Origin of the sequence: Halorussus ruber (assembly GCF_004765785.1) — an archaeon.
GTDB classification, from domain to species: domain Archaea; phylum Halobacteriota; class Halobacteria; order Halobacteriales; family Haladaptataceae; genus Halorussus; species Halorussus ruber.
Genome location: NZ_ML219768.1, coordinates 1 through 54,006 on the forward strand (window position 1 = coordinate 1; position 54,006 = coordinate 54,006).

The 54,006-nt window shown below is 62.6% G+C and carries 58 protein-coding genes and 5 tRNA genes (1 of these 63 only partly in view); 30 read left to right on the top strand and 33 right to left on the bottom strand.

All coding sequences use genetic code 11. The features are described 5' to 3' along the window. Nucleotides 1-169 precede the first annotated feature (169 nt). On the bottom strand, nucleotides 170-2,134 hold the full coding sequence (locus EPL01_RS00005; protein ID WP_135823226.1) for an ABC transporter ATP-binding protein: 1,965 nt from the start codon (nucleotides 2,132-2,134) through the stop codon (nucleotides 170-172). 194 nt (nucleotides 2,135-2,328) lie between these two features. Then, nucleotides 2,329-2,598: a DUF7538 family protein gene (locus tag EPL01_RS00010; RefSeq protein WP_135823227.1), complete on the bottom strand. Its 270-nt coding sequence runs from the start codon at nucleotides 2,596-2,598 to the stop codon at nucleotides 2,329-2,331. A gap of 91 nt (nucleotides 2,599-2,689) precedes the next feature. Between EPL01_RS00010 and EPL01_RS00015 the strand changes: the two genes are divergently transcribed. Together EPL01_RS00015 and EPL01_RS00020 are read left to right on the top strand one after the other, a co-directional pair. After that, nucleotides 2,690-2,763, top strand: a tRNA-Val gene (locus tag EPL01_RS00015). Between the two features lie 373 nt (nucleotides 2,764-3,136). Continuing rightward, nucleotides 3,137-3,688 carry a hypothetical protein gene (locus tag EPL01_RS00020; RefSeq protein WP_135823228.1) on the top strand — a complete coding sequence of 184 codons (552 nt, stop codon included), beginning with the start codon at nucleotides 3,137-3,139 and terminating at the stop codon, nucleotides 3,686-3,688. A gap of 30 nt (nucleotides 3,689-3,718) precedes the next feature. Here EPL01_RS00020 and EPL01_RS22680 read toward each other — a convergent pair whose 3' ends face one another. After that, nucleotides 3,719-3,820 (bottom strand): zinc ribbon domain-containing protein, encoded by a 102-nt coding sequence (locus EPL01_RS22680; protein WP_394346236.1) that lies wholly within the window; start codon nucleotides 3,818-3,820, stop codon nucleotides 3,719-3,721. Between the two features lie 100 nt (nucleotides 3,821-3,920). Between EPL01_RS22680 and EPL01_RS00025 the strand changes: the two genes are divergently transcribed. Next, nucleotides 3,921-3,994 (top strand) — tRNA-Phe (locus tag EPL01_RS00025). A gap of 256 nt (nucleotides 3,995-4,250) precedes the next feature. Here the strand turns inward: EPL01_RS00025 and EPL01_RS00030 are convergent. After that, on the bottom strand, nucleotides 4,251-4,964 hold the full coding sequence (locus tag EPL01_RS00030) for a hypothetical protein (RefSeq protein ID WP_135823229.1): 714 nt from the start codon (nucleotides 4,962-4,964) through the stop codon (nucleotides 4,251-4,253). A gap of 335 nt (nucleotides 4,965-5,299) precedes the next feature. Between EPL01_RS00030 and fer the strand changes: the two genes are divergently transcribed. Together fer and EPL01_RS00040 are read left to right on the top strand one after the other, a co-directional pair. Then, the gene (gene fer, locus EPL01_RS00035; protein ID WP_135823230.1) at nucleotides 5,300-6,034 is read left to right on the top strand and encodes a ferredoxin Fer; all 735 of its coding nucleotides are present in this window, start codon (nucleotides 5,300-5,302) and stop codon (nucleotides 6,032-6,034) included. A gap of 243 nt (nucleotides 6,035-6,277) precedes the next feature. Next, a complete protein-coding gene (locus tag EPL01_RS00040) occupies nucleotides 6,278-6,472 on the top strand; it encodes a cold-shock protein (RefSeq protein ID WP_135823231.1) in 195 nt (64 codons plus the stop codon). Between the two features lie 110 nt (nucleotides 6,473-6,582). On the opposite strand, the gene EPL01_RS00045 is transcribed toward EPL01_RS00040, so the two are convergent. Both EPL01_RS00045 and EPL01_RS00050 read right to left on the bottom strand, forming a co-directional pair. After that, nucleotides 6,583-7,428 (bottom strand): hypothetical protein, encoded by an 846-nt coding sequence (locus EPL01_RS00045; protein WP_135823232.1) that lies wholly within the window; start codon nucleotides 7,426-7,428, stop codon nucleotides 6,583-6,585. Nucleotides 7,429-7,460: 32 nt separating this feature from the next. Continuing rightward, nucleotides 7,461-8,309, bottom strand: a complete 849-nt coding sequence (locus EPL01_RS00050; protein ID WP_135823233.1) for an aldo/keto reductase — start codon at nucleotides 8,307-8,309, stop codon at nucleotides 7,461-7,463. Between the two features lie 153 nt (nucleotides 8,310-8,462). Here EPL01_RS00050 and EPL01_RS00055 point away from each other — a divergent pair, with 153 nt between their 5' ends. The 5 genes from EPL01_RS00055 to EPL01_RS00075 all read left to right on the top strand — a co-directional run bounded on the left by EPL01_RS00055 (nucleotide 8,463) and on the right by EPL01_RS00075 (nucleotide 12,222). Continuing rightward, nucleotides 8,463-9,332 (top strand): hypothetical protein, encoded by an 870-nt coding sequence (locus tag EPL01_RS00055; protein ID WP_135823234.1) that lies wholly within the window; start codon nucleotides 8,463-8,465, stop codon nucleotides 9,330-9,332. Nucleotides 9,333-9,378: 46 nt separating this feature from the next. Beyond that, nucleotides 9,379-9,969, top strand: a complete 591-nt coding sequence (locus EPL01_RS00060) for a metal-dependent hydrolase (protein ID WP_210424021.1) — start codon at nucleotides 9,379-9,381, stop codon at nucleotides 9,967-9,969. 153 nt (nucleotides 9,970-10,122) lie between these two features. Then, on the top strand, nucleotides 10,123-10,653 hold the full coding sequence (locus EPL01_RS00065) for a 50S ribosomal protein L16 (protein ID WP_135823235.1): 531 nt from the start codon (nucleotides 10,123-10,125) through the stop codon (nucleotides 10,651-10,653). 126 nt (nucleotides 10,654-10,779) lie between these two features. After that, on the top strand, nucleotides 10,780-11,118 hold the full coding sequence (locus tag EPL01_RS00070) for a VOC family protein (protein ID WP_135823236.1): 339 nt from the start codon (nucleotides 10,780-10,782) through the stop codon (nucleotides 11,116-11,118). A 234-nt stretch (nucleotides 11,119-11,352) separates the two neighbouring features. After that, the gene (locus EPL01_RS00075; RefSeq protein WP_135823237.1) at nucleotides 11,353-12,222 is read left to right on the top strand and encodes an ATP-grasp domain-containing protein; all 870 of its coding nucleotides are present in this window, start codon (nucleotides 11,353-11,355) and stop codon (nucleotides 12,220-12,222) included. Nucleotides 12,223-12,605: 383 nt separating this feature from the next. Here the strand turns inward: EPL01_RS00075 and EPL01_RS00080 are convergent, their stop codons facing one another. Both EPL01_RS00080 and EPL01_RS00085 read right to left on the bottom strand, forming a co-directional pair. Beyond that, nucleotides 12,606-13,016 carry an Hsp20/alpha crystallin family protein gene (locus EPL01_RS00080; RefSeq protein ID WP_135823238.1) on the bottom strand — a complete coding sequence of 137 codons (411 nt, stop codon included), beginning with the start codon at nucleotides 13,014-13,016 and terminating at the stop codon, nucleotides 12,606-12,608. Nucleotides 13,017-13,249: 233 nt separating this feature from the next. Beyond that, nucleotides 13,250-14,263: a type II glyceraldehyde-3-phosphate dehydrogenase gene (locus EPL01_RS00085; RefSeq protein ID WP_135823239.1), complete on the bottom strand. Its 1,014-nt coding sequence runs from the start codon at nucleotides 14,261-14,263 to the stop codon at nucleotides 13,250-13,252. A 149-nt stretch (nucleotides 14,264-14,412) separates the two neighbouring features. Between EPL01_RS00085 and EPL01_RS00090 the strand changes: the two genes are divergently transcribed. From EPL01_RS00090 to EPL01_RS00105, 4 genes are all read left to right on the top strand, one after another. Next, complete coding sequence (locus EPL01_RS00090) at nucleotides 14,413-15,357, top strand: aminopeptidase (RefSeq protein ID WP_135823240.1); 945 nt, start codon at nucleotides 14,413-14,415, stop codon at nucleotides 15,355-15,357. Between the two features lie 18 nt (nucleotides 15,358-15,375). Further along, a complete protein-coding gene (locus EPL01_RS00095) occupies nucleotides 15,376-15,738 on the top strand; it encodes a CHY zinc finger protein (RefSeq protein WP_135823241.1) in 363 nt (120 codons plus the stop codon). 446 nt (nucleotides 15,739-16,184) lie between these two features. After that, a complete protein-coding gene (locus EPL01_RS00100) occupies nucleotides 16,185-16,691 on the top strand; it encodes a FlaD/FlaE family flagellar protein (RefSeq protein ID WP_246045591.1) in 507 nt (168 codons plus the stop codon). Between the two features lie 93 nt (nucleotides 16,692-16,784). Further along, a complete protein-coding gene (locus EPL01_RS00105; RefSeq protein WP_135823242.1) occupies nucleotides 16,785-19,631 on the top strand; it encodes a PAS domain-containing sensor histidine kinase in 2,847 nt (948 codons plus the stop codon). A 106-nt stretch (nucleotides 19,632-19,737) separates the two neighbouring features. On the opposite strand, the gene EPL01_RS00110 is transcribed toward EPL01_RS00105, so the two are convergent. The 3 genes from EPL01_RS00110 to EPL01_RS21925 are packed head-to-tail and all read right to left on the bottom strand — an operon-like array spanning nucleotide 19,738 to nucleotide 23,489. Continuing rightward, nucleotides 19,738-22,308 (bottom strand): heavy metal translocating P-type ATPase, encoded by a 2,571-nt coding sequence (locus EPL01_RS00110; RefSeq protein ID WP_135823243.1) that lies wholly within the window; start codon nucleotides 22,306-22,308, stop codon nucleotides 19,738-19,740. Nucleotides 22,309-22,311: 3 nt separating this feature from the next. Next, entirely contained in the window at nucleotides 22,312-23,139 is an 828-nt protein-coding gene (locus EPL01_RS00115) for a sulfite exporter TauE/SafE family protein (protein ID WP_135823244.1), read from the bottom strand. Nucleotides 23,140-23,144: 5 nt separating this feature from the next. Next, on the bottom strand, nucleotides 23,145-23,489 hold the full coding sequence (locus EPL01_RS21925; RefSeq protein ID WP_210424022.1) for a DUF8131 family protein: 345 nt from the start codon (nucleotides 23,487-23,489) through the stop codon (nucleotides 23,145-23,147). A 100-nt stretch (nucleotides 23,490-23,589) separates the two neighbouring features. Here EPL01_RS21925 and EPL01_RS00125 point away from each other — a divergent pair, with 100 nt between their 5' ends. Genes EPL01_RS00125 through EPL01_RS00145 form a run of 5 tightly spaced genes read left to right on the top strand, consistent with a single transcriptional unit; the run spans nucleotide 23,590 to nucleotide 26,944 of the window. Then, nucleotides 23,590-23,823 (top strand): hypothetical protein, encoded by a 234-nt coding sequence (locus EPL01_RS00125; RefSeq protein ID WP_135823245.1) that lies wholly within the window; start codon nucleotides 23,590-23,592, stop codon nucleotides 23,821-23,823. A 15-nt stretch (nucleotides 23,824-23,838) separates the two neighbouring features. Then, the gene (locus EPL01_RS00130; protein WP_135823246.1) at nucleotides 23,839-24,360 is read left to right on the top strand and encodes a cytochrome c oxidase subunit II; all 522 of its coding nucleotides are present in this window, start codon (nucleotides 23,839-23,841) and stop codon (nucleotides 24,358-24,360) included. 1 nt (nucleotide 24,361) lies between these two features. Then, nucleotides 24,362-26,089, top strand: coding sequence for a b(o/a)3-type cytochrome-c oxidase subunit 1 (locus EPL01_RS00135; RefSeq protein WP_135823247.1), 1,728 nt, complete (start codon nucleotides 24,362-24,364; stop codon nucleotides 26,087-26,089). After that, nucleotides 26,086-26,283, top strand: coding sequence for a CbaC protein (locus EPL01_RS00140; protein ID WP_135823248.1), 198 nt, complete (start codon nucleotides 26,086-26,088; stop codon nucleotides 26,281-26,283). The genes EPL01_RS00135 and EPL01_RS00140 overlap by 4 nt, the downstream gene beginning before the upstream one ends. 1 nt (nucleotide 26,284) lies before the next feature. Continuing rightward, nucleotides 26,285-26,944: a DUF7546 family protein gene (locus EPL01_RS00145; protein ID WP_135823249.1), complete on the top strand. Its 660-nt coding sequence runs from the start codon at nucleotides 26,285-26,287 to the stop codon at nucleotides 26,942-26,944. Between the two features lie 534 nt (nucleotides 26,945-27,478). Here the strand turns inward: EPL01_RS00145 and EPL01_RS00150 are convergent. The 4 genes from EPL01_RS00150 to EPL01_RS00165 form a co-directional block, all read right to left on the bottom strand. Beyond that, the gene (locus EPL01_RS00150; protein WP_135823250.1) at nucleotides 27,479-27,721 is read right to left on the bottom strand and encodes a hypothetical protein; all 243 of its coding nucleotides are present in this window, start codon (nucleotides 27,719-27,721) and stop codon (nucleotides 27,479-27,481) included. Between the two features lie 100 nt (nucleotides 27,722-27,821). After that, nucleotides 27,822-27,931, bottom strand: a tRNA-Ile gene (locus tag EPL01_RS00155). Nucleotides 27,932-27,984: 53 nt separating this feature from the next. Continuing rightward, nucleotides 27,985-28,455 (bottom strand): group I intron-associated PD-(D/E)XK endonuclease, encoded by a 471-nt coding sequence (locus EPL01_RS00160; protein WP_135823251.1) that lies wholly within the window; start codon nucleotides 28,453-28,455, stop codon nucleotides 27,985-27,987. Between the two features lie 343 nt (nucleotides 28,456-28,798). Next, nucleotides 28,799-28,871: transfer RNA gene (locus EPL01_RS00165), tRNA-Asn, on the bottom strand. 124 nt (nucleotides 28,872-28,995) lie between these two features. Here EPL01_RS00165 and cca point away from each other — a divergent pair. Beyond that, a complete protein-coding gene (gene cca / locus EPL01_RS00170; protein WP_135823252.1) occupies nucleotides 28,996-30,360 on the top strand; it encodes a CCA tRNA nucleotidyltransferase in 1,365 nt (454 codons plus the stop codon). Nucleotides 30,361-30,724: 364 nt separating this feature from the next. Here cca and EPL01_RS00175 read toward each other — a convergent pair whose 3' ends face one another. Together EPL01_RS00175 and EPL01_RS21295 are read right to left on the bottom strand one after the other, a co-directional pair. After that, entirely contained in the window at nucleotides 30,725-31,024 is a 300-nt protein-coding gene (locus EPL01_RS00175; RefSeq protein WP_168215766.1) for a RidA family protein, read from the bottom strand. Beyond that, complete coding sequence (locus EPL01_RS21295; protein WP_168215767.1) at nucleotides 30,997-31,167, bottom strand: hypothetical protein; 171 nt, start codon at nucleotides 31,165-31,167, stop codon at nucleotides 30,997-30,999. The genes EPL01_RS00175 and EPL01_RS21295 overlap by 28 nt, the downstream gene beginning before the upstream one ends. Nucleotides 31,168-31,341: 174 nt before the next feature. On the opposite strand from EPL01_RS21295, the gene EPL01_RS00180 reads away from it, so the two are divergent. Further along, nucleotides 31,342-32,355 carry a matrixin family metalloprotease gene (locus EPL01_RS00180; protein WP_135823254.1) on the top strand — a complete coding sequence of 338 codons (1,014 nt, stop codon included), beginning with the start codon at nucleotides 31,342-31,344 and terminating at the stop codon, nucleotides 32,353-32,355. 150 nt (nucleotides 32,356-32,505) lie between these two features. Here EPL01_RS00180 and EPL01_RS00185 read toward each other — a convergent pair whose 3' ends face one another. The 3 genes from EPL01_RS00185 to EPL01_RS00195 form a co-directional block, all read right to left on the bottom strand. Then, complete coding sequence (locus EPL01_RS00185; RefSeq protein ID WP_135823255.1) at nucleotides 32,506-32,994, bottom strand: hypothetical protein; 489 nt, start codon at nucleotides 32,992-32,994, stop codon at nucleotides 32,506-32,508. A 139-nt stretch (nucleotides 32,995-33,133) separates the two neighbouring features. Next, nucleotides 33,134-34,399, bottom strand: a complete 1,266-nt coding sequence (locus EPL01_RS00190; RefSeq protein WP_246045592.1) for a S8 family peptidase — start codon at nucleotides 34,397-34,399, stop codon at nucleotides 33,134-33,136. 223 nt (nucleotides 34,400-34,622) lie between these two features. Further along, nucleotides 34,623-35,648: a hypothetical protein gene (locus EPL01_RS00195; protein WP_135823257.1), complete on the bottom strand. Its 1,026-nt coding sequence runs from the start codon at nucleotides 35,646-35,648 to the stop codon at nucleotides 34,623-34,625. Nucleotides 35,649-35,816: 168 nt separating this feature from the next. On the opposite strand from EPL01_RS00195, the gene EPL01_RS00200 reads away from it, so the two are divergent. Beyond that, a complete protein-coding gene (locus tag EPL01_RS00200) occupies nucleotides 35,817-36,056 on the top strand; it encodes a hypothetical protein (protein WP_135823258.1) in 240 nt (79 codons plus the stop codon). Between the two features lie 186 nt (nucleotides 36,057-36,242). On the opposite strand, the gene EPL01_RS00205 is transcribed toward EPL01_RS00200, so the two are convergent. Both EPL01_RS00205 and EPL01_RS00210 read right to left on the bottom strand, forming a co-directional pair. After that, the gene (locus tag EPL01_RS00205; RefSeq protein WP_135823259.1) at nucleotides 36,243-37,340 is read right to left on the bottom strand and encodes an aminopeptidase; all 1,098 of its coding nucleotides are present in this window, start codon (nucleotides 37,338-37,340) and stop codon (nucleotides 36,243-36,245) included. Nucleotides 37,341-37,491: 151 nt separating this feature from the next. Next, the gene (locus EPL01_RS00210; RefSeq protein ID WP_135823617.1) at nucleotides 37,492-38,571 is read right to left on the bottom strand and encodes a CNNM domain-containing protein; all 1,080 of its coding nucleotides are present in this window, start codon (nucleotides 38,569-38,571) and stop codon (nucleotides 37,492-37,494) included. A gap of 173 nt (nucleotides 38,572-38,744) precedes the next feature. Between EPL01_RS00210 and EPL01_RS00215 the strand changes: the two genes are divergently transcribed. Continuing rightward, entirely contained in the window at nucleotides 38,745-39,215 is a 471-nt protein-coding gene (locus tag EPL01_RS00215) for an Lrp/AsnC family transcriptional regulator (RefSeq protein WP_135823260.1), read from the top strand. 205 nt (nucleotides 39,216-39,420) lie between these two features. Further along, nucleotides 39,421-39,966: a hypothetical protein gene (locus tag EPL01_RS00220; protein ID WP_135823261.1), complete on the top strand. Its 546-nt coding sequence runs from the start codon at nucleotides 39,421-39,423 to the stop codon at nucleotides 39,964-39,966. Between the two features lie 483 nt (nucleotides 39,967-40,449). On the opposite strand, the gene EPL01_RS00230 is transcribed toward EPL01_RS00220, so the two are convergent. After that, complete coding sequence (locus tag EPL01_RS00230; protein WP_135823263.1) at nucleotides 40,450-43,074, bottom strand: valine--tRNA ligase; 2,625 nt, start codon at nucleotides 43,072-43,074, stop codon at nucleotides 40,450-40,452. Between the two features lie 197 nt (nucleotides 43,075-43,271). Continuing rightward, nucleotides 43,272-43,778: a hypothetical protein gene (locus EPL01_RS00235; RefSeq protein ID WP_135823264.1), complete on the bottom strand. Its 507-nt coding sequence runs from the start codon at nucleotides 43,776-43,778 to the stop codon at nucleotides 43,272-43,274. A gap of 50 nt (nucleotides 43,779-43,828) precedes the next feature. Here EPL01_RS00235 and EPL01_RS00240 point away from each other — a divergent pair, with 50 nt between their 5' ends. The 3 genes from EPL01_RS00240 to EPL01_RS00250 all read left to right on the top strand — a co-directional run bounded on the left by EPL01_RS00240 (nucleotide 43,829) and on the right by EPL01_RS00250 (nucleotide 46,734). Beyond that, nucleotides 43,829-44,536, top strand: coding sequence for an endonuclease/exonuclease/phosphatase family protein (locus EPL01_RS00240; RefSeq protein WP_135823265.1), 708 nt, complete (start codon nucleotides 43,829-43,831; stop codon nucleotides 44,534-44,536). Between the two features lie 73 nt (nucleotides 44,537-44,609). Then, complete coding sequence (gnd, locus tag EPL01_RS00245; protein ID WP_135823266.1) at nucleotides 44,610-45,515, top strand: phosphogluconate dehydrogenase (NAD(+)-dependent, decarboxylating); 906 nt, start codon at nucleotides 44,610-44,612, stop codon at nucleotides 45,513-45,515. 442 nt (nucleotides 45,516-45,957) lie between these two features. Beyond that, nucleotides 45,958-46,734 carry a DUF7979 domain-containing protein gene (locus EPL01_RS00250; RefSeq protein WP_135823267.1) on the top strand — a complete coding sequence of 259 codons (777 nt, stop codon included), beginning with the start codon at nucleotides 45,958-45,960 and terminating at the stop codon, nucleotides 46,732-46,734. A 148-nt stretch (nucleotides 46,735-46,882) separates the two neighbouring features. On the opposite strand, the gene EPL01_RS00255 is transcribed toward EPL01_RS00250, so the two are convergent. The 3 genes from EPL01_RS00255 to EPL01_RS21300 all read right to left on the bottom strand — a co-directional run bounded on the left by EPL01_RS00255 (nucleotide 46,883) and on the right by EPL01_RS21300 (nucleotide 48,737). After that, the gene (locus EPL01_RS00255; protein WP_135823268.1) at nucleotides 46,883-47,500 is read right to left on the bottom strand and encodes a DJ-1/PfpI family protein; all 618 of its coding nucleotides are present in this window, start codon (nucleotides 47,498-47,500) and stop codon (nucleotides 46,883-46,885) included. Nucleotides 47,501-47,563: 63 nt separating this feature from the next. After that, the gene (locus EPL01_RS00260) at nucleotides 47,564-48,535 is read right to left on the bottom strand and encodes an oxidoreductase (protein WP_135823269.1); all 972 of its coding nucleotides are present in this window, start codon (nucleotides 48,533-48,535) and stop codon (nucleotides 47,564-47,566) included. Between the two features lie 55 nt (nucleotides 48,536-48,590). Continuing rightward, nucleotides 48,591-48,737 carry a hypothetical protein gene (locus EPL01_RS21300; RefSeq protein WP_168215768.1) on the bottom strand — a complete coding sequence of 49 codons (147 nt, stop codon included), beginning with the start codon at nucleotides 48,735-48,737 and terminating at the stop codon, nucleotides 48,591-48,593. 138 nt (nucleotides 48,738-48,875) lie between these two features. Here EPL01_RS21300 and EPL01_RS00265 point away from each other — a divergent pair, with 138 nt between their 5' ends. After that, nucleotides 48,876-49,532, top strand: a complete 657-nt coding sequence (locus tag EPL01_RS00265; RefSeq protein WP_135823270.1) for a DUF7119 family protein — start codon at nucleotides 48,876-48,878, stop codon at nucleotides 49,530-49,532. A 14-nt stretch (nucleotides 49,533-49,546) separates the two neighbouring features. Here the strand turns inward: EPL01_RS00265 and EPL01_RS00270 are convergent, their stop codons facing one another. The 3 genes from EPL01_RS00270 to EPL01_RS00275 form a co-directional block, all read right to left on the bottom strand. Next, entirely contained in the window at nucleotides 49,547-49,975 is a 429-nt protein-coding gene (locus EPL01_RS00270) for a hypothetical protein (protein ID WP_135823271.1), read from the bottom strand. A gap of 40 nt (nucleotides 49,976-50,015) precedes the next feature. Further along, on the bottom strand, nucleotides 50,016-50,144 hold the full coding sequence (locus EPL01_RS22315; RefSeq protein WP_281275318.1) for a hypothetical protein: 129 nt from the start codon (nucleotides 50,142-50,144) through the stop codon (nucleotides 50,016-50,018). Nucleotides 50,145-50,216: 72 nt separating this feature from the next. Continuing rightward, nucleotides 50,217-51,491: a M20/M25/M40 family metallo-hydrolase gene (locus tag EPL01_RS00275; RefSeq protein ID WP_135823272.1), complete on the bottom strand. Its 1,275-nt coding sequence runs from the start codon at nucleotides 51,489-51,491 to the stop codon at nucleotides 50,217-50,219. 262 nt (nucleotides 51,492-51,753) lie between these two features. On the opposite strand from EPL01_RS00275, the gene EPL01_RS00280 reads away from it, so the two are divergent. Then, nucleotides 51,754-51,866, top strand: a tRNA-Lys gene (locus EPL01_RS00280). 112 nt (nucleotides 51,867-51,978) lie between these two features. Here EPL01_RS00280 and EPL01_RS21305 read toward each other — a convergent pair. From EPL01_RS21305 to EPL01_RS00290, 3 genes are all read right to left on the bottom strand, one after another. Then, the gene (locus EPL01_RS21305) at nucleotides 51,979-52,122 is read right to left on the bottom strand and encodes a hypothetical protein (protein ID WP_168215769.1); all 144 of its coding nucleotides are present in this window, start codon (nucleotides 52,120-52,122) and stop codon (nucleotides 51,979-51,981) included. A gap of 364 nt (nucleotides 52,123-52,486) precedes the next feature. Beyond that, on the bottom strand, nucleotides 52,487-53,074 hold the full coding sequence (locus tag EPL01_RS00285; RefSeq protein ID WP_135823273.1) for a DUF7090 family protein: 588 nt from the start codon (nucleotides 53,072-53,074) through the stop codon (nucleotides 52,487-52,489). Nucleotides 53,075-53,142: 68 nt separating this feature from the next. After that, on the bottom strand, nucleotides 53,143-53,583 hold the full coding sequence (locus EPL01_RS00290) for a DUF2391 family protein (protein WP_135823274.1): 441 nt from the start codon (nucleotides 53,581-53,583) through the stop codon (nucleotides 53,143-53,145). A 120-nt stretch (nucleotides 53,584-53,703) separates the two neighbouring features. Between EPL01_RS00290 and EPL01_RS00295 the strand changes: the two genes are divergently transcribed. Then, on the top strand, nucleotides 53,704-54,006 hold the start of the coding sequence (locus tag EPL01_RS00295; protein WP_135823275.1) for a class I SAM-dependent methyltransferase. The gene runs 378 nt beyond the window's last position; 303 of the gene's 681 nt are visible here — the first part of the coding sequence; the start codon lies at nucleotides 53,704-53,706; its stop codon lies beyond the right edge, outside the window.

Sequence of the window (54,006 nt, forward strand, 5' to 3'; positions counted from 1 at the left end):
ACAAGAGTGGCGGGAAATACCGGCGTCGGTAGACGGCGGGGAAACCGCCATGAACAAGAGTGGCGGGAAATACCGGCGTCGGTAGACGGCGGGGAAACCGCCATGAACAAGAGTGGCGGGAAATACCAGCGTCGATAAACTTGGCGCGAGTAGCGGCCGACTGCGGTAGTTAGTCGTCCGCGTCGGTCTCGACGCTGGCGGTCCGGCGGGCCGCGCGCTCGATGAACTCCTCGGGCAGTTCGTCGATTTCTCCGGCCTGCACGCCCCAGAGGTGACCGTAGAGACCGTCGTTTTCGAGTAGCTCCTCGTGGCTCCCGCGCTCGACGATTTTCCCGTCTTCGAGGACCACGATTTTGTCGGCGTCCTTGATGGTCGAGAGGCGGTGAGCGATGGCGAAGGTGGTCCGATTCTCGGTGAGCTCGTCCAGACTGCGCTGGATGAGCATCTCGGTCTCGGTGTCCACGTCGCTGGTCGCCTCGTCCAGCACCAGAATCTCGGGGTCTTTCAGGACCGCGCGGGCGATGGAGATGCGCTGGCGCTGACCGCCCGAGAGCTTCACGCCGCGCTCGCCGACCTCGGTCTCGTAGCCCTCCGGCAGGTTCTCGATGAACTCGTGGGCCTCGGCGGCCTTCGCGGCCTCGACTATCTCCTCGTCGTCCACGTCGAAGGTGCCGTAGGCGATGTTCTCCTTGACCGTGCCGTAGAACATGAACGTGTCCTGACTGACGTAGCCGATTGCCTGCCGGAGGCTCGGCAGACTCACGTCCCTGAGGTCGGTGCCGTCGATGCGGATAGCACCCTCGTTCACGTCGTACATCCGGAGGAGAAGCTTCAGGACAGTCGATTTACCCGCGCCCGTGGGTCCGACCAGCGCGAGGGTGTCGCCGCCCTCGACCTCGAAACTGATGTCGTCCACGATGGTCTCCTCGTCGTCGTAGCCGAAGGTCACGTCGTCGTAGACGACCTCGCCCTCCTCGACCGTGAGCTCCTCGGCGTCCGGCTCCTCGCGGATTCGGCTCGGTTCGTCCATCAGCCCGAAGATTCGGGAACTCGACGCGTACGCGCGTTGGTACATATTAATGATGGAGCCGAACTGCGCCATCGGCCAGATGAACCGCTGGGTCAGCAGGATGAAGACGACGAACTCACCGCGGCTCAAATCGCCCGTGAAGAACCACGGTCCCGCACCGTTGAGAACCCACAGACCGCCGACGACGAAGGTCAACGCGAAGCCGAGACCCGACAGAATCTGGAGCGAGGGGAAGAACTTGATGCGGGTGACGATAGCGCCCCAGTTCGAGTCGAAGTAGTCGTTCGACACGTCCTCGACTCGATCCGACTCGTAGCTCTCGGTGTTGGAGGTCTTGATGACCTGAATCCCGCCGAGGTTGTTCTCCAGTCGGGAGTTGACCTTGCCGACCGCCGAGCGCACGTCGGCGTATTTCGGCTGGATAATCTCCACGAACTTGTAGGTGAACAGCGCGATGAGCGGCACTGGAACCATCGCCACTAGCGCGAGTTGCCAGTTGATGCTGAACAGGATGACCGCGATGGCGACCACCATCACCGACAGGCGGAAGGCCGAGTTCATCCCGTCGTTGAGGAACCGCTCCAGCCGGTTCACGTCGTTCGAGAGGATGGACATCATCTCGCCGGTCTGCTTGTCGGCGAAGAAGTCCATGTTCAGCCGCTGCATCTTGTCGTAGGTGTCGGTCCGGATCGAGTGCTGGATGTGCTGGGCGAAGGAGTTCCAGCCCCAGTTTCGCGCCCAGTGGAAGGCCGCGCCGAAGCCGAACGCCGCGGCGACGATTGCGACCGAGAACCAGAACTGGTCGGTCGCCGTCGCGGGCGAAATCTCGGTTGCGAGGGATTTCGATACGAGCGGGAACTGCCCCGCGAGTGCTTCCGGATACGGAACTTTTGCCGCGCCTTCCGAGAAGAGCGCGTCGATAGCGACCCCGAGGATGAGCGGCGGAAGTAGATTCAACACCCGAGCGAAGATGCTCGCCACGACCCCCGTGACGAACGCGAACGCGTTTTCGGACCCGTATTCGAGGAACAGCCGTTTCATCGGGTTCTCGGCGTTCTCCCGTTGCTCCTCGAACGGGTCGTCTTCTTCGTCTTTGATACTCATTATCAATTGGGAATGGTTCGGCTCTTGAAAAACTTTCCTTCGAATCGAAACACGGTGTTCAGCGGTGTGAGCGTCTTGCTGGACTTCGAAGTGAAGGAGACCCGACTCTTATCGTTGACGGTTCTTTGTTGGCGAGTCGCATGGGGTGCGGCGGGGTACGGCGGTTAGGGAGAGCCGTCGAGGAGAACCGATCGCTACAGCGACCGCGATTCGAGTTCCGGGTCCACGTCGGCCTCGACCAAATCTTGGCGTATCCGGTCGCGCAGGGGGTCGGGGACCGTGTCCCGTCCGACCGGGACCGCGGTCTCGCCGTCGCCTTTCACCTTCCAGTAGAGGACGCATTCGCTCGGCGCGTAGAACTCGATGCTGTAGTAGTCGTCGCCGCCGCGGTAGTGGACGCGCGCGGCGAATCCTTCGGCCTGCCAGCCGTCCTGCTCGGCGAGCGCCTCGACTCGTTCGTCCATATCCGGAGGTCGTCGCCGGTCGTGGTAGTGGTTACGAAAGCCGACCGAGAAGGTAACAGTTATTTCCGGCGAGCGATTTTGGTCCGATACCGGGTCCGTGGTCTAGTTGGTTATGACGCGGCCTTTACAAGGCTGAGGCCGGTGGTTCGAATCCGCCCGGACCCATCCTGCGACGAACGAAGGTGAGGAGCGGATAGTCCTCCGATGATTCGAACCCTGCGAGTCGCACGTCCGCGCAACGAAGTGAGCAGAACCGTCTCGCTCAGGTTCGAATCCGCCCGGACCCACTTGTTTTCAAATCGCGCCTTCGTTGGAGGCCCACTCCACCAGCGCGGCGAGTTGCACGAGGACGAACAGCGCGGCTCCGAGTTTTACCATCGACGATAGTTTTTCACGCATCACGCAAGACTACGGTCGAGACGTAATTACGTTTGTCGGACTTGGGCGACTCAACCGCCGCGTCGAAGCCATCAAACCTATACAACCCCACGAGAAACGCCACGGCCATGCGTCTGCACGCGAGTTTCGGGGTGATAGGGTGAACAGAGGAGCAGTCCTCGCGGTGGTGGCCGCGGTCGCGCTCGTCGGGGGAGGAGTGCTGTTCGTCAGCGGAGGGCCGGGTCAGACACCCGGTTCGGCCGGGGACGGCGCGACGACCGCGACGACAGTCGAGGAGACGAACGGGAAGACGACTCACGCAGACGGTTCTGGTAGTTCTGGCGGAGCGAGTGACGAAACCACGAAGGTCTCGACGCCGAGTCCCGGGTACAAGTTCACCATCGAGAACATCGAGAAGTGCGGGAACACCTGCCGGGACGTGACCGCGCGCCTGACCAACGCTGGCGGCGAGGAGCGCCGGAGCGTCCGCGTCACGACGAAGATGTACGCTGGCGACAGCCTGATTTGGTCGGGCAACGAGACCGTCGGGACCCTCGACGCTGGCGAGTCGCACGTCTCGACTCGGCGCGTGAAAGTCGGGTTCTCGGGCGGCATGGCCATCAGCGCCAACGACGGCTACGTCACCATCGTCACGATAATCGGCTCGGAGTCCGGCACGACGCGGTTCTCCGAGCGCCGGAAAGTGGCCTGACGGGTTTCGGTCGAGCGCGACCTCGTATTTTCAGTCGAGCGCGGCCCCGCAGTCGGGGCACTCCTCGTCCGCGATGGTGACTTGCGCGTCGCACTCGGGACAGAATTCGAGGTAGCAGGCGGGGTCGCCCATCTCGTTCGTGTGGTTCGTTCTCGTGACTCAAAGCGTTTGTCCCGCTTCCCTCGTGGAGTTTCGAAACGCTTTTTTATATCATCCGCCTCGTTTCGAGTGCGCCGCCTTAGCTCAGACTGGGAGAGCACTCGACTGAAGATCGAGCTGTCCCCGGTTCAAATCCGGGAGGCGGCATGATTTTGCGATTCGCAACACTGCGAGCGACTTCTATGTCGCTCGTCTCTCCGCGAATCGCAAATCTGCTTCTCGGACGGATTTGAACCCTGCCAGAGGCAGCCCGCGCAGCGTAGCGAGCAGGAACCTCTGGCTCCGGTTCAAATCCGGGAGGCGGCACTTCTCTGAACTTGACCGAATAGCAGGACGCGTTCCGGCGATACGGTTGTATTTCGAGAATAGCTGCGTAACGAAATAAAACCAAAATAAAGGCAGTTCAAACGAATAATCCTATGAAGCCTGCGCCCAGGCTTCCAAGCCCAACGATGGCTTGACCCAGACCTTTGGCAAACGATTTTTTGAGAACGTGTGTTCGAGTCTCTACCAGTTGGTTCGGGTTCTCGTCGGTTACGAAGAACGCCCCATTGTGGTTTGTAAGAACTGTCTCGCCGTTCTCTTGTTCTGCGTACCCGTAGAGGTACACTTCGTCACCGACATCGATGTGATCAATCTCGTAGTCTCGCTTGCCTTTTACTGGTTGCTCAGGAAGGTTAGCCCAGTCGTCGAATCGCTGGACTTTCTCCGGTGGCCGTTCGTCACCAGCAACTTGTTTAGTGACTGAGTTTGCATCCGAAGGTTCCACAGCGATTCCCTCGGGGTTGACCGGGATTCGTCCGGAATCTGTTTCGATGGCGAACGGCCTCGTAAAGGTATCGTCGGCGAGAAACTCGTTATCGTCGCCGAGTTGACCCTGCCAGACTTCTACCTCCGCTGCCACGCATTCTCCACCCCCTATCGGGAGCGGGTCATCGGAAGTTATCGTTCCCGTAATCGCTACTTCTCCGCTTAGCGAGTCCGTCTCCCCTGTCGGTTCGTGTTCTCGAATCGCCTTGTTTTGCCGACGTTTTTGTATCCCCTCGCTCACGCTCCAGTACGCGAAGAGAAGCGCTCCAGCACCGAAACCCATGATCGCAAGTTCAAAGTACACCATTACGAGTCCCTCAACGAATTGATTTTAGTCGAAAACGCTTCGTAGCCGTACCCTTCAATTGGTCGCAAATCATATACTGTCCTCATTACACATATGGTTAATAAATTTATCGTATATCTATCAATCGGACTGATTCTGTAGTCCGGTTAGTAGACAAAGTTGGACAATCACAGTTAGGTATCGAAAGGAACCGAGTGCGCCACTCAATAGACTACTTGAATCAGGACGAACACCGGATAACTCGCCCCAACGTCACTCGATTTCGCGTACCCTTCCGAGGCAAGAACCACCACCGAGCCAAGGGCTTATACTCCGGATGCCGCTAGCAACTCCTGATGGAGTCCCCCTTCGAAGTCCTCCGCCTCGACGCCGACGCCGACGAGGAGGAAATCGAGCAGGCTTACAGAGAGCGGGTCAAGCAGGCCCACCCGGACCAAGGCGGGTCGATCGAGGAGTTCCAGACGGTCCGGACGGCCTACGAGCGAATCAAGGCCGGATACTCGCCGAACGGAAAGTCGGCCTCCGCCGAGGGTGCCAGCGCGGGCAACGGGACCCGAGCGCAGGACCGCGCCAGCGGACAGGACCGCGCCGGTGCGAAAAACGAAGCCCGAGATACGGCGGAGTCCGAACCCGACGACCGAGCGGAGTGGGCGACCTCCGAGGTCACGTATCTCAACTACGACGTGCTGAGCGATTTCGGCTGGGAGACCGACGACCGGAACCTCTTCCGGAAGGCGTCCGCCGCGGACTTGGACGAGGACGATTTCGGGCAGTTCGTGGCCGACCCCGGCCAGTCGCTGCTCGAAGCCGCCGAGGACCACGGCTTCGCGTGGCCCTTCGCCTGCCGCGGCGGGGCGTGCGCGAACTGCGCAATCATGATACGCGACGGCGAACTCTCGATGCCCTCCAGCCACGTCCTCTCTGCGGAGATGATGGAACAGGGGATTCGCCTCTCGTGCAACGGCGTGCCCATCACGAGAGAACTCGAAATCATCTACAACGTCAAGCACATGCCCGAACTCGAAGACCTGCTGTTGCCGCCCGACCCGTTCGAGAACGCCTACAGCTGAATCGCCGATTCGCGGCCGAGGGCGAATGATGGCAGAGAGCAATGGTTTTGATTTTCTAAGAATTACAGAGGTAGTTCTGGAAAACAAAAACAATGCTTTCGTCGCTCGTGACCCGACGATTTCGCTCGACCGGCCTCACCGGTTCACCTCCGTTCCGAGCGTCGAGCGTTCGGCTCCCCCGAAACCCGTGGCATTCGTTCTCTCGGAAGCCTTATCCGTAAGCCGACTCTCTCTATAGTTGCAATGGCGAAAGGTACGGTCGACTTCTTCAACGACACCGGCGGTTACGGCTTTATTGACACTGAGGACGAGGACGAGGACGTTTTCTTCCACATGGAGGACGTTGGCGGCCCTGACCTCGAAGAGGGACAGGAAATCGAGTTCGACATCGAGCAGGCTGACAAGGGTCCGCGCGCGACCAACGTCCAGCGACTGTAATTCGGTCGGACTTTCAGACAACTAACTTTACTTCAATTTTCGAGTCGGACAGCGACAGCATTCATCTGATTAGAGTTACAGTAAAGAGACCAAAATTCAATTTACAAATCCTACTCCTGTAGTCGTGTCATGACTTCATGAGCCCGCTCAAAGCGATTTAACAATTGTTCAAGGTCTTCCTTCTCGTGTACTATAGTTCGATTTGCATGCATTACCTTGTTTCGGAGATTCACTACTCCACTCATATTCTTTTTAAATTGATTCCGAGATGAAAAGCCACAGTCTTCACGAAGTTCTTCCTGTTTCTCAATTATACTTTTCATCTCTCCAAGCGTCATATATTCTGCAATGTGGACTCCTACTCCTTTTGACTGTGATTTCTGCCAGCGACCAATTGTGCACGGCCGAGCATATTTGAAGAGATTTTCTGATTCTTCGTAGTGAGTTTCAATTACCGTCGAAAATTGATTTTCAAGTTCAGCTAAAACAGGATACAGCATTTCATTTACGCTACGCTTATTTGCATCTGCTATAGTTGCAATATAATATCTCTGGCCCTCTAATATATTTCTAATTATATCTGGGAACTTGGCTTCATTGATTCTCTCCTCATCAAATTCTGCTATCTCATCTATTCCATACTTTTCTCCATCAGGAAATGTAAACCGCATATCTTTCTGGGTATCTACTAATATAAAACTATATTCCACCAAGAGTTTAAGACCTTCATAGAGATGGTCATCCTCCTTTAGATACTGCTCGTCTTTTATTTCCCCCAATTCCTCTTGTTCAACATCATAGTATTCATCTTTCTCCGGGATTGGAATGTAACTATACTTTTGATTTTTATAGAATTCTATATTTGATTTGTAGTTCCCTATAGTCTCTGTCTCTGCTTTGGAGCAAATGGAAAAGATTGTGTGAATACTAGGTATGTCTCGTCGGTCCAATTCCATATAATCCGTTATTATTGGAACGGGCTTAAATTCTACCCGTCTAACTGCTTCATCTCCTCCTCGTCGAGTTCGAGCGCCGAGGAGGCCACGTTCTGCTCCAGATGCTCGACGCTAGAGGTCCCCGGAATCGGAATCGTGACGGGCGAGTGCTGGAGCAACCACGCCAGCGCGACCTGTCGAGGAGTCGCGTCGTGGTTCTGGGCGACGTCCTCCAGCACCGACTTCTTCTCGCCCAACTCGCCGCCGCCGATGGGGAAGTAGGAGATGAAGCCGATTCCGGCCTCCTCGCAAGCTTCCAGCACGTCCTCGTGGTCGCGGTTGCCCACGTTGTACTCGTTCTGGACCGTCGCCACCTCGACCATGTCGCGGGCCTCGTCTAACTGTTCGACCGAAACGTTGCTCAGACCGACGTGGTCCACGAGGCCGTCGTCTTTCAGCTCTGCGAAGGTGTTCACGGCGTCCTCGAACGAGCAGTCCACGTCGGGCGTGTGCAACTGGTAGAGGTCGATGCTCTCGACGCCGAGGCGGTCGAGGCTACAGAGAATCTGGTTCCGGAAGAAGTCGGGACCGCCGTGGAGAATCCAGTCGCCGGACTTGTTCCGCAGGAGTCCGGCCTTGGTCCCGACCACCGCGTCCTCGGGGTCGATGGCCTCGCGGATGATGCGCTCGCTGACCCCCGGTCCGTAGGAGTCGGCGGTGTCCACGAAATCGACGTTCATCTCGACCGCGCGCTGGAGGACCTCTCGGGCCTCCTCCTCGTCGTCGGGCCGACCGATGATGTCCTCGCCGGTCAACCGCATCGCGCCGAACGCGAGGCGATGGACCGTCAGTTCGCCGCCGATGTCGAACGTGTCGCTCTGGTTCTCGCTGACTTCGACCATACCGTTCCGTCTCTCCGGCCGTCAATAGTGGTTCTGGCGGACCACTCGGTTGCCGGTTCCGCGGGGGACTTCCGTGCCCATTTCGAGGCCGAGACTCTCGTCTCTATTCCGAGGCCGAGACTTTTGTCGGTCGGGGCCGAATACGATACCCGAATGAGCGACGCGACCGCGACCACGGACCCCTCGGCCGACGCCGATGCCGACGCCTTCGGCTACCCGCGGTCGGTGGTCGCGGCCGACCTCACGGCTATCGCCGCGGTCGGAGTCGTCCTCGTCGCGGTCCAGTTCCTCCTACCCGAAACCACCCACGAGCGCCTCGCGTTCGACCACTCGGTGTTCGGCCCGGCCACGCTCCTGACCGCGGCCTACGTCCACGCCGGGGCCGAACACCTGTTCAGCAACCTCGGGGGCTACCTCTCGCTGGCGCTGGTGACCTACCTCGTCTGCCTCCACGCCGACCACCGGGCGTGGTTCCGCCGGACCTTCCTCGTCCTCCTCGTGGCGCTCCCGATCGCGGTCAACCTGACGAGCTACGCCATCCTCGAAACGCGGTTCCCGGGCGTTTCGCCAGTCTCGCGGGGTTTCTCGGGCGTCGTGGCTGGCTTCGGCGGGTTCCTACTGGTCGCGGTCGGGGTCCACCTCCGCCAGAGCTACTCGCGCGAGACCGTCTTCTTCGTCGGCCAGTTCGCGGTCCTGCTGATGCTCGGGGAACTGCTCTGGATTTACGCCGGGCGCGTCACCCTCCTCGAAGGCGCGGCGGTCGTCGCGGGCCTCTCGCTTGCGGTCGCTGGTATCGTCTCGCGGGCGCGAGGGAGGAGCCTCAGCGAGGAGCATTACCACCGCGTCGGGGTGGACCTGATGTACGTCTCGCTGGTGTTCGCCCTGCTGACGTGGTTGATTTACGGCCTGTTCCCGGCCGACCCCATCGACCACGGGACGTTCACCAACATCTTCGCCCACGGCGCGGGGTTCGTCGAGGGCGGCCTGCTGGCGGCGCTCGCGCTCGTCGTATTCCGTCCTTAAGCCAGCAACAGATTTGAATACCCTCGATACCTACCCTCTCACAACGATGATGGCGACCACCCACGCCCTGTTCGGGATGGCGCTGGGAGCAATCTCGCTCCTCGTCGCGCCCGAGTTCGCCCCGCTCGCCATCGCGGCGGGCGGAGCGGGCGGTCTCTTTCCGGACCTCGACCTCGCGGGCGACCACCGGAAGGACCTCCACTTCCCGGTGTACTACTCGCTGGCGGCGGTTCCAGCGCTCGCGCTGGCGGTGCTCGCACCCTCGGTAGCGACGGTTGCCGGTGGGGTCTTCCTCGCGTCGGCGGCGGTTCACTCCGCCTCGGACGCGCTCGGCGGCGGTCTGGAACTCCGGCCGTGGGAGGCCACCTCCGAGGAGGCTGTCTACGACCACTTCGACGGGCAGTGGATTCGCCCTCGGCGCTGGATTCGCTACGACGGCGCGCCCGAGGACCTGCTCGCCGCCGCGGTGTTCGCGGTGCCGGGGGTCCTCTACGCCGAACCGCTCCAGCAGGCGGTCCTCGCGCTCCTCGGGATTTCGACAGGCTACGTCCTCGTGCGGAAGCGACTCGTGGACCTCGGCGAGACGCTGGCCGATAGGCTTCCGGCCCGCGTCGCCGCGTTCGTGCCGGTCGAGTGACGACCGCGCTGGTCGCTCGCCAGCGTTCTCCTCGGCGCTTTCGCTGAGCCGTGAGAGTGATTCGCGGGGTTTCGGCCCCGAGAAACGCCGTATCGGCCTACCGTGCATCGAAGGGTTTATCCGCCGCGTGACCCTCAGACTCCAGTAATAACCATGTCGGACAAACCCGCCTCGATGTACCGGGAAATCAGCAAGCAGCCGTACACCCGACGCGAGTACATCACCGGCATTCCCGGTTCGAAGATTGCACAGCACGCCATGGGCAACCTCGAGAGCGACCAAGAGGACTACCCCATCCAGATTAGCCTCATCACCGAGGAAGAGTGTCAACAGCGCCACGGCGCGCTCGAGGCCTCGCGCCTGTCGGCCAACCGACACCTGCTGAAGGAACTCGGTCAGGAGAACTACAAGATGATTCTTCGCAAGTTCCCCCACCACGTCATCCGGGAGAACAAGCAGGCGACTGGTGCGGGTGCGGACCGTGTCTCCGACGGAATGCGTCAGGCCTTCGGGAAGGTCGTCGGCACGGCCGCCCGGATTCAGGCCAACGACCGCATCTTCACGGTGTGGTGCCAGCCCGAGGACGCCGACGTGGCGAAGGAAGCACTCCGCCGCTCGTACAACAAGATTTCCCCGCCCTGCCGCATCAAGGTCGAGAAGGGCGAGGACCTCCTCGTCGCGTAACTCCCACTCGCGTTCGTTCTTTTGAGTCTCAGCTATCGACGCTCGGTAGCCGACGTTTCGAACAGTCGAATTTGTGTCACTCTCGGTCACCGAAACTAACTTAATAATTTGTGAGAGGTAGGGAGTATGGAGTTACGCGAGGTCGCCATCTTCACCGACGACGTGCAGACGACGGCGCGGTTCTACGAGCGCGCCGTCGGCGAACCGGTGTTCGCCGAGGAGTCGAAGGCGCTGTTCGACGTGGAGGGCGTCGAAGTCCTCGTTCACGAGACCTACGACCCGTCGGACGGCGACCTCCCGTGCGAAGACCACTACACCTTCGAAGTCGAGGACGTAGACGAAGCGTTCGCCCGCCTCTCCGAGAAGGACCTCAGCGTCTACCGCGAACCCGCCGACTACGACTGGGGCCGGTCGGCGTACTTCCGCGCTCCCGACGGGCGAATCGTGGAGATTACCTCGGCGTAGTCGCGGCGTGTCGGAAGCAGTAGAGAACGAGTGGCCTCGGCGCGTCTTCGCTAAGACTCCTCGTCCTTGATTTTGCTTAGAGCCGATTTTCTCCCGATTAGTTAAATTCGCGGTAGTGAACTGTAGCTACTGCGCGTAATTCGGAATCTCCATTAAACTCAGATGTCTGTGTGAAACTCACTTCGCAACCTCCACAAACGCACTTTTTTACCCTTACGCTCCCACCAAGCGCGTATGCTGGACCTCGCGGTCGCCTACCGAGAGGAGACCTTCGAGCGGATGCGCGACCCCCTCGACGAGCGCGGAATCGCGGTTCACCACGTCCCGAGCGAGGCCCGGACCATCTCGCTGTCGGACCCGCCGTGGTCGCCCGAGGAGTTCGACGCCGGGTTCGTCTACCCCTCGCGGGCGATGGAGGGCGGCGTCGTGGACGCCCTGCTCGACGTGCCGTGGGTCAACGACCGCGAGGCCGTCCTCACGTCGCGGAACAAGGCGGGCGTGATTGCAGAACTGGAGCGGGCCGACGTGCCGGTCCCCGAGAGCGTCCTCGTGTCGAACCCCGCCGACGAGGAGGCCCTGCTCTCGGCCTTCGAGCGATTCGACCCGCCTGTCGTCGTCAAACCCAACTCCACGACGCGGGGCGTCGGCGTGGCGAAAGTCGGGGACGCCGACTCGTTTCTGGGCGTGAGCGACTACCTCGACTTGGTTCACGACTACCGAGCGACCGGAGACAAGTCCTTCCTCGTCCAAGAGTACGTCGCCGACGCCACCGACTACCGGGCGATGGTCGTGGACGGCGAGTGCGTCGGCGGCGTCGAACGCCGGATTCCCGACGCCGCCGACAGCGACCGCTGGAAGCACAACGTCCACCGCGGCGCGCGAGCGACCGGCGTGGACCTTCCGGAGGACCTGCGGGACCTCGCCGAGCGCACGGCCGAGGCGCTGGGCATCGACTTCCTCGGCGTGGACCTCCTCGTGTCGGACGAGGGCGCGGTCGTCAACGAGACGAACGCCCGGCCGACCATCGACGCCGAGACGAAGTACGACGAGGGGTTCTACGACCTCCTCGGGGCGCTGGTTCGGCGGACGGCCGGAGAAGTGTGACGTGTATTCTAAATTGTTTTAGAAATATATCCAAATTCTATACAACTATATTCATTTCTTTGAGACAACGAGTTATTTCCGGCGGTCGGCGCGCGTGGGTGCGGCGCGTGAGCGCCGCGCCCCACGCGCGAGGGAGTCGGTCGCGTCACGCGACCGACGAGGTTGGGGAGGTGTGAGGTTCGTGGGGCGGTTGCGGTAGACGCCTCGGCTTCGGCAATAGCTAGCTTCCCGCTACTAGCATCGTGTTTCGCGGCGGTCAAGCCGAATCATTCAGTAAAATATCCCGTGGTCAAACGACCAAACCACCCGCCGAAATCGCGTATCCGACCGAAAAGAACGAGCGTAGAAAGCCAGAACCCCCGGAGGTCCCCGAGCGAGCGCGACTACTGCACGTCGATGTCCGCGGAGTCCTCGGACTTGTCGAACTGGACTTCCAGCACGCCGTTGTTGTAGGTGGCCGACGCCGAGTGTTCGTCTACCTGCGTGGGCAGACGGACTCGCTCGTCGTACTCGCGGTGGTCGCTGGCCGCGCTGATGGTCAGCATCTCGCCGTCGCACTTGAGGTCGATGTCGTCCTTCTCGACGCCGGGCAAGTCTGCGATGACTCGCACGACGTCGTCGCTCTCGTGGATGTCGACGTGCGTCTCGGTGCCGAATCCGGTCTGGCCGCCGTCCGCGCCGGGACCGCTCCGCTCTACGTGCATGTCGAAGTCGTCGCCCATCATCTCGTTCATCATGCGCTCGATTTCGCGGAAGAGGTCGTCGAAGGGGTCGTCGCGGTCGTCTCTTCGCATGTTCACCGCTACGGCGTATGCAAGCAAAAGCCTTTGGCACTCGGGGTTGTTCGCTGGCTTTCGCGTGACTGCAAGAAAGTATTTATGTCTAGCGACCGAAATTATCGGTGGAGGTACGTCGAATGCCGATTACGCAGTAAGCGCCTTCGGTCCCCGTATCGCCCCCGCCAACTAACGCTCCGCATCTCCGATTTTTTGACGCCGAACGCAGAAAACTGCACGTCGAGCGCCGACTAGATGCCCATCCCGAGCGACTCGTTGGTCGTCCGGATGCTCTCCTCGGCGTCGGCGCTGTTCGTGACCGCCCGAATCGCGTCCACGTTCTCGGGCACCACGTCGCTCTCCTGATGGATGGCCTGGAACAGATAGAGGTCGTCGCCCTCGGTCGTGATGGACTCGCCCCAGACGCAGTTCTCCCAGATGTCGGCCCGCGGGCGGCCCACGTCCTGAGCGTACTCCTTCAGCTTGCCCGCGCCGTCGATGTCGAAGTGTTCGGGGATGACGAACAGGCGCGACTCGCCTTCCAGCAGTTCCCGAACCTCGTCGGCGTCCGGCTCGGCGTCGAGCGTGACGTTGACGCTGTGCATGTGCATCAGCGTGGCGGGGACCTTCAGCCCGAGGGTGTCGATGTCGAGGTCGGGGAAGATGGTCTTGACGTCCGGTCCGTGATGGGAGGGGAGCGTGACCGGGTTCGGCACGATGTCGTTGATGGGGCCGCGACCGGTCTGGGCGGGGTCGCCGCCCCGGCGGACCAGCGTGGTGCGGACCTTCTCGACGCCGTACTCCTCGCGGAGCGGCGCGACCAGTCGGGAGAGACCGGTCGTGTTACACGAGACGACGCGGACGTGGTCCGCGCCGTTCGCGTCCGAGAAGTTCGACCGAGCGTTGAAACTGGTGTCCACGAAGTCCGCGGACTCGCCGCCCTGATACAGCGCGGGCGTGTCGTACTCGTCGTACATCTCGGAGTTCTGCTCGCCGATGCCGGAGGGACAGGCGTCGACCACCACGTCGCTGGCCTCGACTAGCTCCTCGACCATCCCGGCGAGTTCGATGCCAGCCTCGTCGAACAACTCGACGCGGTCCTCGACGGCGGCGTAGAGGGGAAAGTCCTTCTCGACGGCCTGCTCGGCCTCGAAGTTGGGGCGCGTCTTGGCGACCCCGACGACCTCCATATCTGGCTGAGCGCGTACAGCATCTGCGACGCGCTTCCCAATCGTCCCGTACCCGTTGATTCCGACCCGTAGCATGTACTTCGGTTTCCGACGCCGACGCGCATAATGGTTTCGAGGTATGCCGTTGGAAATGAACTATAGATCGAGTAAGTTCTCCAATTCTGCGGGCGGTGGTCGGTTCCGGAAGGGGAAGGTCTAACCCCACGCCGACCCACCTGCCGAACATGAGCCTCCGAGACGCGGCCGAGACCGCCATCACGCAGTGTCTCGCCCTCGACGAGACCGAGTCCTGTTGCATCGTCACCGACGACAAGCGCGAACCCATCGGCGAGGCCCTCTACGAGGTCGCCAGCCAAGTCACCGACGACGCCACCATCGTCCGCTTCCCGCCGGGGGCCAGCCACGGCGCGGAACCGCCCGAACCCGTCTCGGCCGCGATGGCCGGAAGCGACGTGTTCCTCGCGCCGACGACCAAGAGTCTGAGCCACACCCGCGCCCGAGGAGACGCCAACGAGGCCGGGGCGCGCGGCGCGACCCTGCCGGGCATCACCGAGGAGGTCTTCACGACAGGCCTGGACGCCGACTACGAGACCATCGCCCAGCACTGCGAGGACGTCCTCGAACAGGTCGAAGGTGCCGACGAGATTCGCGTGACCTCGCCCCAGGGCACCGACATCACCTTCGAACCCGGCGACCGCGAGTGGCACGACGACACCGGCATCGTCCACGACGCGGGCGACTTCTCGAACCTCCCCGCGGGCGAGGTGTTCGTCAGCCCCGAGGACGTCAACGGCACCTACGTCGTGGACGGGACGATGATGCCCCACGGCCTCCTCGAAGACGGCCAGACCCTCGAATTCGACGTGGAGGACGGCCGAGTCACTCGCATCTCCGACGACGAAATCCGCCAGAGCGTCGAGGAGGCCGCGGAAGAGGTCGGCGACGCGGCCTACAACCTCGCGGAACTCGGCATCGGCACCAACGTCGCGGTGACGGAACTGGTCGGCTCGGTCCTGCTGGACGAGAAGGCGGGCGGCACGGTCCACATCGCCATCGGCGACGACGCGGGCATCGGCGGCGACACCGAGGCACCCATCCACTTCGACGGGATTCTCCGAGAGCCGACCGTCTACGCCGACGGCGAAGAAGTCGAACTTCCGGAACCGTAACCGCCGATTTCGCCAGCGATGGAGTGCGAAATCCACGGCCACCGAGTCCGCGGCGTCGAGGTGGATTCGGAGACGCGCTGTGCCCACTACGACACCGACCGCGACGTGGTCGCCCTGCGATTCGCGTGCTGTGGAGGGTTTTATCCCTGTTTCCGGTGCCACGAGGCGGTCGCGGACCGCGATGGGGACGGGACCGGAGACCACGAAGTCGAGCGCCTGTCGGTCGAGAGCGACGCAATCGCGGCGCTGTGCGGCGTCTGCGGCGCGGGGCTGACCCCGCGAGAGTTCGTGGACGGGGACCACGAGTGTCCGGAGTGCGGAGCGGCGTTCAACCCGGGCTGTGCGGACCACTACGAACTGTACTTCGATTTCGAGGAGTAGCGGTTGACTTCGGGAGTTGTTTTTCGTTTCTTTGCATTCCCATATACTCCTTTAGCACCATTTTAGTTGTCTTTAGAGATATTTTAGGTTAGTTTCAGTCAGGGGACGAACAGAAGCGGTCGCCGAGTCGAGGTGCCCTACCGCCCTTCCACAACCGTACAGCCCTTCCACGCCGCAAGCTACCCCGCACCGCGACAGCGACCGCGAACCTCACGCCTCCCCGGCCTCCTCTCACTCCCGCCGGTCGTTCGGTCGTCCACCGTCAGAGGCAAGCTCTGACGAGCCTTCGTTCGCTTCTTTCACGAAGACCTCGCGCGTGGGCGCGCAGAACTGCGCGCCCTCACGCGCCGGACGTAACTGTTGGGTCGGAACCAGTCTTCGTTGCGCCGATACCTGTCTTCTCTCCGTCGGGAGAATGGCAGGAACTTTTAAATGGGGCGTCTGAGATGGAACGGACGTACCCGAGTACCATGCCGCCGACGACTGGAGACTACGACCTGCGCGAACTGCGCCGCCTCGCGGACCCCGACCGGGAGACCCCCGAGGAGTTCGCCGACGAGGGCGAAGCACTACCGGCCACGCCCGACGAGGTCCTGCGCCACAGCGAGCGCGACGAACTCGTCCGCCTCCAGAGCCAGTTCTCGGCGGCGGGGGCGCTCCCCGAGAAGCCGTATCTCGAACGCATGCCCGACCAGTACAGCACCGAGGTGGTCGTCTTCGAGTGGCTCGACTTCCTCATCAACAAGGCGGGGTTCGAGAACACGGGCAACGCTCTCGAATACTACGCCGAAATCGACTGGATAACCGAGGAGGTCCGCGAGGAACTCCGAGAGTACATGCGCGGATTCTCCGAAGTCGAGAGCTTCGACCCCGACGTGCCCGGCCCCGCCGACCTCGACGTGGACGACCACGTGCTGAGTCTGGTCTACATCGCGCGACTCGCCTCGGTCTGACCGGCGAGAGGGGCGTGCGCTCACCCCGGGCAAAGGCGTGACACTATTGACCCGGGAGTGGCTAATGAGACCAATGGGAGACGAGGGTCTGTTATGAGGGGGCCGAGAGAACACCCGTCGGAGGACGGAGAGCCGTCCCAATCTGACCGCGGCGGGGCGCTCGGTGAGACGTTCTTCGAGGAGATGGTCGCCAGCGCGACCGACGCCGTGATTACGGCCGACGTCCACGGGAACATCGTCTACGCCAACGACGCCGTCGAGCGACTGCTGGGCTACGCGCCGGAGGACATTCGGGGCCGGGAGTTCGGGGAGTTCGTGCCCGAGCGACTGCGGGACCGCTACGAGGGGTGGTACCGCCGGTTCGCCGACGGCGACGACGGGACGCCGATAAGCGACGAGTCGTTCGAGGTGACGTGGCTGACCGCCGACGGCGAGGAGGTTCGGGTCTCCGTCTCGGCGTTCGAACACGGCGCGGACGAGACGTTCTTCACCGGGTTCCTCGAGAGAGCGCCCACCGACAGCGAGTCCGCCGAGCGACTCCGCGAGGAGGAGGCGCTCATCGAGGAGATATTCGACACGAGTCCGGTCGCCTTCGCGGTCAGAGACCACGAGGGGGAACTCCTCAGGGCGAACGATCGGGCCGCCGAACTCGTCGGGGTCGGGAGCGACGAACTCCCGGCCGAGGAGGACGACGAGTGGATGGTCTACGACACCGACGGACGGGAGCTATCCGAGGACGAGTATCCCGTCATGCAGGTCCTCGACGCTGGCGAACCAGTCTACAACGAGGAAGTCATCGTCGAGCAACCGAACGGCAAGCGCGTCCACCTCTCGGTCAGCGTGGCCCCGGTCTACGACGACGGCGAGGTCCAGCGGGTCGTCAGCGCGGCCGAGGACATCACCGAACTCAAGCAGACCCAGTTCGAACTCGAACAGCGACGCGACGAACTCGAAACCGAGCTTTCGGAGGTGTTCAGCCGGGTCACGGACGCATTCTTCGCGCTCGACACCGACTGGAACTTCACCTACGTCAACGACGAGGCCGAGGAGCTAATCCAGCGCTCCGAGGAGGGACTGCTCGGAGAGAGCATCTGGGACGAGTTCTCCGAGGCGGTCGGCACGACGTTCCAGCGCGAATACGAACGCGCCATGGACGACCAAGAGCCGGTGTCGTTCGCCGAGTACTACCCGCCGCTCTCGACGTGGTTCGAGGTCCGGGCCTACCCCTCCGAGACCGGCCTGTCGGTGTACTTCCGAGACGTGACCGACCGCAAACAGCGCGAGCGGGAACTCGAACGCTACGAGACCATCGTGGAGACGGTCGAAGACGGCATCTACGTCGTCGGCCCGGACAACGAGTTCTCGATGGTGAACACGTCGTTCGCCGAGTTGGTCGGCTACGACAGCGACGACCTCGTCGGGACCGACCCTTCGCGGCTCTACGACGAGGAGACACGCGAGGAGGCCGCGAGCCTCATGCAGGAGATAATCGACGGCGAGCGGACTTCGGCCACCATCGAGCATCTGCTTCAGACCAGCGACGGCGAGACGTTCTCGGCCGAGACAACCTTCGTCGTGCGCGAGACCGAGAACGGCGACTACGAGCGCGTCGGCGTGACCCGCGACGTGACCGAGCGAAAGGAGCGCGAGCGCGAGTTGCAGAACCGCGTCGAGCAACAGCGCGTCCTCTCGGAGTTCTCTCAGTACGCGCTCGAAGCTCGGTCGCTGGACGACCTGTTCGACGAGGCAGTCGAACTCGTCGCCGACGTGTTGGACCACGACTACTGCAAGGTGCTGGAACTGTACCCCGAGGACGACGAACTCCTACTTCGCAACGGCGTCGGATGGCGCGAGGGCATCGTCGGGTCGGCCACCGTCGCCGACGACCGGGGTTCGCAGGCGGGCTACACCCTGCTGACCGAGGAGCCGGTCGTGGTCGAGGACTTGGAAGCCGAGGAGCGATTCTCCGGGCCGGACCTGCTGAACTCTCACGACGTCGAGAGCGGCATCAGCACGATAATCGGCACGCCGGACGACGTGTGGGGCATCCTCGGGGTCCACGACACCGAGTCGCGGTCCTACGCCGACCACGACGTGCAGTTCGTCCGGAGCATCGCTCACATCCTGCTGACCTCCATCCAGCGCCGGGAACACGAGCGGGAACTCCGCGAGCGAAACGAGCGTCTGGACGCCTTCGCCAGCATGCTGGCCCACGAACTCCGCAATCCGCTCGAAATCGCCCAGATTTACCTCGACATGGGCGTCGAAAGCGCCATCGGGAGCGAAGTCGGGGGCGGGAGAGACAGCGGAGGCGGGAGCGACAGCAGGGCCGGGAGCAAGGTCGAGGGCGAGAGCGAAGTCGGAGGCGAGCACGAAGGGGAGGGCGACGGCGGCGAATCCGCCTTCCGCGAGGTCGAGCGCGCTCTCGACCGCATCGAGCAGATGATAGACACCCTGCTGGTCGTCACCCGCCGGGGCGGCGACGTGGACAACACCGAACCGGTCGCGCTGGACGAGGTGGCCGCCGAGTGGTGGGACGACGTGGACCCGGACGGAGACCTCGTCGTCGAGACCGACGCCGAGATTCTGGCCGACCCCTCGCGCCTGCGCCAACTGCTCGAAAACCTCTACCGGAACGCGGCGGAACACGGCGGGTCGGACGTGACGGTCCGAGTCGGCGACTTGAGTGACTCCTCGGCGGGGACGTCGGGGGCGACGGAGGCGACCGGCTTCTACGTCGCCGACGACGGACCGGGCATCCCCCCGGAGGACCGCGAGGAGGTGTTCAATCCCGGCTACTCGACCAGCAACGTCGGCATCGGCTTCGGCCTCGCCGTGGTTCGGCAGTTGGTCGAAGCCCACGGCTGGGAGTGCGAAATCACCGAGAGCGAGGCGGGCGGCGCTCGGTTCGAGTTCCGAGGCGTCGAGACGCCGGAGTAGCGGGAAGCGACAGACAAACAATCCTAATTCTAAAAGACGCTTTTTAGTTTCCTAAAGAAACAAAATTGTTTCTCTGGCGAGTCCCTACCGTTCTCTCGATGGGTTCCTACCGCAACGACCGCGCGGAGTTCGCCACGACGACGAGACTGCTGGTGCCCATCGCCACCGCGGCGAACAGCGGGTTCAGCAGGCCCAGAATCGCCAGCGGGACGGCCACGGCGTTGTAGAGGAAGGCCCACCCGAGGTTGGTCCGGATGCGCCGGTTGGTCCCCGACGCGATTTCGAACACCGAGGCCACGGCGTCGAGGCCGCCGTCCACGACCACGGCGTCGGCGGCGTCGCCCGCGAGGTCGGTCCCGCTCCCGAGCGCGATGCCGATGTCGGCGACGGCGAGCGCGGGGGCGTCGTTGCTCCCGTCGCCGACCATCGCCACCGTGCCCCGCGACTGGAGGCGCTCGACGGTCGTTGCCTTGGCCTCCGGGGGCACTCCGGCGAAGACCTCCGAGACGTTGGGGTCGGCGCGGAACCGCGCCGCGGCGCGCTCGTGGTCGCCCGTCAGCACCACCACGTCGCGCCCGCCGTCGGTCCCGCCAGCGAGGTCGGCGACGGCCTCGCGCCACCCCTCGCGGGGGCTATCGCCGACCGCCACGACGCCCCGGACCCGGCCGTCCCACCCGACCGCGACGGGGACGTGGCCCTCCTCGCGGGCCTCCTCAACCGCCTGCCGGAGGTCCGCCGAGAACGAAAATCCCCGGTCGGCCAGCAGGTCGGGGTGGCCGACCGCCGTCTCCGCGCCAGCGAGTTCGCCGGTCACGCCCCGGTCGTGGCTCTCGACGCTCTCGGGATCGAGAGCGATTTCCGCGGATTCGGTGGCGGTCTCGGCGGTTGCTGTCGCGGTCGCGGTGCGGTCTACTGTATCAGCGGCTTCGGCTTCAGTGGCGGTCTCTGCTGTCGAGTCGGCGCTCGCAGTCGCGGTGGCTCCGGCCTCCTCGACACCCGCCGCGTCTACAATCGCGTCAGCAATCGGGTGCGCCGAGTAGCGTTCGAGCGCCGCGGCGCGGGAAAGCACTTCGTCGGAATCGACTGTCCCGTCCGAACCGACCGACTCGCCGCCCCCATCGCCCACGACAACACCCTGAACCGCCATCCGACCGTCGGTCAGCGTCCCGGTCTTGTCGAGGACCACCACGTCGGCCTCGGGCGCGGACTCGAAGACGGCGTCGGAGGCGACCACGACGCCGCTATCCGCGGCCTCGCGGATGCCCGAGGCCACCGCCAGCGGCGTGGCGAGGCCGAGCGCGCAGGGACAGGAGACGATGAGGACCGTCAGGCCCGCCAGCAGGGCGTCGGCGACCGGCGCGCCGCCGAGGAGTCGCCACGCGGTCGCCCCCGCCGCGAGGACGAGGACGGTGGGCACGAACAGCGTCGCCAGTTTGTCGGCGAGGCGCTGGACGCCCGACCGGGAACTCTGAATCTCCCAGAGGAGGTCCACGAGTCTGTCGAGCGTACTCTCGGCCTCCTCGCCGACCTCGACCACGAGCGGTTCGTCCGTGACGACGGTGCCGCCCAGAACCGGGTCGCCCGGTCTGCGGGTCTCCGGCAGGGACTCGCCGGTCACGAGCGACTCGTCCACCGCGGCGGTGCCTTCCGAGACCTCGCCGTCCACCGGGACGCGCTCGCCGGGTCGGACCAGAACCTGCTCGCCCGGCGCGAGGTCCGTGACGGGAACGGACTCGTGGCCTCTCCCGTCGCCCTCCTCCGTGACGCGGGTGGCCTCCGAGACTCTCGCGCTCGTCAGCTCCGAGAGGCCGCTGGCGGCCTTGCGCTTGATGCGGTCCTCGTAGTAGTTGCCCAGCGTCACGACCAGCACGATGGCGACCGACACGTCGAAGTAGACGTGGGTCTGGCCGACGAGGACCGCGACCGAGCTGTAGAGGTACGAACTCACCGCCGCCAGCGAGACCAGCAGGTCCATGTTGGGTTGGCCCGCCCGGAGGCTGACCACCGCACCCCGCAGGATGGGATAACCGGTGTAGAACAGCACGATGGAGGACATCAGCCAGACGTTGCCGAACAGGTAGAGACCGTCGAACCCGCCCAAATCGACCAGCGGGTCGTAGCCGAGGTAGGTCGGGTAGAGGAAGAGGAGGTACCAAATCATCACCATCATGCCGAAGATGCCGCCGCCGAGCAGGAACCGGACGATTTGGTTGTCCGCCCGGTCGTCGTCGCCGGACCCGCCCTCGGGGTCGCCGACCGCGTAGCCGTACCGGTCGAGGGTCCGCCCCAGCGAGTCGAGGTCCGACGCCTCGTCGTGGGCGACCCGGAGCATGTCGGTGGCGTAACTCGCCTCGGCGGCGTGGACGCCCTCGGCGTCGGCGGCCGCCGACTCGATGAACGTCTCGCAGGTCGCGCAGTGCATTCCCTCGACCGAGAGGTAGGTGTGTTCGGCGTCCTCCGGCGCGTCCTCGACGCCGCCCGCGTCGCGCTCCTCGCGGACCTCCTCGGGGTCGGCCGACTCCACGTCGTCGAGCGTCCGGGCGATTTCCAGACAGCCGCGACAGCAGTAGCCGCCGGGGACCTCCTCGTCCGTGACGGGCGAGTCGCCCGTCGGCAGGCCGCAGAGGGTACACTCGTCGGGGGCGGACGTTCGCTCGTCCATTGTGGTTTCACTCATTGGTTATCCTATCGGCTGGTACTTCGGTGCCGGAAGCGGGAGCGACACCCGCGGCACGTCGATACCGAGCAGGGCCAGTCCGTGCGCGACCATCAGGTAGCCCAGCACGACGAACGCGATTCCCAGCACCTGATGCAGGCGCTTGCTCGCCGACAGCGACCCGAAGACCGTCCCGTACACCAGCAGCGTCGGGAAGGTCCCGACGCCGACCAGCGCGAGGAGGAAGGCCCCGCGAACCGGGTCGCCGAGCGCGAAGGCGTAGACGTAGGCGGGGTAGGTGATGGGACACGGCAGCAGCGCGTGGACCAGACCGAGGCCCGCGATGCGACTGTCGCCGACGAAAGCGTCCACTCGGCGCGTCAGCACCCCGCTCACTCGACCGAACAGGTCGTCTACCGGACCGAGCGAGGGGTGAGAGGCCGACCCGCCGACGTAGGTGAATCCCGTCACGCCGATGAACGCCCCGGCGAGGAGCGCCGTGGTCGCCTGTACACCGGTTCCGGCCGCGAGGACGCGGTCCATCGCGCCGACCGTCACCGCGCCGATGGCGGCCAGAAGCGCGCCGACCGCGGCGTACCCGACGGTCCGGCCGAGGTTGAACAGGAAGTGCTGGCGGACCTGCCGGAGCGTCAGTGTGTCGTCGTCTGACCCTTCGCTTGCCCGGAGTCGGTCGGCGTAGACGCTCACGAGCGGGCCACACATCCCGAGGCAGTGGGCACCGCCGAGGAATCCCACGACGAGAAACACCACGGCGTCCAAATTTCCGGTCGGGAGCGGTCCGCCGTGGCCGTGGAGTGGGACCAGCCCGATTCGCCCGAGAAGCTGGAACATGAGGCTCAATGCGCCGATTCGCTGGTGTCGGTCGCGCTCTCGTGACCAGTCGCCTCCGCGGTCTCGTCGTGACTGGTCGTCTCTTCGCCGTGGCCGTGTTCCTCACCGTGGGCCTCGTCGTGGCCGTGGGCCCCGCCGCGACCCTGCTCGGCCTCAGTCGGTGCGGTGAGCAGGTAGAGACTGCCGAAGATGAGACCGACGTTCACGAGGGCGACGACCGCGAGGAGGCTCCGGCCGAGTGCGAACAGCGCGACCGGAACGAGGGCTAACAGCGTTACGATAGTAAGACTCCGAGGCGAGCGGTTCGATACCAGCTTTTTTATTCCAGATCGACTCTGAGACGACTCCATACGAACCCCTAACGACGGGAGTACTAATCTAGTTTCGCCAGTTTTCAGCAGGTGGGAATCAGCTTCTTTTATTAAATAGGCACTCTACCTAGCATCGGCTATGTCGCTGGAACCGGAGACAGAAAATACAATACGCGAGGACGTACCCGACCGTCCTCGCGGATACGTGGTCGGCTCCGCGCCCGACAGCATCGAACGCGAAATCGGACACGACGATTTCGACCCGGTGGGAACGCTCGTCCTGATATTCGGCTACTTCCTCATCCTGGTCGTAATGTGGGTGTTCATGTACTTCGTGGAGTTCCTCGGTCGAGGAATGACGGTAATCGGATAATCGAGGTGAGAAGAGATGGAAATCCACGCATACGAGAAATTCTGGCTCGGCGCGGCGCTACTGCTCATCGTCGGCTTCATCGCCACCGTCTCCTACGGGGCGATCGGGGCTGGCGTCGAAATGATCGACGACGACGGCGGGACGGTAGACCCCCAGAACTTAGACCAGCATCCCAAGTTCAGCGACCCCGGGGTCTACAAGTCCGGGCCGAACGAGTACGACGTGTACGTCATCGCCAAACAGTTCCTCTTCCAGCCCGGAACGAGCGAGCCGATTCGAGTCCCGGCCAACAGCACCGTCACCTTCCACGTGACCTCGGCTGACGTGATTCACGGCTTCGAGGTCGTGGGCACGAACGCCAACACGATGGCGATTCCCGGCCAAATCTCGACGTTCACGGTCGAAGTGGACGGTCCCCAAGAGTACGGCCTTCTCTGCAACGAGTACTGCGGGTCGGCCCATCACGCGATGGAAGGCACGATGAAGGTCGTCCCCGAGGACGAGTTCAACGCCAGCGCCACGGCGGGAGGTGCCTGAGATGGCGACGTTCGTAGACCGGTACGCCGAGGAGGCGTCGGTCATCAAGGCCAACTTAGTCGTCTCGTTCGTAGCGCTCGGCATCGGGGCGTTCTTCGGCCTCGTGCAGGCGCTCCACCGGACGAACTACTTCCGGTTCATCGACTCGGTGGACTACTACACCGTCCTGACGGGCCACGGCGTCCTGCTGGCGCTCGTGTTCACCATCTTCTTCCTCCTGGGACTGTTCACGTGGGCGGTCGTCCAGAGCTTGGAGCGACCGATGCCGGACATCAGGCTGACGTGGGCGTGGTTCGGCCTGACAACGACCGGCGCGACGTTCGTGGCAATCGCCATCCTCGCCGGATTCATGCCGAGCATCGACATGAGCGCGGACGTGCTGTACACGTTCTACGCACCCCTGCAAGCCCACCCGCTGTTCTACGTCGGACTGGCGATGTTCATCGTCGGGACGTGGCTCGCGGGCGCAGACTGGTTCCTCGCGTACCGCAACTGGCGCGGTGACAACCCCGACGAGCGCATCCCGCTCCAGACGTTCATGGTCCTGACGACCATGCTGATGTGGTACCTCTCGACGCTCGGAGTCGCCGTCTCGACGGTGTTCTTCCTCATCCCGTGGTCGTTCGGCATCGTCGAGACCGTCAACCCCCTGCTCACCCGGACGCTGTTCTGGTTCTTCGGCCACCCCGTGGTGTACTTCTGGCTGATGCCCGCCTACCTGATGTGGTACACCGTGCTGCCGAAGCTCGCGGGCGGTCGGCTCTTCAGCGACCCCCTCGCTCGGGTCGTGTTCGTGCTGTTCCTCCTGCTGTCGACGCCGGTCGGCATCCACCACCAGTATCTGGACCCCGGCATCGCGGAGGGCTTCAAGTTCATCGCCATGACCAACACGATGTTCCTCCTGCTCCCGAGCCTGCTGACCGCGTTCACCGTGGTCGCCTCGGTCGAACACGGTGCCCGCCAGCGCGGCGGCGAGGGCTACCTCAAGTGGCTCGGCGCGCTCCCGTGGCGTGACCCCGCGTTCACCGGCATGGCGCTCGCTGGCGCGATGTTCGCGGCAGGCGGCTTCTCCGGCATGATCAACGCCGGGATGAACATCAACTACCTCATCCACAACACGCTGTGGGTCCCCGGCCACTTCCACCTCACCGTGGGCACCGCAGTCGCGCTCACGATGATGGCCGGGTCCTACTGGCTCGTCCCGCAACTGACGGGCAAGCGCCTCTACAGCCGACCCATCGGCCTCCTGCAGGTCGTCCTCTGGTTCGTCGGCATGGTCCTCATGTCGAACGCGATGCATCGGGCCGGACTGGTCGGCATCCCGCGCCGGACCGCCGAACCCCAGTACCAGAGCTTCGACTTCACGGCGGTCATCGGAACGGTCGGGGAACTCCGCGCCCAAATCGCAATCGGCGGAACCCTGCTGTTCCTCTCGGTCGTGCTGTTCCTGTTCAACATCCTGCTGTCGGCGTTCGAGGAACCCATCGCCAACCCCGTGGACGACCGCCTGCCCGCGCCCCTCTCGGGTGCCAGCGGCAGTCCGCTCGTCCTCGACGACCTCCGGCTCTGGACCGGCATCGCGGTCGTGCTGGTGATTCTGGCCTACACGCTCCCGCTGGCTGGCATCGTCGGCGACGCCGGATTCTTCGGTAACGTGCCCGGAGTTCCGGTCTGGGTGTCCGCGAACGCCGAGGCGATAGTCGAGACGCTAACGGAGGTGATAGCATGAAGATGACCCGCGCGAAGCTCCTCGTGATGATCGCGTTCAGCATCCCGATTGCCATCGAGCTTCGGGTGCTGTTCGGCTTCTTCGGCATCGACCTGCCGCTGTTGGCGGTCGTCGTCTTCGAGGCCGTCTTCCTCGTGCTCATCGCGGTCACCTACATGATTAGCGCGGAACCGAAGTCGGCGACGAAGCACTGAGATGGCAAGCGCCGCCTCGACCCGCGACCGGTCGCTGCGCCCCGCGGCGAGAGCAGCGCGCACGCTCGTCGTCCTCACGGTCGTCGAGGCGGTCGTCATCGGCGCGTACCTCGCGGTCGCCGACTCGGAAGTGCTGTCGCTCAGATACCTCGCGTACCCCGTAATCTGGACCAACACCGCGATTCTGGCGGTGACCTACACACAGACTCCGCGGCCCACCGACCGGCGGACCTACGCCGCGCTCGCGGTCGCCGTCGGCTACTTCGCGGTCCTCTGCGTGGCGGGCGGGCTGGCTTCGCTCGGCGACGGGTCGGGCCTCGGGTCGATTTCGGTCGCCCCGGTGGTTCCCGGCTGGGGACCGCTCGTGATGGTCTCGGGCGGCGCACTCGACCTCGCGCTCGTCCCGTTCAAAGTCGTCGGCTACCTCGGACTGGCGACCCTCGCTTATGCGGCGCTGGCCCGTGCCAGTCGCGGCCTCCTCGGAGGCGCGCTGGGCCTCGTGACCTGCGTGAGCTGCACGGGGTCGGTCCTCGGCGCTGTCCTCGCGGGAGTCGGTAGCTCCTCGGTGGCCGTCTCGGCGATGCTGGCCCGGTCCTACGACCTCTCGACCGCGGTCTTCCTCCTCGCGGTCGGCGGGCTCTGGGTCGGGCTGAAACGATAGCTCCGGTTTCCGACTCCTCGATTTTTCGACCAACGCGAGACGGACAGCAGACGCTCGCGCTCGGTGAATCAACCGCCAGCGAACGCTCGGCCAATCAACCGCCAGCGAACACCCGGCCAATAACCACCGGCGAACGCTCGACTAGCCAATCCACCCTCCTGGCGGACTGAAAGGGCGAGCGGGGTTCGCGGGTCACGCGAGCGAAGCGAGTGTGACCTCGGAAGTCGCAGTCCGCGCAGGCCGCAGGCCGAGCAGAACCGTCTTCCGGCGGCCGAAGGCCGTGGTCGTCTCAGCGACCCCTATCCGGAGCGACCGGAGGGAGCGGAGGATATGTCGCTGAGTCGCCGAAAATCGAAAATTTTCGAGATGACGAGCGCGTCGCGCTCGAACCACGACCGCGAACCGCGCGAGGGCTTTCGAAAATCTCGCTGTCTACTCCACTCCTCTGACTCTAACCGCGAGGACTTTCGAAAACGAAGTCGTCACTCAATCGAATTGAACCAACCCAACACGAAGTATCCTCGAAGAAGCAGTTTAGGCGCTGCGGCGCGGCCGACGCCGACCCATCTGGTTGTGGAGCCACATCGTCAACACGACGGCGAACGCCAGCAGCGAGACGCCCGACAGCAGCGACACCGCGAGGTCGGCCGAGATGGCGAAGCTCGCGGGGGCCAGCAGGGCGTAGCCCGCGACAGCGGTCAGGACGACGCCCAGGACGACGAAGAGGCCGATGGCGACGCGAAGCAGGTCGAATCGCTCGGTGAGTCTGGTGTTCATGATACGAGATACACTACGCGGTATACCCATATCAAGAGTGAACGCGATTCTCAGGTTCTGAAAATCGGGTCGGGCGTCCGAGAAAGGAATCGCCGAGAGATGGGCCCTGACGGATTCGAACCATCGACCACTCGGTGTCCCATGACAATAGGCTTCGCACCTAATTGCCAGTATGAGCCGAGCGCTCTAACCAGACTGAGCTAAGGGCCCTCTACGAGTTTCTCTTATCCGCATCTGTTTAAGCTTACCGAATAGGAGCAAGGTTAGAGGTCCGAGAGGGCGGAATCCAGCCGATAATCGGCATGCCAGTTTACGTTAGTCCAGTTTCCATTTGCTGGTTCCTCATAGCGGATAGTCATGCTTCCTGTCGGTGTAATTTCAACTGGTACGAGATATATATCTCCGTTAACTGGGTTATAGACTGCAAAGTATTCAATTGCGCCGCGGTAACTTTCCCGCTCATAGCCGTGATTCTTTACGCGAGTACTCCGGGTCTCAAATCGTACAGTCCCATCACTTTGACCATCATAGCCTGTCTTCGCTTGGATTCGATAGAACTCGCCATCCGTTTCTACCACAAAATCGTAGGAGGCATTATCGTGTTCTGGTCGTAGTACCGTCACTCCACGCACAGCAAAGGCAGCCCGTATAATCGCCTCAGCAGCATCCCCCCGTCGTTGTGGTTCTTCCAGTTTTTGGAAATGTGCTTCCTGGTTGCTTTCTCCAACGCCCATAGTCACAATCGACTATCCCGGTATATGAATATAACGACATTATCTGTGAGTAAAACCATCAAGTTAGGTGGCGTTACGCTTTTCGGGAATACAATTTATCTGCTCAATTTCGACGGGGAGTACAACTACTCGCGGACAGAAGTTGCTCGGAGACAAAACTCCTTGATTAGTGTCCGCGAGAAAGTAGCGCCGTCGCCAGGGCTCGAACTCGCCGAGATGTTCCGGGCGTGCGGCGCTTCGCGCCGGTCCGGGCGTGCAACTCGTCTGCTCGAGCCTGTCGAGTTGCGCTTTCACGCCTCGCAGACGACTCGCTACGCTCGTCGTGATTGCTCGGCGAGAGAAGCGCCGTCGCCAGGGCTCGAACCTGGGACCACCACGTTAACAGCGTGGCGCTCTACCAACTGAGCTACGACGGCTTCCGATTGCATTCGTCTGTATGCGCGAGTCATTTGATAGGGCTTTCGTTTTCGCCCGAGGAGAGCCATTAGTTAACGCACCAAGGCGACACGTTTTCGGCGGGGGGTGGCGAATCCACCGGTAATGACCGGCGAGGACGAGTTCGAGGAGGTAGTCGCCGCGGTCGGCGAGCGAATCGACCCCGACGACGACGAGCGCGGGCGGATGACCGAGGCCGTCGCGGCGCTGACCGAGCGCGCAGAGGAGGCCATCGCGGACCTGCCCGTCTGGGGCGACGTGATTCAAGTCGGAAGCACCGCGCGCGGGACGTGGATAAGCGGCGACCGGGACATCGACCTGTTCGTGCGATTCCCCGCCGACGTGGAGCGCGAGGAGCTAGAATCCTACGGGTTGGAAGTCGGCCACGCGGTCCTCCCCGAGGGCCGCGAGGAGTTCGCCGAGCATCCGTACGTGACCGGCGAGTACGACGGCTTCGACGTGGACCTCGTGCCGTGCTACCATCTCGATTCGGCGACCGAGATTCAGTCCGCGGTCGATCGGACGCCCTTCCACAACGAGTATCTAGACGCGCGCATCGACGCCGACCTCGCGGGTGACGTGCGCCTGCTCAAGCAGTTTCTGAAGGGCATCGGCGCGTACGGGAGCGACCTCCGGACGGAGGGGTTCTCGGGCTACCTGACCGAACTCCTCGTCCTCGAATACGGCGGCTTCCGGGAAGTCGTCTCGGCCGCCGCGGACGAGTGGCACCCGCCGGTCCGGTTCGACCCCGAGGACCACGGGACCGCGGAGTTCGACGACCCGCTCGTCGTCATCGACCCGACCGACCCCGAGCGCAACGTGGCGGCGGTCTGCTCGGCGGAGAACGTCGCGCGCCTCCAGCACTACGCCCGAGACCTGCTCTCCGACCCCCGCGAGGAGTTGTTCTTCCCCGAGACAACCGACTCGCTCTCGGCCGAGGCGGTCCGCGACGAAATCGCAGACCGCGGGACCACCCCCGTCGCAGTCCGGTTCGACGCGCCCGACGTGGTCGAGGACCAGCTCTACCCCCAACTCCGGAAGTCGCTGGCCGGGGTCCACGACGAGTTGGCGCGCCGCGGGTTCGACCCGCTCCGCGCCGAGACGTTCGCCGACGAGGACGCCGTCCTCCTCGTGGAGTTGGAAGTCGCCGAGCGCCCCGCGGTCGAGCGCCACGAGGGGCCGCCGATTCACGTCCGCCAGCACGCCGAGGGATTCTACGGAAAGTACGCCGACGACCCGGACTGCTACGGCCCGTTCATCGACGGCGACCGCTACGTCGTGGAGCGCGCCCGCGAGTTCGAGACCGCCGCGGAATTTCTGGAGAGCGACGCCCTCCTCGATGTGGCGTTAGGGGTTCACGTCGAGTCGGCGCTGGAGGACGGCTACGACGTGCTGGTCGGCGAAGCGGTCGGTGAGTTAGCAGGCGAGTTCGGTGTCGAGTTGGCCGAGTTCTTCGACCCGAAACCGTAGTCAGAAATAACCCATATCACAAATTGAACTGCGGTTTCGAAAGCCCTCGCGCGGTTCGCGGTCGCTCTGCGGGATATTTCTGCGCTCTCAGCACCGCCCGCGCAGAAATAGTTGCCCGCAGAGACGACCACGGCCTTCGGCCACCGGCGGACAAACCGCGTCCGCCGAGCAGTCGTTCGCTTCGCTCACGACAACCGCGAACCCCGCTCGCCCTTTCAGTCCGCCAGGAGGGTGGATTGGTTAGTCGAGCGTTCGCTGGCGGTTGATGCACCGAGCGAAACGGCCGGTTGGTCACGCGAGTCGTACCGGCGGAAATGTAATCATTTCTTAAGAAAAGGATTTCATTTCCTAAAGACGTGGTTAGTCACTCTTCGCCCGTGAGAACAGTCGTCTCCCACTCGTCGTCGGGAATCTCGGCCTCGATTTCGATTTCCACGAGGGCGTCGGGATGAAGGAGGCTGGCGACGCCGACCATCGTACTCGCCGGGAAGTGCGGTCGGTCGAAGAAGTCGGCGCGGACCTCGTGAATCGCGGCCTGCGTCTCGCGGGAGAGGACCTCCTCGCGGACGAACAACTGCATCTTCACCACGTCGTCCAAACTCCCGCCGAGGTCTTCGAGCGCGTGCTGTCGGTGAGTCAGCACCGTGCGGACCTGCTCGGCCAAATCGCCCTCGGCGAGAGCGCGCCGGAGAAAATCACGCGCCGATGGTCGGCGCGCTGTGTCACGGTCGCGTAGGCGGATTGGGGTTCGTCTAAGTTCTCGGACTCGACGGTTCGGAACTCCGGCAGGACGACTGTCTTGTCCATACGCCGAGCAAACCAGCGACTGTGTGAGAAAACAACACGGTGGTTAAGCCCGTCTTTCGACGCCGGTCGGGCGACCTTAGCAACCGGCCAAGGACCTTAGTCCCCTACTGCGAATTTCGACCGGCGTGAAACGCACGCCAAGTTTGATACGTGGTAGCGTTGTCGTAGACTCCGATGTGGCGAATACTGTTCGTCGCCGTCCTCCTCGTCCTCGCCGGGTGCGCGACCGAGGCTCCGGACACCGCGACGGACGACCGCACCGTAGACGAGCGGGCGCTGACCGCCGACCAGACGCCGAACCGCCCGAACCCGTGGGGGGACGACCAGCTAACAGTCGCTATCAACAACACCGCGAACGACTCTCGGAACTTCCGGCCGCTCGTGGCCGACGCGCTCGACTTCTGGGCGAACAACAGCACGCGCTACGCCGGATTCGACATCGACTATCGATTGGAATCGAACGCATCGAACCCCGACATCGTCGTCGAGTTCGTGGACAGCATCGAATCGTGCGCCAACGTCACCGACCCCGCCGGGTGCGCGCCATACGTCAACTACGGCGGAGAGGTCTCCCGCCCGGTGACCATCGAAGTCGTGGGGTCGTACTCCAACGAATCGACCCGCCTCATCCTGAAACACGAACTCGGGCACACGCTCGGACTGAACCACACCGCGAAACCCCAGTCGGTCATGGCACCCTCCTCGCAGTTGCAGACCCTGCCTCGGCCCAACGCCACCGAGCGCAGACTGCCGTGGACCGACGCCAACTTCACGGTCTACCTCGCCGACGAGAACGTCTCGAACCCCGAGGAGGTCCGCCGACAGGTCCGCCACGCCCTCGATTACTACGCCGACGGCGCGAACGGCACCGTCCCGGCGAACTCCTCCTTCGAGTTCGTGGACAACCGGAGCGAGGCCGAGGTGGTCGTGGAGTTCGGCGAGGAGCTACCCTGTCGGACCGGTGAGAGCGGCTCTTGCGGCCGAGTCCGGGGGACCGACCCCGACGGTGACAACGCCCTCGAACGCTACGACCACCTCCGCATCACGCTCAGCGACCTCGACACCGAGGCCGTGGGCTGGCACGTCGGCTACTGGCTCGGATACGGTTTCGGCTTCGAGCAGGACGCCGAGTGGCCCGACGCCTTCCGGAACGCGAGCTACGAGGAGCGCAGAAGCGAGTGGTGGTAGACTACTTTTTCCTGCGGTCGGCGCATGAACGCGCCGACCTTGCAAAAACGTAGGGAAAAACCACGGCGCTCGTCCCGATGGTCCTCGCTTGGGCCGCTCGCTCAGTTCCTTCGTTCGCGGTAGAGTCGGCGTGGAGACAACTGGCCGCACTTACTCCCGAATCACGACGATTTCTGACTCGCCGCCCGGCGCGGCACCGCCCGCCAAGGCACCTTCCGCGACGTACACAGTTGCGCAGACGAGCGCCGCCCCGACTCCCAGAAGCGCGTCGTAGCGCGCCGCAAATCCCGGCGGGAGCCACGCCGCGCCGGTCGCCAGCAGGTAGTTGACCGACCAGAGCGCGCCCGCCGGAGTGCCGGGCTGGAGCGACCACCAGACCGCGACCGCGAGGACCGCGCCGCCGACGAGACCCGCGAGGAGACCGCTCCGGACCCGGTTTCGCCACGACCCGCCAGCGAGTCGCCCGGCGAGGTAGCCGCCGACGAGTCCGCCCGCGGCGACCCCGGCGAAGGCGGGCCAGCGGGCCTCCTCGGGGAGCGCGACGACCGCGGCGGCGAGGGCGATTCCGGCATCGGCGAGGCCGCCGACCGCGACCGCCTCGGCGTTTCGGTCGAGCATGCTCGACAGTTGGGACTGCACGAATTTGGGTACTCCGCCCGGGACGGAACAGCGACAGAGGAAGTAGGAAAGGGTAGAAAGGGGGAGGAAATGGGAAAGGGAAAGAGGGTAGAAAAGGGGAGAAGTGGGGAAGGGAACGTGTGACTGCCTCTGCGCCGCGTTACTTCAGCCCACCAGCGTCGAGGGCCTTGTCGGCGTTGAGTCGGCCCGCACCGATGTCGGCGCTACTCTGACCGTCCACGCCCTCGGCACCCTCTCGGATGGCCTTCTCGACCTTCTCGCTGTTCGCGTCGGGCGACTGGCTTCGGACGAGTCCGACCGTCCCGGTCACCTGCGGCGCGGCCATCGAGGTGCCCGCGAAGTAGGCGTAGTACGCGCCGTAGATGTCCGGCGGCACCGACGACAGCACGAGGTTGGTCGGGTACGGCCACTCGGTGCTGTCCGAGAGCGTCTTGTCGAGGGTCTCGTACCCGCCGCCGGGCGCGCCGACGTCGATCTCGTTGGTGCCGTAGTTCGAGTAGAACACGCGCTTGTCGTTCGGTCCGGTCGCCGAGATACTCATCGCGCCCGAGATGCTGTTCGGGGTCGTGAAGTAGCCCTCGTGTTGGAGGTCAGCGCCGCTGTTGCCCGCGCTGGCGACGATGACGGTGTCGCGCTGGGTCGCGCTCCGGACCACTCGCTCGTAGGCTCCGCGGATGCCGCTACCGTTGACCTGCGGCGGGAGCGGCGGCGTGCCGATGGACATGTTCGCGGCGTCGGCGTCGATGCTGGCCGCGTAGTCGATGGCGGTGAGGATGTCGCCGACCGTGGTGTAGAGTTCGGCCTCGCCGTCGCCGTCGTAGTCCTCGTAGTAGAACACTCGGAGCGAGACGAGTTCGGCGTCCGGCGCGGTACCGACGACGCCCGTGGTGCCGTCGTCGCTCGCGGCGGTAATCCCCGCGACGTGAGTACCGTGGCCGTACACGTCCTGTTCGTCGTGAAGGATGTCGCCGTGCTTGAACAGCCGTCCCGCGTCGGCGTTGACGTTGGCCTGCAGGTCGGGGTGGTCCACGTCGATACCCGTGTCGATGATGGCGAGTCGGGTGCCCTCGCCCGTCGTCGTGTCGTGTGCCTCGGGCACGTCCGTGACCTGCTTGTCCCACTGATAGGGATAGAGGTCGTCGTCCGTGGTGGTGTTCTCGTGTTCTTTCTCGGGCTTCTCGAAGTCGAGGTTCACGTCGCGGGCGACGTCTCCGACGCCGTTGACGTCCTCGAGTGCAGTTCGGTCGTCGCTCGACCCGACCGCCAGATAGACGTTGCCACCGAGTTCGTGCTGGATGCTGTAGCCAGCGTCCTCGATGTTCGATTTCACGCCGCTCCCGTCGGTATTGACGACGTAGCGGGTGTCGTCCCCGGCCGCGACGGGACGAACCGCGCTAAGTGTCAATCCGGCTGCTGCCGTGGTCTTCAGGAATGAGCGCCTCGTTTTATCCATTGTCGGAACCACTCACACCAAATGCTGGTGCAAATAAATAAACTATGGAAGCGGCGTAATAAGTCACTATTTTTATAAAAACTACTTCAGACGAAAGAGGAATGCTCGGAGTCTGGGTTCATCTCAGCACACTGTAGCGCGGCAAATCCCGAGACATGCCGAGTACTGCGAGAGATTATTCATCTGAAATACCGACGGAGAGACTTCCGGATTCCTCGTCAATAGAAATAGCAATCCGGTCTTGCTGACGGTTGAACTGCTGTATCAGTAGAAAATCTGTCACTAGATATTGTATATAATAATCTCTATACGTTTCCTTCGCTCGTTCGAACGAGATGTAGAACACGGCAAGGACGAATAGAATTTCTGCGACGAAAATCCCGATTTCCATGGTTTGGATGCTATATATTTTGGTTGGATAGGGGAGCAGTCGAGGCAAACCCGATACATCTGCAGTAAAGCTGAAAAACACCAGTTGTTCAACGTCGGACAAGTAGATCCATATCGCGGCCATGAAATATAGACCACCTAACAAAAGAAACGCCAACTGAGTGCTTCGATAGAAGGCGAAAATCGCTTGGAACGTCCGCGAACGGCCTCTCGCATCGAAATGGATATTACCACGGACGAGGGAATACACCATTCCGACTCGTCGTGAGATTATCGTTTTGGCGCGTTCCTGCGTATCTGGCTCGTCATCACCAATTGCCGACCGAATTTGGTCGATTCTTCCATCGTCTTTGCCCTGTGTACTCGTCCCATCATTGCCGTCGTTCGCCTCATCATCTTCTTCACCGCTTTCGGTGAATTCGGCCTCCACTTCCTCTTTCGAGGGGGGAAAATCGAAGTCCAAGTCGAAAGCCTGCGTACACTCGTTGCAAAACTGCCGGAGGGTGTCTTCGTCCACGATTTTTGGACTTTCTTCGTCAGTTGTCAACGAAAGGAGTTCATCTTGAAGCAACTCCCGATGGGAGACAACCGTCGGCAAGGTACGCTCCAACCAATCAGCAGAAATATGCAAAAACCGACCTGCTATGTACCCCCCTGCAAGAATTGGAAATAGCAAACTTAGCGAGACGACCGGGTCACCAACGTTCAATCCTTGAGGCAGAAAGAGATAAAATCCAGAGAGAAATAACACACCGGGAATTAGTACACTAAAGAAGTCGTAAAGGTCAAAGTGGCGTGTACTACCTGCCATATGGTCCATTTTCCGATAATTCGGTTTGAGTGTTTTCATTTACATTTCATCAGGCGGCTTCTATCAGGTTGTGGCTTTTTAGGAGTAAACACAGTACAGGAACCAGGGATTGGATGTCACTACATTAGGAAAAATATATTATACAGTCGGACCGTACTCTCAGTCGATATGGGCCACCAGTATCGAACCAGCGGCGGATATCGGCAGAGTGAGGAGGAAATAGACCTCGCCGATTGGGTTTACAACGGATTTAGCTTGGGGTTCAAGCTGCTCATTTACCTTATCCCGGTTAGCTTCGTGTATGCAGTTCTTGCGGGACACAATCTTGACCTATTCTCGCTGGTTATCGGTCCCGCTCTCGTCGGCTTCCTCCTTGCACTCGTCGTTCTCTGGGTCCGCTGGCGATAATCAACTTCCCGATACTGGTGGCTTCTTCCTTCTCCTCGAAGCTATCTGCTTCGTAAAACGTCGATGAAAAAGACCGCGACTACTCCTCGAACCCGTCTTACCCCGACCTTTTTCCTCGTCGGTGTCCTCGGTCGCTTCGCTCCCTCGGACACGCTCCTCGAAAAACGTCGATGAAAAAGACCGCGACTACTCCTCGAACCCGTCTTCCCACCGGAAGGTCCCGTTGCGCTGGACGACTTCCCCGTCGATTTCCATCCGGGAGTCCTCGCTCACGTCGGTAATCATGTCCACGTGGACCGCGCTCTGGTTGCCCTCCTCGCCCTCGGGGAGACACGAGGAGTACGCTCGGCCGACCGCGAGGTGGATGGTGTCGCCCATCTTCTCGTCGAAGAGGATGCTGTCGGTGAACCGGTCGATGCCGCGATTCATGCCGATGCCGAGTTCGCCGAGTCGCTTCGCGCCCTCGTCGGTCGTCAGGATGGCGTCGAGGGCCGCCTCGCCGGTCTCGGCCGACCAGTCCACGACTTCGCCGTCCTCGAAGGTGAGATGCACGTCCCGGATGCGCTCGCCGTCGTGAGTCATCGGCACGTCGAAGTAGACCTCGCCCTCGGGGTCGTAGGGCGCGGTGAAGACCTCGCCGCTGGGCAGGTTGTGCGAGTCGTAGGCCACCGACGCGGCGCTGTTGACCGCGGTTCGGCCCTCGATGGACATCGTGAGGTCGGTCTCGGCTTTGACGATGCGGACCTCGCTCCCCTCGTCCAGCAACTCTTTCATGTTCGCCATCTGGTCAGCGAGTTCCTCCCAGTCGCGCAGGACGGCGTCGTAGACGAAGTCCTGATACTCGCGGTAGCCCATCCCGGCCTGCTGGGCCAGCGCGCGAGTCGGGTGGATGGTCGAGACCCAGTCGGTGTCCATCCGGCGAGCGCGGATGCCGGTTCGGGACTTCCGGTAGGCGGCGCGCTTCTCGCCGGGGACCGAGGCCTTCGTGGTCGTGTTCCGGTTCGCGCGCAGCGACAGCACCGAGTCGGCGCGGTCGAGCATCTCGGTCTCGAAGTCGGGGTCTTGGTCGAAGTCGCCGTCGTGGCTCTGGACGAACGCCGCCTCGACCTCGTCGGAGATGTACGTCGTCAGGTAGTTCGCGCCGCGCTCGCCGAGTTTCTCGGCCACCGCGACCGCGAGGTCGTGTGCGCCCTCGTCCACTCGGACGACGACGTTGTCTCCCTCCTCGACGCGCGCGCTCCAATCGACTAGGGTCTCTGCGTGGTCGTAGACTCGCTGGTCCATGTCGTCGGAGTCGTGCGTCGAAGTGATAACGGCGATGATTCCTCGCGCGGGTTCGACTCGCCGAGGGAAATGGCAGAGACGTGTGAAACAAATAATTAGATGCGGTAAAGAAATACAGAATGATGTATTCCGCGTTGGAGGCCGCGAAGCGTCAACTCGGGACCGCGCCGGGTCGGTGCCGTTCGTCGAGCGGGTCCTCGATTTCGCCCATCACGGCTTCGAGCGCGTCGGTCGCGGTGACGAGGCCGACGACTTCGCCGTCCGAGAGGACGAGCGCGAGTTCCTGACTCTCGGCCTGGAACTGGTCGATGGCGTCGCTGACGGTCGTGGTGGCCGAGACCGTCATCGGCGGTGCGGCGATGTCCTCCAAGCTGATTTCGCCGTCGCGCAACTCGTCCACGTTATCGAGGACCGCCGGGACGTAGACGATACCGCGGAAGTCCCCCTCGTCGGTCCCGACCAGCGGGTACCGGGTGTGAGGCGAGGAGGACATCCGGTGGAGGTTCTCGTCTATCGAGTCCTCCGTCGAGAGGTAAATCGCGTTCTCGCCTTCGACCATCACCGACTCGACGGCCTTGTCTCCGGCGGCGAGCGCGCTCAGGACCTCCTCGTGGCGCTCGTCGGAGAGTTCGCCCCGCTCCAGCACCGAGTTGAGTCGGTTGTGGAGTTGCGCGCGGGTCTCGATGGCGTCCTCCTCGGTTTCGAGCCACGCGCCCGTCATCTCGATGCCGAAGAGCTTGAGCGTCCACTTCGCAACGTAGTCGCCGAGCGTGATGAGCGGCGAGATAATCTTGTAGAACCAGTAGAGCGGCGTCGCACCGTAGCGGCAGACCATCCGCGAGCGCTCGACGCCGAGGTAGGTCGGGGCCTGCTCGCCGTGGGTCAGGTGGATGAGGTTGATGATGGCGTACGCGATAATCGCCCCCGCTCCAATCGTCGCGAGCGTCGTGCCAGCGAACAGCGGCGCGAACAGCGCCGCAAGTGCGGGTTCGGCGACGATACCGACCGCGATGCTCGACGCCGTGATTCCGACTTGGCAGGTCGTCAGGTACAGTTCGAGGTTCTGGGTCATCTCCCACGCCCGTTCGAGCCGGGAGTCGCCGTCCACGAACTCGCTCTCGGTGAACTGGCGAGCCCGCGTCAACGCGAACTCGATGGCGACGAAGAAGCCGTTCGCCAGTATGAGCAACACTCCCGCGATTAGTCTGAGGCCGATTTGAGCCGTACCCATCGACGCTGACATTGGTCGGGGGTTAGAGAGCCAGCGGTTAGTGTTTTTTGGGCTTTCGCCAATGCCATTAAATATTGGAATCGCGTTCTGACACCGAGACGCCGAATAAATATCAGGCCGGGCGTGTTCAGTGGCCCACCGTTATTATCCTCCGTCCACAACTCCCGCTCAGAATGGGAGTTCGAGAACTCGACGACTTGGACAAGCAAATCGTCTACGCGCTCCAAGCGGACGCCCGACGTACCTCGTCGAGCGACATCGCGGAGAAACTCGACGTTTCTCCCAGCACCGTCAGGAACCGAATCCAACAACTCGAAGCGGACGGCGTCATCCGGGGCTATCACGCCGACGTGGACTACGAGGAGACCGGGTTCCAGCTGTTCACACTCATCGTCTGCACCGCGCCGATTCCCGACCGCGAGGAGCTAGCCGAGAAAGCGGTCGAGGTCTCCGGCGTGGTCGAGGTCCAAGAGGTGATGAAGGGCGAGGCCAACGTCCTCGTCCGGGCGGTCGGCACCGACGGCGACGACCTGAGTCGCATCGGCGAGGAGTTAGACGAACTCGGTCTGAAGGTCACGGACGAGGACATCATCCGCGACACGCACCGCCACCCCTATCACCGGTTCGAGAACGGCGGAGAGTGAAAAATCAGCGAGCGCAAAAAAGAGCAGACATTATAGAAACAATACTATAATCCTCGTTTAAACGCAGGTATCATTTTACTATTAATAGCCATATCAGACTGCAATTTTGGCAAGAAACCAGGGAAAAGACGTCTAATATTAGAACCAAAATCCTTCTTCTTCCCATAAACTTTTAAATAATGTGGAACTATTTTACTGTAATACAATGGTCCAGTATCCCGGTGCATTCCGTGCGTCAATTCGCTATCTCCTAAACTCCTTATCGTCAACAGTGCTTGCGTTTATTGGAGTTGGGTTTTGGTCCATTCCTGCTCTCCTCATTGGCTTTAGTGCAGGCGGAAGATACGCTACTTTTGCATTTCTCGCGTGGGTCGGTTGGGGTGTGTTGATTGGTCAAGGAACTCTGGATACTAACGACTCGAACGATTTCGAGGATAAGTCCACAAAAGAAAAATTCCTAGCTGGAATATTTGCACTCTCATATTTCAGTGCAGTTACATTTATCAGTATTGTCTTTGGCTCTGTTGCCGTTACGTTTGGGTATCCGGCAGCAGCTACGGGGATCGCTTTTTTGTACCCTGCTTATGACATATTTATGGGAAAGAAGACCATTCCGTTAAGCGCGTTAGGAATCATTGTGATGGGAGCAACATTTATTAATGCCTTACATGCCCTCACTCAATTGGCTGCTGAGGGATTACAATTACCGGGCCGTTTTGTTCGAAGAGGTCCCGGGAGGATAATGGGCTAATTCTTGCTTTTCTCAGATTCTTCAGTCGTTATTCGGGTCTGAAAACACCAACCTTTCTTAAACGTCAATAAAAACGATCCAGTGAAAACATAACTAAGGTTGGTATGCGGAGGAAGGGATAAATAAGTATGAGTAATCACTAAGAAGGCCCCTCCAGTAATGATTCCCGAAAAGACCGCAAATGTTATGCCTTCTACAAGTAATTTAGCTAGCATCCCAATAGAACGCTCAAAGACAGAACCATTAAGATAATCAATTATGAGTTTCTGTCCGTTTGCCATAGTTGATTCAAATGTCAAGTCATCCCATTAAACTTTCTATACCCTCTACTAGCACAATAAAAATGGGATGTTGAAGGAACCCGTCTTACTCTAATCATTCTAAGTAATTAGATAATTGTATGAATAATCACCAAGATTTAATGATCTCTAATCCATGATGGTAGATTGAACTCTATCGCTCTATAAAAACGGAGGCGAATCCTCAGGGGAAGACCAGAACCGTCGCGCGGTCGGTCTCCAGCACCTCGACTTCCTCGCCGCTCTCGGCGCGGTACTCCTCTTCGATGCCGACGGCGTCACCCTCGATAGTGACCTCCTCGCCGTCGACGGTGAGGCTAATCTCGCCCTCGATTTCCTTCTGGTTCTTGAGTTGGGTCAGGTCGGCGGATTCGAGCGCGCCGATGACCTGCCCGGCCTTGTCGCGGAACTGCGGGCCTATCTGGCTGTGGTCGGGGTCGATTCCGACCGGGACGAGTTCGACGTTGGGTTCGCCCGCCTCGGGGTAGACCGGCGCGTTGACGGCCTCGCTCAGGTCGTAGGTGTCCCACTCGCGGCCGTACTCCGAGTAGATTTCGACGCGGTCGAGGTCGGCGTTGAGCGCCATCCCCTCGTCGGACTTCCAGGCGCGAATCTCGCTGGCGACCTCCGCGATGAGGTCGCCCTTCTCGGCGGCCTCCTCGTCGGCGAACTCCACGTCGGGCCACGAGGCGGCGTGGACGCTCCCCTCCGTACCGGGGAGGTAGTGGTAGACCTCGTCGGCGAAGTGGGGCGAGAAGGGCGCGAGCATCCGGACCGAGGCCGAGACCGCGGTGTAGAGGGCCTTCCGGGCGGCGTCGCGCTCGCCGGGGCGGCCCTCGTAGAGGCGACCCTTGACGAGTTCGAGGTAGTCGTCGGCGAGGTCGTTCCAGACGAACTCCCGTAGCTTGCGGAGCGCGGCGTCGAAGCGGTACTCGGCCATGTCCTCCTCGACGGCGTCGGCAGTCCGCGAGAGCTTCGTCAGAATCCACTTGTCGGCGTCGCGGTAGGCCGGAGCGTCGATTTCGGGCGTGTCCTCGTCGAAGTGGTCGGCGGAGAACTGGAAGATGTTCCAGAACTTGGTGAGGAACCGCGAGGCCGACTTGACCTCCTTCCACTGGAACTGGATGTCGCTGCCGGGTTGGCCGCCGAGCGCGAGGGCCTGTCGAACCGAGTCGGCGCTGTACTCCTCGATGGCCTCCTCGGGGCCGACCGCGTTGCCCCGAGACTTGCTCATCTTGTGGCCGTCGTCGCCGAAGACCATCCCGTTGACCAGCGACTCCTCCCACGGAATCTCGTCTTCGAGCGCGGTGACACGCAGGAGGGTGTAGAACGCCCACGTCCGGATGATGTCGTGACCCTGCTCGCGGAGCGTGGTCGGCGTGAACTCCTCGTCCGGCCAGCCCTGAACGTGCATCGGCGAGATGGACGAGTCCATCCACGTGTCCATCACGTCGGTCTCGCCCTCCCAATCCTCGCCGCCGCACTCGGGACAGGCGTCGATTTCGGGGTCGGTCTCGGTCGGGTCCAGCGGGAGTTCGCCGATTTCGGCGACGTGGACGTACTCGCAGTCGTCGTTCCCGCAGAACCACGCCGGGATTGGGGTGGCGAACACGCGCTGGCGGGAGATGACCCAGTCCCACTCCATCCCCTCGGTCCAGTCTTCGAGGCGGTCGTACATGTGGTCCGGAATCCACTCGACCTGCTCTGCCTTCTCCAGAATCTCGTCCTGACGCACCTCGACGAACCACTGCTCCTTCGAGAGGATTTCGATGGGCGTGTCACACCGCCAGCACGCGCCGACCGACTGGTCGGTGGGTTCGGTGTCTTCGAGGAGTCCTTCCGCCTCCAAATCGTCGGCGATGAGTCCCTTGGCCTCCTCGATTTTCAGGCCCTCGTAGTCGCCCGCGAGGTGGTTGAGGTGGCCGTCCTCGGTGAAGACCGGACGGAGGTCGAGGTCGTGTTCGGCCCACCAATCGACGTCCTGCTTGTCGCCGAAGGTACAAATCATGACCGCGCCGGTCCCGAAGTCGCCGTCCACGTCGTCGTCGGCGATGAGTTCGACCTCCTGGCCGAACAGCGGGACCTCGAAGGTGTCGCCGATGCGGTCCTCGTAGCGCTCGTCGTCGGGACTGACCGCCATGCCGACGCAGGCCGCCAGCAGTTCGGGCCGGGTGGTCGCAATCTGGATGTCGTCGTTGTCCACGCCGGGGAAGGTGATGTAGTGGAGCGTCCCCTCGCGGTCGATGTTCTCGACCTCCGCGTCGGCGATGGCGGTCTCACACCGCGGGCACCAGTTGACGGGGTGTTCGTCGCGGTAGACGTAGTCGTCCTCGCCGTCGGCCATCTCGACGAACGACCGCTGGGTCTTCTCCCAGTAGTCGGCGTCCATCGTGCGGTACTCGGCCTCCCAGTCCTGCGAGAAGCCAAGCGACTGCATCGTCTCTTTCATCCCGTCGATGCGGCGCTCGGTGTACTCGACGCAGAGGTCGCGGAACTCCTCGCGGGGGACGTCGGTCCGGTGGATGTTCTCCTCCTCCTCGACTTTGACTTCGGTCGGCAGGCCGTGGCAGTCCCAGCCCTGCGGGAAGAGGACCTCCTCGCCCAGCAGTCGGTGGAACCGGGCCGCGAAGTCCATGTAGCTCCAGCCGAGTGCGTGGCCGAGGTGGAGCTGGCCGGTCGGGTACGGCGGAGGAGTGTCGATGACGTAGTCCGGCTCGCCCTCGGGGTTGTAAATCTCGGAGCCTCGCCACTCTTCTTGCCACTTCGGTTCGACTTGCTCGGGGTCGTAGCTGTCGGGAACGTCAGTCATGGTGTAGCTGTAGCTGGCTCTGTCGGGTCGTCAGTTCGGCGAGAAAACGCGCCGCTGGATTACACTGTTCGACGTACTACCGACACAGTCAGCCTCATACGTTATCGGAGAAGACGGGTACTGATAAAGGTTCTCGTCTGTGTGTGGGTGGTTCAGGGTGATGGCCGGGCGGGCGATGGTCCTCGTGACGCAACTCGTCACTTGTCGGATTGATTCGTAACGGTACTCACGAACCCAGTCGCCTGCTCCTTGGAACCGAATTCGAGGAGTTTGAACCCCACTTTGGCTTGCTCTCCGCCTAAGAGTTGCATGTTGATGCCAATGTCCTCAGACTCGAACTCGCCGATTTCGTCAACATCCACATGCACGAACGAATCTTGTCCAGAGAGCCTGTATTCGATGGTGTAGGTTCCATCCTGAATTTCCCACTCGTCTTCGATTAGTCGGGCACTATCCATCGCCGCGAACGACGCTTTTTCGATTTGGTCGTCTTGGAAACTCGGGATATTCTCGTACTCGTGTTCGAATACCACCCCACCATTGCGAAGGACGCGGATATCGACGCTTTGGTCGCTAGCAGTTCCGTTGTGAATTTTAACGAACCAGAGTCGATACTGTTTAGACCCAAAGAAAGATCGAGTACATCCAGCACTACCGGTAGCCGCGGCCATTACTGCGAATCCAAGAACTGACCGCCGTTTCATGATTCTCTACTGTCGAACGATTTATTTAAAAACATTGTATTCGGTATTACATGACGACGCTCGCCACGTGGAACTGCAACATGGCGTTCCGGAAAAAGCAGGACCAAATACTCCAATATAACCCCGACGTACTCGTGATTCAGGAGTGCGAAAATCCGGACTCGAAAGGCGACTGGTCGGAGTTTTCCGACTGGGTTTGGGTCGGTGAGAACGAGAACAAAGGTCTTGGTGTCTTCGCCAGAAACGGACTCACGCTTGAACTCGCGGACGACGAGACAGCGGAGAGCCAATATGTTGTACCAGTAGAAGTGAACGGAGCAAGAGATCTGCTTGCAGTGTGGGCGATGAACGACGAAAGTAATCCGAGAAATCGTTACATCGGTCAGGTGTTTACTGCTCTCCAGCAGTATCAGGACTTCGTAGAATCCGATGCAATCGTCGCTGGCGACTTCAATTGGAACGTCAGGTGGGACGAGTCGCCGAAAAGTCCACTCCGTGGTGACTTCATGGAGACAGTCAAGGTTCTGAACGAACTCGGACTTCAGAGCGTCTACCATCATCACAACGACGCCGAATTTGGAGACGAGGATGACGCGACCTTCTTTATGCACAAAAAGCCGGAGAAGAAGTATCACATCGACTACATCTTTGCCCCGGACAGAGCGATAACCCCCATACAGAACTACACTATCGGCACCTATGACGAGTGGATTGACGCTAGCGACCACGTACCGACCGTGGTGGAATTCGAAGACTGACGATTCCGGAAACTTCATTTCCGAGCGAAGCAGAACCGCAACCCCTACCTTCGCCCCCAAACCACCCTAACCCATGCAACTGGGAGTTATCGGACTGGGCCGGATGGGCCGCATCGTCGTGGACCGAGTACTCGACGCTGGCCACGACGTGGTAGCGTTCGACTTGGACGAGGAGGCCGTCGCCTCGGCCGCCGAAGCGGGCGCGACCCCTGCCAACTCCGTCACCGACCTCGCCGAGCGACTGGGCGACGAGAAGCGAATCTGGCTGATGGTCCCCGCCGGAGAGGCCGTGGACGCGGCGCTTGACGACCTCGAACCGCACCTGAGCGACGAGGACATCGTCGTGGACGGCGGCAACTCCTACTTCGAGGACTCGACGCGCCGGGCCGAACAGACCCCGTCAGCGTACCTCGACTGCGGGACCTCCGGCGGTCCCGCTGGCGCGGAACTGGGCTTCTCGCTGATGGTCGGCGGGCCGGAGTGGGCCTACGACGAGATGACCCCCGTCTTCGACGCGGTGGCGACCGGTCCCGAGGGCCACGACCGGATGGGTCCCGCGGGGTCGGGCCACTACGTCAAGATGGTTCACAACGGCGTCGAGTACGCGCTGATGCAGGCCTACGGCGAGGGCTTCGAACTGCTGGCGGAGGGCCGGTACGACCTCGACCTCGAAGCGGTCGCCCGGACGTGGAACAACGGCGCGGTCATCCGCTCGTGGTTGCTCGAACTCTGCGAGGAGGCCTTCCGCGAGGAGGGCACCGACCTCGGCGACGTGGACGACTACGTGGCCGGTGGCTCGACCGGCACGTGGACGGTTCAGGAGGCCCTCGAACAGGAGGTCCCGGTGCCGCTCATCTATCAGGCGCTGGGCGAGCGATTCGGGTCGAGAGCGCGTGAAGATGGACGCTTCTCCCGCCGACTGGCGAACCGCCTCCGGTACGGCTTCGGTCGCCACGAGGTCGCCCGCCGCGAGGAGTAGCGGTCGGGGGGTAGCGAGCGACGGGAAGCAGGGTATCAGATACACCACAATCCACGTAGTTCGCTCGGTGAGACAGACAACGTCCTGGTGGACTGAAAGGGCGAGCGCGGTTCGCGCAACGCTTGGTCGCTTCAGCGTGGCCCTATCTGGCGCGCGCAGAACTGCGCGCGCCAGATATCCCGCTGAGCGACCGTCACGCGAGCGAAGTCTTGCCGAGCGAAGCGAGGCAACGGCTCGGAAGACGCGGTTTGTCTTCCGGTGCGAGTGTGACCTCGGAAGTCACAGCCCGCGCAGGAGCGGAGCGACGAGCAGGAATGTCTTCCGGTGGCGAACCGCGCGAGGGCTTTCGAGACCGTAATTCCGACTCGACCGACTTCTCGAAGCACTCTCCGCAAACGGTCGAGGACAAAACACTTACACTTCGACTGACGATTCGTCTTCGATGGCCGCTCGAAGCCCCGCGCTCGTCCTCCTCGTCCTCGGACTGGTCCTGCTCCCCGGGCCGATGTACGGCGCTGCGTTCGACCGCCTCGACGGTCCGGAGCGCCATCGGGCGACGACGGGCTACGTGGCGACGCCGGTAAACGCCTCGAACGACTCGGCGCTGGCCGATGGGTACGCCCACCACGTCTCCTTCCAGTCGAGCGACCTGCAATATCGCCACGTCGCCGAGGACCACCGCGCCCCGAACCGGACCCGGCGGGTCCTCGAACGCGCGGTTCGGACCGGCGAGGCGACGACCGGCGACGACGCGGTCCGGTCTGACCTCCGGAAAATTGAGCGCAACCACACCTTCCTCACCATCGAGTACGACGAGTATTATCAATTCTCGCTGGCGGAAGGCGACGGGACGACGACGCTCCGGACGAGTCGCGCGACCGACGCCGAAATCGCCGGCGCGATTCGAGACGAAATCGTGGTCGGGTACGCCGACCTCCCGCCCGCCGAGCGCCAGACCTTCCGGAAGATTCGCAACGCGACTGAATCGGACAGCGCCTACCGCCCGTGGTCCGACGAACCGGTTCCCGAGCAGACCCTCGTCCGGGCGAACGGGACGTACTACGAAGTCGAAGGGATGTCTCACTTCGACGATTTCGGCCCCTCCCGAGCGGTCCTGTACGGCTTCCTCGCGTCGCTTGTCGGCGTCGGGTGCCTCCTCGCGGCCGGACTATTCGCCTTCCACGCGTGGCTCTCGGGCCGGGGCGAGACGGAATCGTAGCACGGTATCTACCCGTTTAACACACTTTTCTAATTGTTCAGTATATATTTTCAGCTCTTAAATATTTATAGAGGGTTCTTGCCACGGTTCTAGCAACCGCGGCGAGCGCGGGTGGTGAGCCACTCGGAATCGCCCAGAACTCGCCGACTCAGCTCCGATAAATCTCCCCGCGCGGTTCGTACTCGATGGTCTCCGCTACGTCCCCGGCGACCTCCTCGCCGCAGAGTCGAGCGACGAGGTGGAGCGCCAAGTCGAGGCCCGAGGTCACGCCGCCCGCGGTCAGCACGTCGCCGTCGTCCACCACGCGAGCGTCCACGACTTCGGCGTCGGTTCGGGCGTCCGTCTCGCGGAGGTCGTCCAGCGCGCTCTCGTGGGTGACGGCGGGCCGACCGTCGAGAATCCCGGCCTCGGCCAGCAGCATCCCGCCGGTGCAGACCGCGGCGAGTTCGACGCCGCGCTCGTGCAGTTCTGCGAGCGCGCGGGGCAGGTCGCCTTTTTCGGCCTCGGCCCACGCACTCGCCTCGGCGCGGTCGTTCCACCCGCCGCCGGGGACGAGAACGAGGTCGGGGTCCGCGTCGGCGAGGAGGCCCTCGGTCTCGATGCGGAGGCCGTGGCTGGCCGTGATTCGGTCTCGGGAGTCGAGCGTTCGGAGACTGACTTCGAGGTCGCATCCCCGGTCGGCGGCGTTCGAGAAGACCTCGTAGGGCGCGACGGCGTCGAGTTCGTCGAAGCCCTCGTAGACGACGATGGCGATTTCGGTGGGCATACTCGCTCCTCCGGAGCGTGGGGGCAAAAGGGTGGGCGCTGGTAAAGGGTGGGCGCTGGCGTCCTACTCCGCGGTCGCTTCGCGTTCGAGGTCGTAGGTCACGCCAGTCAGGTCCTCCGAGACCGCCCAGAGGCGCTCGGCCCGCGCCCCGTCGTAGGAGCGTTCGCTCGACCGCTGGACCGCCGGCGTGCCCCGCATGTTCATGAATCCGCCGGGGCCGACGTACTCCCCGCCGTCGATTCCCTTCGCGGTGGCGGCGAACAGCATCGGGAGCGCGCCCATCTCTCGGGGCTGGGCGAACAGGGCGTTCGCGGCCTTCATCGCCCAGAGCCGGGCGGTCGAACCGGCCATCTCGGGGCCTCGGCGCTGGAGGTTCGTCGCGGCGTAGCCCGGATGACACGCCACGCTGACCACGTCATCGACGCCCGCGTCCCCGAGTCTGCGGTCGAGTTCGTAGGCGAACAGCAGGTTGGCCAGTTTGCTCTGGGCGTAGGCCTCCCACTTGTCGTACGATTGCTTGCTCTGGAGGTCGGCGAAATCCACCTCGCCGCGCTCGTGGACCCCGCTGCTCTGAGTCACGACCCGCGACTCGCCCGGCGTCTCGGCCAATCGGTCGAGGAGACGGCCCGTCAGCGCGAAGTGCCCGAGGTGGTTGACGCCGAACTGCATCTCGAAGCCGTCTTTCGTCTCGCGCCGGGGAATCGCCATCACCCCCGCGTTGTTGCAGAGGACGTGGAGTCCGTCGTGAGCGTCCCGGAACTCGTCGGCGAACGACCGGACCGAGTCGAGGTCCGCCAAATCGAGTCCGGCCACTTCGAGCGACCCGCGAGGACCGCCGGAGTCGCCTCGCCGAATCCGGCGCTTGGCCTCCTCGCCCCTGTCTTCGCTCCGACAGGCCATCACGACGTGCGCCCCTTTCCGGGCGAACGCTCGGGTGGCCTCGTATCCGAGTCCGCTGTTCGCGCCCGTCACGACGACTGTCTCGTCGTCCATCTCGGGCATCCCCGCCGTCAACTCGCCCCCATTCCGTGCCATAGTCTCGCTACGAGCGCGAGTCACTGAAAGCCATCGCCCGACGGGAGTCGTTCAATTACTTTTCGCGCGCGACCACGAATCCTCGGCACTTCGGGCATATCACCACCGAGCGCTTCTCGTAGGTCGCGCCGCAGAGCGTGCAGACGTACTTCCGGCCGTCGTCGGCGCGACGCCGCTCGGCGAGTCTGCTGAAAATTCCCATTGTAACGAAGACGCCCCCGACGCGGAAAGCGATTTCTGACGACCGGTGACCTGTCTGCCCGCTGGCGATTCTCCGGGATGTCGGCGACCGTTGTGCGGACCCGCGGGCTTTTGACCGCTCGGTCCCATCGTTCGAGCGATGAGCGACGAGCGACCGCCGACCGACCGCGAGTCGCCGGTCGGCCAGCCTGTCGTCCGCGGCGACGAGGCCGTCACGGGACAGGACGCCGAGCAGGCGAAAGCCTTCGACCCGAACGACCCAGCGAGCGTGACAGAAGCCGCCGAGACGGTGGGCCAGTTCGCGGCCAACACCGCTGGCGGCGACGACAACGTGTTCATGCTCCGCGGCGCGGCGGCCTGCGCGGCGCTCGTCCGCGGCGAAGGCTCGTACAAGGACGCCGCCGAGCGCGCCGGAGAGGACGTGACAGTCGCGTTCATCCGGAAGTGGGCGCGAGTCCACGACCTGCCCCAGTCCATCCGGCGGTACGTCGCCATGGGCCAAATCGCCCCGACCGCGGCCAAGCACATCGCCCGCGTCGGCGGCGAGGAGCGCTTCCAACTCGCGTGGGCCGTCCTCGACGGCGACCTGACGGTTCGGGAGGTCCGGTCGGTCGCCAGTTCGGTCAGCGGCGGCACGCCGGTCGAGACGGCCCTGCGCGACCACGGCGTCACCCCCGGCGAACTCGCGCTAACGCTTCCGACCGACACCTACCGGGAACTCCGGCGGACCGCCGCGATGGAGGGCAAGGAACCGAACGAGGTTGTCGCCGAGGCGTTGGAGAGCCGTTTAGAATAATCCGACTCGGAAGCTCAAACGTCGTTCTCGGTGAGAAGTTTTCGGGAGTTGTTCTCCTTCTGGTCCGTCAACCACGAAGCGATTTTATCGGCTGATTTCTGTGTAAGCACGTCCTCAATGAGTCGCTTCGACCGAGTGTCGAACTGCGTCTGTTTAGCGTTGAATTTCCGCTCGTTCTTCTTTTTGAACGTAACCCAGACGAGTGCAATGTCGTAGTCATCGCCGTCGAAATAGCCCGTGAACGCTCGTGCCCCACTTCCCTGTCGCGGACTCCACTTGAACTGCCAGAGATGGCTCTGTAGTTTCTTTGCGAAGGCGGCCTTCGGTTGCCACGCTGTCAGAAAGTCTCGTATTTGGGAATCCAGTCGATTCGACATTCGATTATCCATGTTGTTGAGGTTGGCGAGTGCAGGTTCGAAATATAGGATATATCGACTACCCATGTACCAAAAATCGAACACCTACGAATAATAAAATGCGGCGTTATTCGTCGAACTCAGCCTCAAACTCCTCTTCTGTCGGGAGTGATTCAAGTGCCTCCTCCGGCGAAACGGCTTCAGACGTATCCTCGCCGTCGTCCTCCCCGCCGTGTCCCGACTTAGGTGTAGACATACGAAAAAACACTCGGCGAAGATACATAAGACTTTGTCTCGTTCTTCATCGCTATTCTGGTAGCAAGGCCGCTTAGCTTTCGAGGAAACGTTTCGCCGCGTCGGCCAACACCTGCCCCGCCGTCAACACGTCCTCCCAGCGAATCGTCTCGTCGGGGAAGTGGGCCTGCTCGATGCTCCCCGGCCCGAACATCACGGTCGGGATTCCGGCGTCGATGTAGTGGCGGGCGTCCGCGCCGTAGGTCGCGCCTCGGGGGTCAGTTTCGGCGAGTCCGTTCGCCTCCATCGCGCGCTGGACCGCGCCGACCACCGGCTCGTCGGCGTCGATTTCCGAAGCCTCGAACTGGACCGAGAATCGCTCGAACTCGGGGGGATGGTCGGCCAGCCACTCGTCGTCGGCGACGAGTTCGGCGAGTCGCTGGTCGAACGTCTCCTCGACCTCGGCGACGGTTTCCCCCGGCGCGACCCCGATGCGGAACTCGGCGGTCAACTCCGCCGGGACCGAGGAGGCCCAGTCGCCCGCCTCGACGCGCCCGACCACGACCGGCCACGGCACCGGGAATCGCTCGTAGAGCGGGTGTGAAATCGACTCGCCGCGCTCGGTCTCCAACTCGCGGAAGGCGCGGCGAATCTCCTCGAAGTAGGGGAGGACGTCCACCCCGCGCCACCGGGTCGCGGCGTGGGCCGACCGTCCGGTGAGTCGGAGGCGCTTCATCAGGCTTCCCTCCGAGGCCGTGATGGGGTGCAAGTCGGTCGGTTCGGCGATGATTCCGGCGTCGCGCTCGAAGGGGTAGGGGTTCGACAGGGCCGACGCCGCCGCGCCGATGCCGCCCGCCTCCTCGCCGACGACGCTCTCGACCACGACGCGGCCGTCGAGGCCCGAGGAGGCAGATTCGAGATGCTTCGCGGCGAAGACACAGGTTGCGAGGCCGGACTTCATGTCGGCCGCACCGCGGGCGGTGAGCGTTTCGGCTCCGGTCTCCTCGTCTTCGCCCCACGTCGGCTCGAAGGGGTCGCTCGACCACGACTCGCGCGCGACCGGCACCACGTCGACGTGCCCGTTCAGGACGAGCGTCGGTCCCTCGTCGGGGTTCCCGAATTCGAGGACGCCGCCGACGTTCGGCCGGTTTTCGACCGGAATCGCGTCGGGGTCGTCGGGAAACGAGTCGTGACCGGCCAACGCCTCGGCGTCGGCGGTCCACTCGTAGGTCTCGAACCCGAGGTCGGTCAGCCGCTCGCGGACGAACGATTGGGCGGGCGCTTCGTTCTCCTCGGTGGTGTCGAACCGCAGGAGCGACTCGGTGAATCGTCGGAGGTCGGCCTCCCACTCGCTGGCGAAGTCGTTCATGCGCGTTTCGACTGAGTACGCGACGGTAAAGGTTATTACTCGTCGGGGTGGGTTCTGGGTCGGGAGCCAAGACGTAAACAGACGTTCTAGAGACCTATATTTATTTCTTTAATAAATATTCTATTGTTCTAAAGGCAGATATTGATTTGTTTCGAGTCTGCTGTACAGACGGGGCTGTTCTTCTACGGTGGGAACACGACGACGGGACGCCGTCCAACAAATAGTAAACGTTTAACTTCGCCCGGTGCAATCGGTGAAGTGAGGGCTGGTAGCTCAGTTAGGCAGAGCGTCTGGCTTTTAGCACGATTCACCCGGGTCTTCCGGATGGTCGTGGAAGACACCAGACGGCCAGGGGTTCAAATCCCTTCCAGCCCGCTTCTGCGACGAACGAAGTGAGGAGCGAAGCGGCTACGAGGGATTTGAATGAGGCAAGTCGCATGCCCGGACCGGCCCGAAGGACCGCACGCCCGGACCGTCTCGGCGTAGTTCAAATCCCCTCCAGCCCGCTACCTTTTGCGACGAGCAACACGGCGAGCGCCTCGTGCGCTCGCCACTCCGCGAGTCGCAAAGTACGATTCTGGAAGGATTTGAAGTAGACGAGTCGCACGCCCGGAATGGCCCGAAGGGCCACACGTCCGGACCGTCTCGGCGTAGTTCAAATCCCTTCCAGCCCGCTTTTCCATCGTTCCAATCGGTTAGACCGTGGTTTCTTTCCCTGATTTAAGCGAGAGAGGGTAGCAACAGGAAGCTAGCTTCAGGCTTGAGCCGAAGCGTCTCCCGCCCCGCACCGCGACCGCACCTCGTCCTCCCCAGCCTCCTCGCTCGTTTCCCTCGCTCGTCCCTCGCACGAGGAGTGCGCGCAGTTCTGTGCGCACTCCCGCGCGCCGGACGTGAAACTCGAACTAGAATGGACCGAAAAAGACAATCGAGCGAGAAATCCGCTTCGAGAGAATCGGCTCGGACTGTCGGCTGCCGAAAACGAATCGCTGCGACCCTCAGACCTTCTCGAAGTCACTGTTCACGTCGCCGTCGCGGTCGAGGTCGATGATGGCGTCGAACAGACCCATGAACTTCTCGACGTGCTCCTCGTCGTGGACGCCCTTCGAGAGGTGGAACAGGCCGACGGCGTCGTGTTCGCGCAGGAGACCCAGAATCTGGCGAATCACGTCCCGAACGCGGGACTCGTCGGCGTAGTAGGCCATCTCGGTGATGGAATCGAGGCTGATGCGGCGCTTGCCGTCGGTCTTCTCGAGGAAGTCACGGGTGACCTCCAGCACGCCTTCCAAGTCGTCGGGCGAGGAGACGTAGTGGACGTTTTCCGTACTTCGCCGGGAGTAGCCGCGTTCGATGCTGAGGGTGTCGAGAATCTCGGCCTTGCTCTCGTCAACGTCGTAGTGGTCGAGTTTCTGTTTGACTTCACGCGCGGTGGTTCGGGTCGAGATGACGAGGAAGTGGTCGGTGTCGGTCTTCAGGAAATCGGTGTCGATGCGGTCTGTCTCGCCGGTACTCGGATGCAGGAGGAGGATGCCGGTGCCGCCGGGTACCGTCTCGGGGGTGTTTTCGATGGCGAGCTGATAATCCATATCCACGGATAATACGGCGTGGTGACTTAAGAATGCGGGTCAAGCGGCGATTCGGGACGGCGTTCGCCTCAGAACACGCTGTCCGCGGTCGCCGCGCCGACCACGCTGAACACCGCGCCGACGCTGACCGCCTGCAGGGTGATGCGGACCGTCTCCATCGAGGGGCGGCCGTCCACGTACGTCTCGGCGAGGAAGGTGCCGGGCGCGCCGAACGCGACCGTGAGGATGGCGACCGACCCGAACGAGACCAACATCAGCGAGACGAACCGCGCCGGGATGCCAGCGACCTCGGACTCGCGGTCGGGGTCGCGGTCGTCGTCGGCCTTGTAGAGCGCGCCGTAGCCGATGAGAAACACGATGAGAACCGTGAACAACGCCTGCAAAGGCCCCATATCAGTTGCGAGGTCCCACACCTCCTCGGTGACGACGAAGGGGCCAGCCAGCAGGAACCCGCCGACGATTTGCTGGGCGGTGTCGGCCAGCGCGAACCGCTTCTTCGGTCCGACCATACGCGCCCTGACACACCGCTCGAATAAAAGGCTCCTGCCCCACCTTGGACTGTCTCGCCCACTCCCGACAGTCCCGCCGCAATCGAACTCGTTTTGTGGATGAACCGACTCCACCCTTCCATGAGCGTCCGCGAGGAGTTCGACGACTGGGCGGCCGACGGCCGCGACAAGGGGATGGAAGACCGCCACTGGCACACCGCCAAGTACGTGCTGGCTCGGATGCCGGTCGAGGAGGGCGAGACGGTCCTCGACTTGGGTACCGGAAGCGGGTACGCTGCCCGCGCCCTCCGAGACGCCGACTCGGCGGGCCGGGCCTACGGCCTCGACGGGTCGCCCGAGATGGCGCGCAACGCCGCCGACTACACCGAGGACTCGCAGGTCGGCTTCCTCGTCGGCGACTTCGACCACCTCCCGTTCGCCGAC

Coding starts and splice junctions, on each gene's coding strand:
- EPL01_RS00005 (WP_135823226.1), bottom strand. CDS start 2,134: ATGAGTATCAAAGACGAAGAAGACGACCCGTTCGAGGAGCAACGGGAG.
- EPL01_RS00010 (WP_135823227.1), bottom strand. CDS start 2,598: ATGGACGAACGAGTCGAGGCGCTCGCCGAGCAGGACGGCTGGCAGGCC.
- EPL01_RS22680 (WP_394346236.1), bottom strand. CDS start 3,820: ATGGGCGACCCCGCCTGCTACCTCGAATTCTGTCCCGAGTGCGACGCG.
- EPL01_RS00030 (WP_135823229.1), bottom strand. CDS start 4,964: ATGGTGTACTTTGAACTTGCGATCATGGGTTTCGGTGCTGGAGCGCTT.
- fer (WP_135823230.1), top strand. CDS start 5,300: ATGGAGTCCCCCTTCGAAGTCCTCCGCCTCGACGCCGACGCCGACGAG.
- EPL01_RS00040 (WP_135823231.1), top strand. CDS start 6,278: ATGGCGAAAGGTACGGTCGACTTCTTCAACGACACCGGCGGTTACGGC.
- EPL01_RS00045 (WP_135823232.1), bottom strand. CDS start 7,428: ATGGAATTGGACCGACGAGACATACCTAGTATTCACACAATCTTTTCC.
- EPL01_RS00050 (WP_135823233.1), bottom strand. CDS start 8,309: ATGGTCGAAGTCAGCGAGAACCAGAGCGACACGTTCGACATCGGCGGC.
- EPL01_RS00055 (WP_135823234.1), top strand. CDS start 8,463: ATGAGCGACGCGACCGCGACCACGGACCCCTCGGCCGACGCCGATGCC.
- EPL01_RS00060 (WP_210424021.1), top strand. CDS start 9,379: ATGATGGCGACCACCCACGCCCTGTTCGGGATGGCGCTGGGAGCAATC.
- EPL01_RS00065 (WP_135823235.1), top strand. CDS start 10,123: ATGTCGGACAAACCCGCCTCGATGTACCGGGAAATCAGCAAGCAGCCG.
- EPL01_RS00070 (WP_135823236.1), top strand. CDS start 10,780: ATGGAGTTACGCGAGGTCGCCATCTTCACCGACGACGTGCAGACGACG.
- EPL01_RS00075 (WP_135823237.1), top strand. CDS start 11,353: ATGCTGGACCTCGCGGTCGCCTACCGAGAGGAGACCTTCGAGCGGATG.
- EPL01_RS00080 (WP_135823238.1), bottom strand. CDS start 13,016: ATGCGAAGAGACGACCGCGACGACCCCTTCGACGACCTCTTCCGCGAA.
- EPL01_RS00085 (WP_135823239.1), bottom strand. CDS start 14,263: ATGCTACGGGTCGGAATCAACGGGTACGGGACGATTGGGAAGCGCGTC.
- EPL01_RS00090 (WP_135823240.1), top strand. CDS start 14,413: ATGAGCCTCCGAGACGCGGCCGAGACCGCCATCACGCAGTGTCTCGCC.
- EPL01_RS00095 (WP_135823241.1), top strand. CDS start 15,376: ATGGAGTGCGAAATCCACGGCCACCGAGTCCGCGGCGTCGAGGTGGAT.
- EPL01_RS00100 (WP_246045591.1), top strand. CDS start 16,185: ATGGAACGGACGTACCCGAGTACCATGCCGCCGACGACTGGAGACTAC.
- EPL01_RS00105 (WP_135823242.1), top strand. CDS start 16,785: ATGAGGGGGCCGAGAGAACACCCGTCGGAGGACGGAGAGCCGTCCCAA.
- EPL01_RS00110 (WP_135823243.1), bottom strand. CDS start 22,308: ATGAGTGAAACCACAATGGACGAGCGAACGTCCGCCCCCGACGAGTGT.
- EPL01_RS00115 (WP_135823244.1), bottom strand. CDS start 23,139: ATGTTCCAGCTTCTCGGGCGAATCGGGCTGGTCCCACTCCACGGCCAC.
- EPL01_RS21925 (WP_210424022.1), bottom strand. CDS start 23,489: ATGGAGTCGTCTCAGAGTCGATCTGGAATAAAAAAGCTGGTATCGAAC.
- EPL01_RS00125 (WP_135823245.1), top strand. CDS start 23,590: ATGTCGCTGGAACCGGAGACAGAAAATACAATACGCGAGGACGTACCC.
- EPL01_RS00130 (WP_135823246.1), top strand. CDS start 23,839: ATGGAAATCCACGCATACGAGAAATTCTGGCTCGGCGCGGCGCTACTG.
- EPL01_RS00135 (WP_135823247.1), top strand. CDS start 24,362: ATGGCGACGTTCGTAGACCGGTACGCCGAGGAGGCGTCGGTCATCAAG.
- EPL01_RS00140 (WP_135823248.1), top strand. CDS start 26,086: ATGAAGATGACCCGCGCGAAGCTCCTCGTGATGATCGCGTTCAGCATC.
- EPL01_RS00145 (WP_135823249.1), top strand. CDS start 26,285: ATGGCAAGCGCCGCCTCGACCCGCGACCGGTCGCTGCGCCCCGCGGCG.
- EPL01_RS00150 (WP_135823250.1), bottom strand. CDS start 27,721: ATGAACACCAGACTCACCGAGCGATTCGACCTGCTTCGCGTCGCCATC.
- EPL01_RS00160 (WP_135823251.1), bottom strand. CDS start 28,455: ATGGGCGTTGGAGAAAGCAACCAGGAAGCACATTTCCAAAAACTGGAA.
- cca (WP_135823252.1), top strand. CDS start 28,996: ATGACCGGCGAGGACGAGTTCGAGGAGGTAGTCGCCGCGGTCGGCGAG.
- EPL01_RS21295 (WP_168215767.1), bottom strand. CDS start 31,167: ATGGACAAGACAGTCGTCCTGCCGGAGTTCCGAACCGTCGAGTCCGAG.
- EPL01_RS00180 (WP_135823254.1), top strand. CDS start 31,342: ATGTGGCGAATACTGTTCGTCGCCGTCCTCCTCGTCCTCGCCGGGTGC.
- EPL01_RS00195 (WP_135823257.1), bottom strand. CDS start 35,648: ATGGCAGGTAGTACACGCCACTTTGACCTTTACGACTTCTTTAGTGTA.
- EPL01_RS00200 (WP_135823258.1), top strand. CDS start 35,817: ATGGGCCACCAGTATCGAACCAGCGGCGGATATCGGCAGAGTGAGGAG.
- EPL01_RS00205 (WP_135823259.1), bottom strand. CDS start 37,340: ATGGACCAGCGAGTCTACGACCACGCAGAGACCCTAGTCGATTGGAGC.
- EPL01_RS00210 (WP_135823617.1), bottom strand. CDS start 38,571: ATGGGTACGGCTCAAATCGGCCTCAGACTAATCGCGGGAGTGTTGCTC.
- EPL01_RS00215 (WP_135823260.1), top strand. CDS start 38,745: ATGGGAGTTCGAGAACTCGACGACTTGGACAAGCAAATCGTCTACGCG.
- EPL01_RS00220 (WP_135823261.1), top strand. CDS start 39,421: ATGGTCCAGTATCCCGGTGCATTCCGTGCGTCAATTCGCTATCTCCTA.
- EPL01_RS00230 (WP_135823263.1), bottom strand. CDS start 43,074: ATGACTGACGTTCCCGACAGCTACGACCCCGAGCAAGTCGAACCGAAG.
- EPL01_RS00235 (WP_135823264.1), bottom strand. CDS start 43,778: ATGAAACGGCGGTCAGTTCTTGGATTCGCAGTAATGGCCGCGGCTACC.
- EPL01_RS00240 (WP_135823265.1), top strand. CDS start 43,829: ATGACGACGCTCGCCACGTGGAACTGCAACATGGCGTTCCGGAAAAAG.
- gnd (WP_135823266.1), top strand. CDS start 44,610: ATGCAACTGGGAGTTATCGGACTGGGCCGGATGGGCCGCATCGTCGTG.
- EPL01_RS00250 (WP_135823267.1), top strand. CDS start 45,958: ATGGCCGCTCGAAGCCCCGCGCTCGTCCTCCTCGTCCTCGGACTGGTC.
- EPL01_RS00255 (WP_135823268.1), bottom strand. CDS start 47,500: ATGCCCACCGAAATCGCCATCGTCGTCTACGAGGGCTTCGACGAACTC.
- EPL01_RS00260 (WP_135823269.1), bottom strand. CDS start 48,535: ATGGCACGGAATGGGGGCGAGTTGACGGCGGGGATGCCCGAGATGGAC.
- EPL01_RS21300 (WP_168215768.1), bottom strand. CDS start 48,737: ATGGGAATTTTCAGCAGACTCGCCGAGCGGCGTCGCGCCGACGACGGC.
- EPL01_RS00265 (WP_135823270.1), top strand. CDS start 48,876: ATGAGCGACGAGCGACCGCCGACCGACCGCGAGTCGCCGGTCGGCCAG.
- EPL01_RS00270 (WP_135823271.1), bottom strand. CDS start 49,975: ATGGGTAGTCGATATATCCTATATTTCGAACCTGCACTCGCCAACCTC.
- EPL01_RS22315 (WP_281275318.1), bottom strand. CDS start 50,144: ATGTCTACACCTAAGTCGGGACACGGCGGGGAGGACGACGGCGAGGAT.
- EPL01_RS00275 (WP_135823272.1), bottom strand. CDS start 51,491: ATGAACGACTTCGCCAGCGAGTGGGAGGCCGACCTCCGACGATTCACC.
- EPL01_RS00285 (WP_135823273.1), bottom strand. CDS start 53,074: ATGGATTATCAGCTCGCCATCGAAAACACCCCCGAGACGGTACCCGGC.
- EPL01_RS00290 (WP_135823274.1), bottom strand. CDS start 53,583: ATGGTCGGACCGAAGAAGCGGTTCGCGCTGGCCGACACCGCCCAGCAA.